Consider the following 57671-nt stretch of genomic DNA (forward strand, 5'->3'; position numbering starts at 1 on the left):
GTAGAACGCAGCTTCTTCCAGCTTAATTTGCTCTCGTTGAGGTAACAAAAGAGGGTTAATGCTGCTTTTGAAGATGGTAAGCCAGCGGCTGCCAAGATAGTTTAGTCTGTCGAATCTCCAGAAAGACAATGATTTCCTTAAGCATTGCTTCAAGCGGCTTCTGTTTACACGGAGAAGGTTGCAGGGGGTAACAAGCGTGAGTGTTTTAGCTTACATTACTGTTGATTATCTACGTGTCCTCCCTTAGAAGGAATCGAATAGGCTTTCCCCATGATTTTCTGAACCGTGACAGCATTCATAACAACTTGTTTAATGGCATGTATGACTCGATCGATCATTCCCGTCATCTCAACAAGAATCTTTAAGAGAGCAAAGGTGTTGATGTCAACGAAGTGATTGTCTGCTGAGCAGCTAGCGCGGTACGAACAAGCGGTTAAATCATGCTCTTTAAACATAATGTTGCCTTAGTGACTGGAGGCACATTGGGTACTGGTCGAGCAACAGCAATTACGTTCGGTGCGGCTGGTGCAAAAGCGATGTTCTCCGGTAGACGCAATCAAGAAGGCAGAGAAATGGCCGTACTGATTCGTGATGCAGAGGTAGAGTGCTTGTTTGTGTGATCAGACGTATCGAGTGAAGCAAGCGCTCATGCCTTGAGCCGAATCGCTTCTAAATCAAGCTCGTGTTCCAGTCGATGCAGCACCTCATCATTGATCACGCCCTGGTTCCGCAGTTTGACCACAACGTTGCGTTCCGCCACAACAGCTTCTCGTTGCAACACCTTGAGTGTCGCTAGTTGTTCACCGTTGCCAGTATCCATGTCAAGGCAGGCATCACAATATTGGCGAACGCGCTCCTCATACTTCCTGCGCAGCCATTGCACCATTTCAGCGTCTGCAAGCGCACTATCTTCAGCAATTAGTTCCTCTAACCGTGCCATCGCGGCTTCGGCTGCCTTGAGTCGAGCTTCCATCTCTTCACGCTCGGTATTGCCATCATCCGCGATCTTGAGCCAACGGATCAGCAACGGTAAGGTCAACCCCTGGAACACTAACGTGACTAGAATGACGCAAAAGGTGAGGAAGATCACCAGGTCGCGCTCAGGAAAGGGCGTGCCCGCATTGGTTGCAAGTGGTAAAGCGAGCGCCGCCGCCAAGGAAACCACGCCACGCATGCCAGTCCAACCAATAAGCGTCACCTGCTGCCAGGGCGTCGAGGGTTCACGTTCCCGCAGCCGACGGTCAAACAAACGGGATAGATAAGCGGCGGGAAACACCCACAAAATCCGAATCCCAATCACAACCACGCTGATCAAGAGGCTATACCAGGCAAGGGTTATGGCTGACCGTTCGGCGATCGCCGCCAAAATAGCTGGAAGCTGTAGCCCAATCAGAATGAAGACAAGCCCGTTCAGCAGAAAGACAAACAGTTCCCAAACTGCGAGTGCCTGCATGCGCGTGGTGGGAGTAAAGGCATCCGAACTGTGCCAGCGGTGGTAGATTCCAACTGCAACTGCCGCCAGCACACCAGAGACATGCAAATGCTCAGCAACCAGGTAGGAGGCATAGCTCATCAAGAGCGTGCCAGTCACTTCCACTAATGGCTCATCCAACTGTCGATGAATCCAAATGGTCACCCAACCCGCCGCTAAACCGACCAGGATGCCACCCACTGAGATCAGCACAAAACCCAGTCCAGCGTCCCACACCGAGAATGAGCCTGCGACAACTGCGGCTACGGCAAACCGATACGCCACTAGACCCGTCGCATCATTCACCAGGCTTTCCCCTTCTAGAATTGCCACAATGCGCTTGGGCACACTCAGCCGCTCCGTAATGGCAGCCGCTGCCACCGCATCGGGCGGCGACACGATCGCGCCCAGGACAAACGCGACGGGCCAGGTCATCCCTGCGATCACCGCATGAGCCGCTACCGCCACGGCACCCGTCGTCACCAGCACCAGACCGATCGCCAGCAGCAAAATCGGCCTCAAGTTGGCGCGGAAGTCTCGCCAGGAGGTGAACCATGCCGCCGAAGTCAGCAGTGGCGGCAAGAAAACCAGAAAGATCACGTCGGGTTTCAGCTCAACATGAGGTAGACCGGGCACAAAGCCCAGCGCTAGTCCACCCACAACTAACAGGATGGGGTAGGCGATTTGAATTTTTTCGGCAATCACTGCCAGGGCGGTCACTGCAAACAGTAGCCCCAAGACAATTTCAATCTCATGCATAAACAGGTGTGATGCTTTTTAGGTTGGTGGTGGAAGGTAGTGGGGTTGTGAGTGCTTTGACCGTTGACCGACTTTCACTTCACAGGAGTAGTGGCAGCTGCTTCGATCAATTTAGCGACTTCGTTGGGATGGGAGAGAAAAGGGACATGACTAGACTTGATCTCGGTCGTTTTAGCACCGATGCGTTTTGCCATGAAGCGCTCAAGCTCAGGGTTAATGGCACGGTCTTCCTGGGCCACTAGATACCAGGATGGGATCGTCTTCCAGGCAGCGCTGGTTACGGTTTGGTCAAACGCTGCGCCAATAAGAGGCTTTTGCGTCGCTGCTAGCACACGTGCCTCAGCCGTTGAAAGATCCTTGGCGAAGACATCGTGTAACTTCGCTCGATCGACGTAGAGAAAGCCTGCCGTATCTGGTACCAGTGCAGTGGCGAGCGGGGGAAGGGCGTATTTACCATTTAAGGCGCTAATCGTTTCGCCTGCATCGGGAGTGTAGGCAGCGATATACACCAGCGCTTTCACGTGCGAGTTACCCGCCGCCGCCCCTGTAATCACGCTGCCACCGTAGGAATGCCCTACCACGACGACGTTACCTTTTTGGGCATCGATCACTCGCTTGGTGGTAGCAACATCATCGGCGAGAGAGGTCAGGGGATTCTGTACAGCCGTCACCGTGTAGCCATCTCGTTCTAGAAGTGGGATCACACGTTGCCAGCTAGAGCCATCCGCGAAAGCTCCATGCACCAGCACGATCGAGGGCTTGATGCTCGACGTTTGACCCAATGGTTGTGCTGCTACTGCGTCGGGATGGTGCATCACGACGTTGACCACAAGGCCAACGATGACGAGCAAAAGGAGCCAAAAGCTCTGAACTTTTTTCGGGGTAAAAGACATAGCGATGCTTACCTCTGTGATAGTTGGTTGAATGACTTGCTGAGCCGATGATCGCTCATGCTGGCTGGTTGAATTTTACCTTTAACGGCGAGTCTCCCAGCTTTAGAATCAGGTGAAAGACATTTTGATCATTTATGACTGAACTGAGAGCGATCGCCCCGTTGTTGCGCAGATGCCAGCAGTTGTTTGCCGTAAGCGAGTTGAAGTGGCTCCCAGGTTAGTAGCGCCTTTGTCACGTCATGGTTGAATTGCGTGAGGGCATCCGAAGGCGATCGCATTTGCGGCGGCTCTAGCGGTACTCGCGACAGACGAAACGCGTCTTTCCAATCGCGCTCAAAGGCTGATGGCCTCTTGTACAGCATTGTGGTGAGAACTTGGTCGTCCTGCGAAACAAGAAATGTCATAAATTTATTATCTCTTTGCAGTTGACAAGCATTCTCAAATAGTTGCACACTCTTTAGAAGTTTAGAAATCAAGAGTTCAGTAGGAGTTTTCATGCTTGCTTCCTTCTTGATTATGTTTCGGGAAGGCGTGGAGGCGGCGTTAATCGTGGGCATTATCGCCAGCTACCTGCGTCAGACGGGACGCATTCAGCTCATGAAAGCCATCTGGCTAGGTGTTGCTTCAGCGACGTTGATGTGTCTGGGTGTGGCGATTTTGTTGCAAGCAACGCGTCAAGACTTTCCGCAAAAGCAACAGGAATTATTTGCATCTGTGATTGCGTTTGTGGCGGTCGGCGTGCTGACCTGGATGGTATTTTGGATGAAGCGCGCGTCACGTTCCATCAAAGGTGAGTTGCAGTCACAGGTGGAGTCCGCTATCCAATCGGGCGATCGAGGAGGACTGGCGCTGGTAGGCATGGCGTTTCTCGCCGTAGCACGCGAAGGATTAGAAACCGTAGTCTTTTTGCTGGCAACGTTGCAACAGAGTGTGGGCATTCAGATTCCGATCGGTGCTTTCCTGGGTTATGTAGCGGCGATCGTGGTGGGCGTGGGCATTTATCAAGGCGGCATTCGGATCAACCTTAAGCGCTTCTTTAAGTGGACAGGAGCCTTCATTATTCTGGTGGCGGCGGGGCTACTAGCAGGTGGTGTGCGCGCGTTGCACGAAGCGGGAGTCTGGAATGGGTTGCAAGGAGTCGTGTTTGATCTCAGCAATAACTTGCCGACGCAGGGATTGATCGGGTCGTTGCTGGCTGGCTTTTTTGGCTACAACGATGCGCCAACTGTCGGCGAAGTCATTGTTTATCTGGGTTACCTGATTCCAGTCATGCTGCTCTTTCTAGCGGGTAGTAGAACCAGTCAAACCCCTGTCAAGCAGTCTTTGTAAGCCAGATTAAAGCAACGTTCTCAACCTGTATGATGCAACGATTATTTATGTCTCACTCAAAATTCAGTTTGTCAGTGCTGGCGATCGGGCTAGTCTACCTGACCAGTGCCTGTACCTCACCTACCAGCTCGTCTGCCAACCAAGCAGAGGCTAAAGAGGTGCCAGTCACCGTAACCGATACTGGCTGTGAACCGGGTCAGTTGACCGTTGATGCTGGGCGCACAACCTTCGTGATTACAAACAAAAGTTCAAGAGCGCTGGAGTGGGAAATTCTAGAAGGGGTAATGGTGGTCGAAGAACGCGAAAATATTGCACCTGGTTTTGTGCAAAAGCTAGGGGCAGAACTGAAAGCCGGAGAATACATCATGACGTGCGGTCTTCGCAGTAATCCGAAAGGCAAGATTGTGGTGATGGGGACAAAAAGCTGAGCATCGTCATCGCACCAAAGTCGGTTGCCTCGAAGGATCTGCGATCGCTCCCTTAAACTTACCTAAGTTCATTACAACAATCCATTTCATTACAACAATCCATCTGTTTCCATTTACATCTTTAAAACACAACTGAGATCACTAAAATGACTTCTACCCCAAAACAAGCGTTTCGCTCTATTGCTTTCCTGTCCGCTAGTTTGCTCATTCTAGTAGCAGGAGGATGCACCTCTAAAGCACCAGAAGCAAATACCAGTTCACAAGCCAGCGCTCCCAGTGCAGAACCAGCAACATCTGGCAAAGTCGCGGTCGATCCCAAGCAGTTAGATTCAGCGATCGCAGAGTACAAGACCTATGTAGAACAAGAAACCGATCAACTGGTCGATAAAACGAAGGCGTTTACCGATGCAGTGATTGCGGGCGATGTGGCAACGGCGCAAAAACTCTATGCGCCAACTCGTGTTCATTGGGAGCGCTCTGAGCCGATCGCCGAACTCTTTTCTGACCTGGACGGCAGCATGGATGCCCGCGAAGATGATTTTGCCAAGAAAGCGAATGATCCAAACTTCACAGGCTTCCATCGGTTAGAAAAAGCGTTGTTTCAAGACAAAACCACTAAAGGCATGACGCCGATCGCTGAGAAGCTCAGAAAAGATTCACTCGATCTGCAAAAACGCATTGCCACACTCACCATTAAGCCAAAAGATATGGTAGGCGGTGCCGCTGCCTTAATTGAGGAAGTTGCAGCGACCAAAATTAGCGGCGAGGAAGACCGCTACAGCAAGACTGACTTGTGGGATTTCAAAGCGAACGTAGACGGTTCACAAAAGATTGTGGAACTTTTGCGTCCCAGCTTGGAAAAGGCTGATCCTACTCTCCTGGGACGAGTTGATAATAACTTCAAAACCATCAACGACAGTTTAACAAAGTACAAAACAGCCGATGGGGGCTTCGAGTCCTACGACAAGTTAACGGAAGCAGACCGACAAACGCTGAAAACGGTGATTGCAGCGCAATCAGAAGATTTGTCCAAGCTGCGTGGGACGCTGGGAGTGAATTAGAACGATGAAGGACAGTCTATCGAGTCCTGATCAAGCCTGGTTGCGAATCAGTCCTCACCTGCGTCGCCGTGATCTGTTGGTTGGTATGGCCGCCGCCGGAGGGCTAGCAGCACTGACCACATTAGGGTATCGATCGCTGCAAAAACGCGAAGAAGATACCACTGAAATGAGTGTACCTTTCTGGGGTGTGCATCAACCAGGCGTGATCAATCCCGCTCCGGCGGCGGCGTTAATGGTAGCGTTTGATGTGACCGCTCAAACCAGGACTGATTTGGTGCGCTTATTTCAGACGCTCACCCAGCGCACAGCATTCCTGATGGCGGGCGGTACCCCACCGCCGATCGATGCCAAGTTTCCCCCCAGCGATTCAGGCGTGTTGGGCACCAACGTGTTTCCTGATAATCTCACCATGACGGTTGCCCTTGGCAGTTCATTGTTTGATCAACGCTTTGGGTTACAAGCGCTGAAGCCACGTCGCCTGATGGCAATGCCCAATTTTCCCAATGACCAACTCGATCCGGATTTGTGTCATGGCGATCTTTTGCTGCAATTTTGCTCAAATACGGCTGAGACGAACATTCACGCCCTGCGGGACATTCTCAAACATCTGCCTGACTTACTGACCGTCCGCTGGAAGATGGAAGGCTTTCTGCCACCCCACACGCTAAAAAAGCTTGGCAAAGACACGGTGCGAAACCTGCTGGGCTTCAAAGATGGCACGGCAAATTTAGAGGTCAACGACACTAAATTGATGGATCGCACTGTATGGGTACAGCCAACCAGCGATGAACCGAATTGGGCCACAGGTGGAACTTATCAGGTCGTGCGGGTCATTCGTAATTTAGTAGAACGATGGGATCGCACGCCACTGCAAGAGCAGGAGGAAATTATTGGGCGCGAAAAAGGGTCTGGTGCGCCTCTAGGAATGCATTATGAGCGCGATCGTCCTGACTATGCTCACGATCCAACGGGAACACACATTCCACTCGACGCTCATATTCGACTGGCAAACCCACGCCAGTCCGAAAAGGGGCTGATTTTACGACGCGGCTTCAACTACTCAGAAGGGGTCGATCGATCGGGGCATCTGAACATGGGCTTACTGTTTGTTTGTTTTCAGGCAGACTTAGAGCGAGGCTTCATTACCGTGCAAAACCGCTTGAAGGGTGAACCCTTAGAGGAATATATCAAGCCGATCGGGGGCGGCTTTTTCTTTGCCTTGCCAGGAGTCACGGCTAAAGGGCAGTATTTGGGGCAATCGCTATTAGAAAGCACACCAACCTGAGTATCGAATAACTGAATCAGGAGAAATTGAGGATGCATCGACGCGATCGCTCAAAGCATAACTCAGACTCACCGCTCCAACCAGGCTGGCAGGGTTTCACTTTTGTGAGCCAGAAGCATCATTCCCAAGATTCAGCCGAGCCATCACCCTCTTTGCAGAACAATGGCGATCCGGTTCAGATGAGGTGTCTCTCTCAAACTCTAGCCGGCGATCGCGTTCGCATCATCGCGTTGCATCAAGATGCGAACAACTTGATTACCAGAGGGCTAACATCTGGTGTGACCGTGCAGATCGTAAGCCGCACCGCCAGTGGTTCAGTTGTTGTGTTGTTGCACGGTAAAAGCCTGGGAATCGGTTCGGCGATGGCGCAGTCAATTATCGTAGAACCAATCTGAAGACGGTGAGAATGGTCTAAATGATCTGGTCTTGGGCTATTGCTGGAAGTAATCGAGCTGCCAACAGATTTCTAGCCAAGCCGATAGAGTTTGCTTTGATGCTGTCACGCTTCGCACAACGCTCCAGACTTGAATGACCATAGCAACACTGTCCAGTTGCACCCTCAAAGGTTGGTAGGCAGCACACTGACAGGGAATGTCTAATGTTTGCAACCGTTGATAGACCTGCCAGCGGTCTTCACAGCTCACTTCGGTCAGGTCTTGGGGCTGGCAAGGAAGATTCTCTAAATTCATGCGATTGGCATCAGTAAAGAATGATTGGCAATAAGCGGCTGACAGTGCTTAGAATGCTTGAGAGCACTGCACAATGACGTAACGATTTGAGCAATGAAAGGTAGGATGCTCATCTTGATAACGAGAGCCTTTCTCCTGGAATCGTTAAGCCAAGGCTGCGATCGCTGTAGATAGGTTCTAACCGCTTTCCCTTTTTTTGTCCGTTGAGTGGTGGTTAAATCTTGAGCAGTGGTTAAGTCTGAGGCAAGCATAATCACTTCCGTTGGGTGGCAATGGCTAGTTTGGCTTCCGGCACTTGACGCAGTTGATCCATTACTTCAATCACATGACTGTGGGTTACAGAACCATCGGCGTTCAGAACGACAACCAGTTCCTGACCGGGGCTAAGCTGCGTTTTAATGGTGTTTGCCAGGTTATCAACCTGGATGGGCGCTTTGTTCAAGAAGACTTTTCCCGCTTTGTCAATGCTCACCGTCGATCGACTCGCGGCTTGCGGTTTGGCAGTGGTAGCTTTGGGCAGATTGACTGGCAACCCTTCAGAGCGCACTAGAAACAACGTCGAGAGGATGAAAAAGGTCAACAGCGCAAACAGCACATCGATCAACGGGACAACATTAATTTCGGTGGGTCGCTCCAGCTCTTCAGACAGTTGCCTACGCATAGGATGATTCCAAAACTCTGTGAGCACGACGATGGATCAGTTCTAGCTGGACGCTATACTCTTCAATCAGACCGAGTTGCCGCTGGTAAAAGGCGCGAAAGGTGTTAGCAAGCAAAAGGGCGATGGCTGCCACAGTTAAGCTAGGCTGTGTTTTAAAACTCCTAATCGCTTCGTTGCTGAAGCTTCTGCCCCCTTTTCTTGTATGCCCAAAGGGCTTTAAGCCCCCAAGATTGGGGGACTTTGAAGCCTGTTTGGAAGCCCCCAGAATTGGGGGTGGGGGGCTTTCGAGGGTTTTAAAACACGCCCTAGTAGCGGTGGCGACCAGTGCCTCACTGATTCCGGCGGTGACACCCAGCGTTTTCGTGCCGCCAATTTCGCCAAGATTCAGTGAACTGAAGGAGCGAATCAGCCCCATGATGGTGCCCAACAGTCCGAGCAGGGGAGCGAGACCCACAACCGTTTCAAAAATGGGTGAGAACCGTTTTAAGAGAGGCAACTCTGCCTGAATTGCGCCATTTAACGCCAGCCGAAATGCTTCAGGGTTGGCATCTTTGAGCGAAAGGGCTTCTAGAAAAATGCGGACAACGGATAGATCAAGGTTGCGTTTGAGCGTCTCGATCGCCAGGTCAGGTTTCTGTGGGTAACGTTTCAGGACATCCCGAATCACTGGATGTTGGCGGCGTTTAACACGATACCAGAACACAAACCGCTCGACTGCCAGGGCAATGACAGCGATCGAGAACCCGATCAGCGGCACCATAATGATGCCGCCTGCTGCGAATAGTTCGTTGAGTCTTGGCATGAACTCCTCTACGAAGGGTAGACATCGGTCAGCACCCACGTCGAACGACTGACGGATGACACAATCTTTCAAAAGCACTATAGAGTTTAATAGGAACTTATATCAAGTAGATTACCCAATTAATTTCTGTTGCTCACACTGAGTTGCTCGATCTCTGGACGCAAAAGCGGCCTAAGACAATCAGTAGGCGATCGTCATCAATTCTCAAGTACTCAAGACGTATGGTTAAGAAAACTTATGATTTCTTAAAGGCATCTCTCAGTCTTAAAAGTGCTAAAACCTCCTCTTTAAGAAGGGTGCATCGATTTGAAGCTGGCTTAGAGTCAATAATTTTTTGGCAACGAAAGGCTTGACTTTAGTCACTAAGCAGCATAGCTTTTTGATTATTACTAAAACTTATTCGCAATAAGAAACGCTAGTTCTTCTCATAAGGCTGGCAAATGTTTCTACCCGTCTCTCTGAGGCGGGCAATTTTTGTTGCAAATAACGTTACGGGCCTGTGAGGAGAAGTTGTGAAAAAGTGGCATTTAGAATTAGGGGTTGTGACTGACATTGTTGTGCAAAGCGCGATCGCGTCTCTGCTATCGTTGAGCCTCTCTCACTCAAAGGCTGAGGCGAGAGAACTACCAGTGGGAAGAACGGCAGCGGTAGAAACGCAGAAACCGACAGCGATCGGGACTCGCATGAAGGACTTTAATCGTCCTGCCACGACGCTCAAGGAATGGGAGAAGCTGATCACCCAAAACTCGCCTGCATCGGTGAGTGGGGTGAAGCTGGAACGGGTCGAGGATGGCTTGGATATTACCCTGGAAACTGCTGATGGAAAACCTTTACAGGTCGATGCTACCAAGTTTCGAGCTGAGGGTAAGAGCCTGGTTGCGGACATTCCAAACGCAGTGTTGGCATTGCCCAATGCTCAAGAGTTCAGTGCTGAGAACCCGACGGGAGAAATTGCTAATGTTCGCGTGACCCAGATCGATACTTCCACCATTCGCGTCAGTGTGGTCGGCACAACGGCATTGCCCACATCAGATGTGACGCTGAAGGTGAGCGGACTGGCGTATAGCCTCAATCCAGAAGGCCAAACACCGGAAGAAGAACTCGTGGTCACAGGTGAAGGGCAGGGACGATATCGCGTACCGGATGCCACTACTGCCACAAGAACAGACACTCCCCTCCGCGACATTCCCCAATCGATTCAGATTGTGCCCCAGCAGGTGATCAGAGATCAGGGAATCACGCGTATTACCGACGCGACTCGGAACGTCTCAGGCACAACGATCGCATCGGGCTACGGCAACCTCTTTGGCGATGTCCGCTCCCGTGGCTTCTATACCAACTTTTTAAAGGATGGATTCTCTGTAGGGGGTACAAACTTTTTCATTGATGGCGGCAATATTGAACAGGTAGAGGTGCTAAAGGGACCTGCTTCGGTGCTGTATGGAGCAGTGTCACCTGGTGGAGTCGTGAATTATGTCACCAAGAAACCCTTGAGCCGTCCCGCTTATGCTGCTGACTTTACTGCTGGCAGCTACGCCTTCTACAAAGGGGCGATCGACTTGACCGGACCCGTAACCCAAGACGAACGATTGTTATATCGCTTGAATGTTTCCTACGAAGACTCTGGCAGCTACCGCGATTTCATTGACAATAATATTTTCTTCATTGCTCCTGTTGTCACTTATCGGTTTAGCGACTCAACTAACCTTACCCTTGCCTATGAATATCTCAATGCGAAACTGGGATTCGATCGCGGTTTACGACCCGTACCTGCCTTTTTGAAGGTACGCAGAAGTCTGAATATCGGCGAACCTGAACTTGATTTTCAAGACATTGAGGAACATCGCGTCAGTTTAACGCTGGATCATCGGTTTAATCAAAATCTCCGCCTGAGAAGCCAATTTGTCTACCTTTCTGAGAAACAAAACAGTTTTGTGACTCAGCCTGGAGAACTCGATGCAGACGGTCGAACCTTGACCGATCGCGGGTATTTTGGCGGTTTAACTCACGTTGATACCTATGCGCTGCAAACAGATTTAATTGGTAATTTCAAAACGGGTTCTGTTGCCCATCAACTCCTGGCGGGGCTGGAACTGCGCCGGAGGCAACAGGCTGACAACGGCATCGGTGGGATTTTTGAGGGTACACTCGACATTTTCAATCCTGTCTATGGCTTACCCCGTATTCCTGATCCTGATAACTTCTTTGAGCAAAGCTCTAATAATGTCGGCATCTACTTGCAAGACCAGATGACTTTGCTCCCCAAGCTCAAACTACTGGTGGGTGGCAGATATGATTTTGTTTGGTACGACACCAAGTCCATCAGTGACATCAGCATCAATAGTGACCCTGTTCGGAGTGAGTTTTATGATGGTGCGTTTTCCCCTCGCGTTGGTATTGTCTATCAACCGATTGAACCGATCTCGCTTTATACCAGCTATAGCCGTTCTTTTGAACCCAATAATTCTAGAACTGCCAGTGGAGAGTCGCTAGAGCCTTCACGCGGTACTCAGTTTGAAATCGGTGTGAAAGGTGAATTTTTCAATAAGCGGCTGTCAGCCACGTTTGCAGCGTATGACATTAGAAAAACCAATATTCCCACCACAGATCCAAGTAATGAACAATTCTCGATCGCTATTGGAGAGGTGAAAAGCCGGGGGATTGAACTGGATGTTGCTGGGGAAATTCTACTCGGTTGGAAAGTGATTGCGTCCGGTTACTTGAATGATGCGTTTGTCAGCAAAGATAACAATCTTCCTGAAGGTCGCCGCCTGACTAATGCACCGACTCATGGGGCAAGTTTGTGGACAACCTACGAATTTCAAGCGGGTGGCTTGAAAGGGTTTGGCATTGGGGGAGGGCTATTTTTTGTCGGCGATCGCACGGCCAACATTGATGATCCATTAATCCTGCCTTCCTACGTCAGATTTGATGCTGCTCTCTTCTACAAATGGAATAACGGACGCATTGCCCTCAACTTCAAGAACCTCGGCAACGTGAAATACTACGAATCCAATGACTACCTGGTCTTTCCACAAACGCCATTTACTGTCCAGGGAACCGTTTCCGTGAATTTTTGATTCTTTTTAAGCTTGGAATCTCTGCTATGACGTTCAGAACTCTCCGCACCTGGATCTTTAAAGGACATCGCCTCCTGGGTTTTGCAATCGGGCTGATTGCGATCGTGATTGGTTTAACTGGCAGCATGATTGTCTTTCAGAGTGAAATCAACGACTTTTTATTGCATCGGCATCTTGATCCGATCATTCCTCAGGGCGATCGCTTACCGCTGGAAGTAGTTCTGGAACGGGTCAAAACCGCTTATACTAACCAGCCAAATATGTCACTGCAACGGGTTTATTTTCCAGCTAAACCCGATGATTTTTTTAATGTCATCATCTCAGTTACCAGCAATGATTGGGTCAGTGTTTACGTTAACCCTTATACGGGAGCAATTTTAGGCGACAGCCTGCATCCCAACGCCATACAGCATTTTCTAGCGATTGTGTATGAACTCCACACATCGTTGAAGTTAGGCGATCTGGGTTTATACATCGTTGGCTGGGTCGGTTTGGGTATGTGCATTGTTGTGGTTGCAGGCATTATCTTGTGGCCCGGCTGGCGCAAACTAGTTGCAGGTTTCAAGATTAAGTGGAATGCTCACCCCAAGCGCCTTAACTTTGATCTACACAAACTATTGGGGATTACAGCTGCCACTTTTTTACTGTTCACCTTCTTCACTGGGTTTGCCTGGAATTTAGGCTATGTTGACCCATTTATCCGTGCCATTACCTTCAGTCCTGCTCCGCCTGATCTCGCTTCTCAGCCGATCGCAGGTCAATCTCCTCGTTCCCTCAGCCAACAGATGAAAACGGCTCAACTTGCCCTACCCAGCGGAGCTTTGCGAAGCATTGACTTAACAGCAGACCCTAAAGCACCCCTGCGGCTTCGGATGAAGCAAACCCAGGAACGACAGGAATATGGCATCAGCAATGTTTACCTGGACCAGTACGGTGGTCAAATTTTGCGCGTTGATGATTCGTTAAAGGCATCATTGGGCGACAAGATTCTCAGTTCCTTCGATTTACTACACTACGGTACCTTTGGTGGCTTACCGACGCGCATCTTGTATGTGTTTGTCGGTTTAACGCCGCTGATTCTGTTTACGACAGGGTTTGTGATGTGGTGGTATCGCAAACGCAAAGATATTCGCTTGGTTGAGGTCAGTGAAGAGACGATCGCGCGACGCTGAGCGATCGCTTCCATCTCAGTTCAAGTTTTCTAGTTTTCAGTTGTGTGAGGGTTTGTTGTGAAATCATTTTCGTTAATTCATTCCCTGTGTTTAGTCAGTACCGCATCCCTGCTTTTCATTCCAGTCGTGCAAGCGAATGAAATGGCACCTGAGCGATCGCCTACATCCACTAACCTGCGTAATCTAAAACAACCTGCCAAAACTGTTAAAGAATGGCTGGCTCAAAGTGAGAACACACCCAGTACTGCCTCGGTGCAGGTAACTGGAGTGAAGCTGGAACGTGCCGACACTGGACTTGACATCACCTTAGAAACTGCTGACAGTAAACCCTTGCAAGTGGATGCCACGAAGTTTAGAGCCGAGGGCAAGAGTTTAATTGCGGACATCCCGAATGCGGTGTTGGTATTACCTAATGCCCAGGAATTCAGTGCTGAGAACCCGACGAGTGAAGTTGCTACGGTTCGCATCACTCAGATGGATGCTGCTACGATTCGCGTCAGTGTGGTGGGGACGACTGCCTTACCCAAGTCTGATGTCACGCTGAAAGTGGCTGGCTTGGCATATAGCCTCAACCCGGAAGGGGAAACACCGGAAGAAGAACTCGTGGTCACAGGTGAAGGACAGAGTGGCTACCGGGTTCCTGATTCTACAACAGCAACCAAAACCGATACGCCATTGCGCGACATTCCCCAATCGATTCAGATTATTCCCCGACAACTGCTGGACGATCGCCAGATCACGCGAATTGATCAAGTCGCTGACAACGTGCCAGGAGTTCAACCCTTTGACACCTACGGTGGGATTCCAACCGCAAGTTTTATTATTCGAGGTTTTAACAGTGCTTCCACTGTTTACCGGGATGGGTTTCGGGAATTCAGCTTTGCCAACCCTATCAATTTTGCGGGGGTTGAGCAAATCGAATTTCTCAAAGGTCCTGCCTCCGTTCTCTATGGACAAAATGAACCGGGTGGACTGGTGAACGTTGTTAGCAAGCAACCCCTTAAACAGCCCTACTATTCACCTTCCCTGACAATAGGGAGTTTTGATTTTTATCAAGGAGCGCTGGATCTCTCTGGTCCGCTCAATGCCCAGAAAACGGCAGCCTATCGTCTCAATCTAGCCTATGAGAATGCGGGTAGCTTTCGGGATTTTGTAGACTCAAAAAGTATTTTTGTCGCTCCAGCGCTTTCGTTTCAGCTTGGTCCCAAGACTAAACTGACTCTCAACTTTGAATATCAGAATTATAAATTTATTTTTGATCGAGGTCTTTTGCCTGAGCCGGAAAGCTTTCGGGTTCCAATCAGCCGCTTCTTAGGCGAGCCCAATGAAGATGATACGACAGCGAACTACTGGCGTGCCAGTTACGTGTTGGAACATCAGTTCAATCAAAATTGGAAATTTCGCTCTGGATTTGCAGTTGCGATCGCAACACTTGACGAATTTACGATCGCACCAGGCTCTTTGCAGGAAGATCGCCGCACGGTGAATCGTGGCGTATCTACTGCCGATGAAAAACAACAGAACTTTACGCTGCAAAACGAGTTGATTGGCAAATTTAAAACAGGCTCAATTGACCATCAAGTTCTATTAGGCATTGAACTGTTGCGTTATCGGTTCCAATACCAGTTTTTTGGTGCGACGATCGCTCCCATTGACCTCTTCAATCCTATCTATGGCGCACGACCTGAAAGCTCCTTTGTTGATGAATTTGGTCCAGATGAGTATGGAACTGATGCCATTAGCCTTTACTTTCAGGATCAAGCCACATTCTCAAAACAATGGAAACTGCTAGCTGGTGGACGCTTAGACTTAGCCCGCTCAACTGATCGTGGAGGATTTGACAATGCACTCTTAAAGGATGTCACCGATCTTGCTTTCAGTCCTCGTGTGGGTCTGGTGTATCAACTCACGGACTGGCTCTCACTCTACGCTAACTACGCCACAGCATTCAATCCCGTGATTTTTGGTACGAGTCGAACTGGAGCATCCTTTGACCCAGAGCGAGGCAAACAGTTTGAAGCAGGCATTAAAGCCGATGTGATTCCCAATCGATTATCTGCGACATTTGCCGCTTACGAAATCACCAAAAAAAATGTATTGATCACCGATCCAGAGGACGATCGCTTCAGCATTCAAACGGGAGAGCAAAAGAGTCGGGGGATCGAATTTAACCTGGTCGGTCGTCCTGTGAATGGCTGGAACACCGTACTGTCCTATGCTCTGACTGATGCATTTGTGAGTCAAGATACCACGATTCCAGTTGGAGATAAACTCGCTGGCGCACCTAAACATCAATTTGGACTATGGAATAGTTATGAAATTCAAGCAGGACCCCTGAGAGGATTTGGCGGTGGTCTAGGACTTTATTACGTGAGTAAAGCAGATGCAGTTCTACCTAACACAGATGTAGACCTACCTAGCTACTTTCGGGTCGATGCATCGATCTTCTACAAGCGGGATAAATGGAAAGTGCAGTTGAATGTCAATAATTTGACCAATGTGGAAAGCTACAAAACTCGTGGATTTTTAATTACACCTCAACCTCCACTGACAGTTTTGGGAACGGTTTCTTACACATTCTGATTGGCAATTCCATTGAGTTTCTACCATGAACCACAAAATTATTCGCACAGTCACCTTTCATCTACATCGCTGGCTGGGTTTAGTGGCTGGAATTTTGCTCTGCATCGCTGGCGTGACTGGCAGCATTCTGGTGTTTGAGCAGGAGATTGACAGCTTCTTGTTGGAAAAGCAAATTGGGCGTGTCGTGCCAGTGGGCGATCGCCTTCCCCTAGAATCTCTAGTTAATACTATTAACACCACCTATGCGTCCACACCCAAATTTAACCTCACTTACGTTGAGATGTTTGAGGGAGAGCCGTATGAGTTCCGGGCTGAAAATGCAGACGAGAAGGATTTTCGAGTATTTGTGAATCCATACACTGGCAAAGTGATGGGCGATCGCGTTTGGGATGATACCTGGCTTGGTTTCACATTCAAACTGCATTACCAACTTCTCGCAGGTGCCACAGGCACCTTCATCATGGGTGTTGTGGCGCTCGTTACTTTGATTCTCAGCCTTACGGGTATTGTATTATGGCCCGGATGGAGGAAACTCATCAGTGGCTTCAAGATCAAATGGGCAAGTCATATCAAGCGCGTTAACTTTGACCTTCACAAAGTTGCAGGCATTATTACCGCTGTTTTTCTTGCCTTCATTGGCTTCACAGGTTTTGCCTGGAATGTGCCTGAAGCCAAAGTAGAAGCGGCGATCTACGCTGCAACGTTCACGCCCAAACTGCCAGATCCTGTTTCCCAACCAATCCCTGGCAAACAGCCGCTTTCGCTGACCGAGTTGCTCCAACGCGCCGATGTGGCTGTTCCCAATGCACCTACCACTGGACTATTCTTCCCCACCAAATCTGAAGCCCCTTTATGGTTAAGTAAAAAACAACCTCAAGAAACCAGCAAATGGGGGAGCACACAAATTTATCTCGATCAATTCAGCGGTAAGGTGCTGCGAATCCAGGATGGCTTAAAGCCGACTCGTGCGGAAGTCGTCCTCAATTCATTTTCTCCGTTGCACTATGGCACGTTTGGCGGTCTTCCCACGCGCATCTTGTATGTGCTTGTTGGTTTAACGCCGCTCATTCTATTCACAACAGGTTTTGTGATGTGGTGGTATCGCAAACGCAAAGATATCCGATTGGTTGAGGTCAGTGAAGAGACGATCGCCAATCGTTGAGCGTGATGCTTTACAGAGTCCGCAGTGATCGCAGCTCCAAAGCTCGATTCCCATTTTTCAAAATTTTTCATCGTGTGAGGATTTACTATGAAGCCATTTTTGTTGATTCACTCCCTATGCTTAATCAGTACTACCTCTTTACTGATGGTTCCAATCGTGCAGGCTCATGAAACGGCACAACTATCGTCTACTGCTACGACTAAACTTCGCGACTTGAAGCAGCCTGCTAAAACCATCAAAGAGTGGCTGACTCAAGTTGAAACCACCCCCGATGTCTCACTTGTAAAAGTGATAGGAGTCGCCCTTGAACGTAGCGAAGCAGGTTTGAACATTACTCTGGAAACAGCTGATGGAAAACCATTGCAGGTAGATGCCACAAAGTTTCGCGCAGAGGGTAACAGCTTGGTTGCAGACATTCCCAACGCGGTGTTGTCACTGACATCGGCTCAGGAATTTAGCGCGGAGAACCCTACCGGAGACATTACTAGCGTGCGGATGACGCAAGTGGATGCGAGCAGCATTCGGGTGAATGTGGCAGGGAAAGATGCACTGCCCAAGTCAGAGGTGACATTGAAAACGGCAGGACTGGCATACAGCCTCAATCCAGAAGGGCAAACACCGGAAGAAGAATTGGTGGTGACAGGAAATCGCCCCGGTTCTCCCTACTTCGCCCCTAACGCCTCCAGCGCCACCCGTACCGACACGCCGATTCGCGATACTCCGGTATCCATTCAGGTGGTGCCCAAAGAAGTAATTGAAGCCCAGCAGTCCACTCGCATTGAAGAAGTACTGCGAAACGTCAGTGGCGTAACGTTCCAAGGCACTAACTTTGGTCGCAGTAGTGATTTTGCCATTCGTGGTTTTGGTGCCTCTTACACAACGTTGCCCCTCTTGCGTGATGGTTTCCGACTCTACAGTTTCGTTCAGGGGTTTCCAGAGCTTGCCAATTTGGAACGGGTGGAAGTGCTGAAAGGTCCGGCTTCCATCTTGTATGGAGATATTCAACCCGGTGGATTGGTGAACCTGGTGTCGAAGCAACCACTGAGCCAGCCATTTTACGAAGTGGAATTGCAAGTGGGTAGCCGCAACCTGGTGCGCCCCCGGTTTGACATTTCTGGACCTCTGACGGCGAATGGCAATCTGCTTTATCGGTTGAATGGGCTATATCAACACGCCGATACCTTCCGCGATTACAGCACCGAGCAAAATCGGTACTTCATTGCGCCTGCCTTAAGCTGGAAGATTGATCCAAACACTGACCTGAACCTTTCCCTGGAGTACACCTACGATAAGCGTCCAGCCGATCGAGGTATCTCTGCCTTTGGCAATGGTGTGGCACCCGTACCGCGCGATCGCGTGTTCAACGAACCCGATGACACGATTACCAACAAATTCACGAGCGTTGGCTACAACTTAGAGCATCGCTTTAGCGAGAATTGGAAAATTCGCAATGCCTTTCGTTACATCGCGACCGACTACAGTTTCAACCTGATTGCGCTGCCCTTGTCGCTGATTGAACCGCAAGGCACGCTGCTGCGATTTTTTGCGGATCAGGATGGTACTGAAAAATCGTATTCCGTGCAAACCAATGTGCAGGGCAAATTCAATACTGGATCAGTGAGACACGTTTTTCTGTTTGGGGTTGATTTTAACCATAGTGATCAGACCAATGTGACGATCGGCGACTTTGTGAATCCCCTTCTCCTCGACATTTTTAACCCGGTGTACGGGCTAACTCCCCGACCTAATACCGCCTCCTTACCCGTTGTGGCTGATTAAACCGACAACATCAACCGGATAGGAATTTATTTGCAGGATCAGATTTATCTGTTGGATAACCTGATTGTGCTGGGAGGCTTGCGGTACGACACGGTACATCGCAAAACGACCAGCCCAGACGTGTTGTTTAGTCCCGGTGGAACGGACGTGACACAAGATGAAGATGCACTGATTCCCCGCGTCGGCATTGTCTATCAACCGATCCCAGAACTATCGCTCTACGCCAGCTATTCCCAATCGTTTTCACCTAACACTGCCACCACATCCAGCGGAAACCCTCTGCAATCAGAGCGCGGCGAGGGGTACGAGTTGGGCATCAAAGCCGAACTGCTAAACCGTAAACTCTTTGCCACGCTCACCTATTTTGACATTACCAAACGCAAAGTGGCAGTGACTGATCCCAATAATTCCTTCTTTTCTATCGCCACAGGCAAGCAGCGCAGCACTGGTGTGGAACTGGACATCACCGGGCAAATTCTGCCGGGATGGAATGTGATTGCCAGCTACGCCTACACCAACGCCAGGGTGACAGAAGACACCAACCCAGAGTTTGTCGGTAATCGTCTGGCCGGAATTCCGTTCAATAGCGCGGGCTTGTGGACTACCTATGAGATTCAGAGTGGCAACCTGAAAGGCTTGGGCTTTGGGTTTGGCTTTAACCTGGTCGGCGAACGTCAGGGCGGCTTACCTAACAGTTTCCGGGTGGATAGCTATATCACACCGAATGCGGCTATTTTTTATCACCGCGACAAGTTGAGACTGGCTGTGAATTTCAAAAATCTCTCGAATGCCAATTACATTGAGGCGGTTGGCACTGCCAGAGATTCCGGTCTTTATCCTGGTGAACCGTTCACCGTCATTGGCTCTGTGTCCTATGACTTTTGAGCAAGCTTAATTTCTAATCCAACTAACTTGAATTTGTGAGAGAACATCGCATGACGTTCCGCAACCTGGCATTACGACTACATGGTTTCATTGGCACTGTGATGGGATTATTGCTGGTTGTGAGCAGTCTCACAGGTGCCAGCATCGTGTTTCGTGAGGAACTGGATCACGCGCTCCATCGATCGCTCCAATCAGCCACTCCCCAAGCCGAACAGGTTTCCATCGACACCATTCTTACCCCTGTACAGGCTGCTCACCCCAGTTTGCCATTGCAGTTTGTTATGTTTCCTCGCAAACCAGATGAAACCTATCTGGTCGCTATGAAGGAACCCAACGGACATCGGCTAGAAACCTTTGTCAACCCCTATACAGGTGCAGTGCTAGGAGAACGAGTGTGGGAACGATCGCCGATCGGGTTCCTTTATAGTCTGCATGAGGAACTGCTGTCAGGCACTGGAGGCATGGTAGTTATCGGTATAGCGGGCCTCTCTCTGCTGCTAACCGCCCTCACCGGAATCATCTTGTGGGCGGGTTGGCGTAGGCTGGCAAACGGGTTCAGAATTCGCTGGCACGCACCCACTGCTCTAGTGAGCTTTGACCTCCACAATGTAGGAGGTATAATCTCCGCCGTGTTTTTGCTCGTTCTGTCAGCAACCGGCATTGTGATTGTCGCTTTGCATGTGCTGCCAGCGCTAAGTACCCCACCTGCCGTAAAATCGGCACCGCAACCATCATCCCTTGCCTTGAGTGAGCTCCTGCGTAGAGCCGACGCCGCCATACCTGAAGGCAAGACAACTATGATGGTATTCCTCGAAACTGAACCCCAGACGGTTTCCATCCATAAAAAACTACCGAATCAAGAAACCGGGCGCTTTGACCTCAGCAGCGTGGAGATCGATCGCGCCAGCGGCAAGGTGTTGCAGACCAACAGAGTCGTGAAGCCAGAAGGGTTTTTCAAGGTAATTATAACGATCGCTGATCTACACTTCGGTACCTTTGGTGGGCTGGCAACGCGGGTTCTCTACGTCTTTATGGGTTTAATGCCTACCATTCTATTGATCACGGGCTTAATCACCTGGAAACGTAGACGCGGACTATTAGCAAGACGCAACGCAGAGTTACAAATCGCGCAGCAAGCTCAGGTTAATCCCCTTCCTTAAAACGTTTGGGTGCAATGCTTCAATGCCATCTTCTCTCTAGTCTACTGGCCTAACTGACCAATATCCTATTCACTTGTGTGCGAGGATTCATTGTGAAAACTGTTTGGTTTATTCATTCCCTGTTGTGGCTTACTATCTTCGCTCCATTAACCATGCAATCGGTTCAAGGAAACGAAGGCACCAATATAGCTAAATCGGGATCAGATATTACTCGTATTCGTGATTTACCGCGATCGGCAACTACCGTCAACGATTGGATCAGTCAAATTGAGCAGACAACCACTCAAGCAACTGTACAAATTACGAGTGTGCGTTTGAATCCCACATCAACGGGATTGGAAATTGTTTTAGACACACTTAATAATCAAGCGTTACAAGTAGATGCCACTAAATTCACCTCTGAAGGGAACGCGCTAACCGCCAGTATCTCCAACGCAGTACTGTCCTTACCCACTGGGAATGATTTCCGCGCAGATAATCCCACAGGCGACATCACCAACGTCATCGTCACTCAAGTCAATGCCACTACTATTCAAATCAATGTAGCTGGAAAAGCTGGATTGCCCACCTCAGATGTAACGCTGAAAACCGGAGGACTGGCATACAGCCTTAATCCAGAAGGTCAAACACCGGATGAGGAACTGGTGGTGACGGGCACTGGGCAGCGAGGATATTTTGTGCCGAATGCAACGGCTGGTACACGTACCGATACGCCGTTACGCGATGTGCCGCAAGCCATTCAGGTCATTCCACAGCAGATTATCCGGGAACAGCAGGTGACTCGCTTGGATGAAGCGCTTCGTAACGTCAGTGGGGTGACAGCGACCAACTTTGCGGGAGGCTTCACAGATTTTACCATTCGCGGGTTTTCGGGTGCGCCAATCTTACGCGATGGGTTTCGGCAGTACGACTTTTTTCAATCCATTCCTGAAACGGCAAACTTGGAACGGATTGAAGTCCTTAAGGGTCCAGCTTCTATCCTGTATGGTGAAATTCAACCCGGTGGCGCGATCAATGTGGTGAGCAAAAAGCCGTTATCAAACCCGTTCTATGAAGCTGAACTCCAGGTTGGCAGTCGCGGCTTTGTTCGACCCCGGATTGATTTTTCTGGTCCCATTACAGCAAATGGCAATCTGCTTTACCGCTTGAATGCACTGTTTCAAAACGAAGATGGCTTTCGCGGATATGACCAGAACAATCAGCGAACATTCGTTTCGCCCAGTTTAACCTGGAAGATTGGCGATCGCACCGACATCACCTTTGAGTTAGGCTACATCAACGACAAGCGACCGTTAGATGCGGGTTTGGTTGCCTTTGGTACGGGAGTTGTTAGAGTGCCGCGCGATCGCATCACTAACGAATCGGCTGACAAAAGTGAACAGCGGTTTTTCAATGTTGGTTATAACTTCGAGCATCGTTTCAACGACAACTGGAAAATCAACAACGCTTTCCGATTCTTCCAACAGCGGTTTATCTCCGATTTCTATTTTCCCGCTGCTTTTAACGAGGCAACAGGAGACTTATCCCGCTTCTTTACAACACGCGATTTAGATTTTCGCACCTATGCCCTTCAGACCAATGTCACAGGTAGATTTACCACAGGCTCTATCGCTCATACCCTGCTATTTGGCGTTGATCTGAGTCGCCAAACCGAGCGGTTTTTTGGACTATCAGATTTTTCACCACCCACCGTTATCAATCTTTTTGATCCGATTTATGGAGCCAATCCCAGACCTGACTTGGCAATTCTACCTGTCGTGATTGATGATCTGACCTCACAAAACAGGTTAGGGCTTTACCTGCAAGATCAGGTCGCCTTACTCGACAATGTAAAACTTCTGGCAGGCGTGCGCTATGACACGGTGAAACAAATTAGGCAACGCGATCCTAACTTCTTTAATCCCATCAATTCTGAATCGACTCAAAATAATGACGCGGTGACTCCTAGAGTGGGTCTAGTGTATCAACCCATTCCCGAAATTTCGCTCTACGGTAGCTACTCGCGATCGTTCAATCCCAACTCTGGTACGACGGTCAGTGGCGCTTTTCTAGAACCGGAACGGGGGCGAGGCTACGAATTTGGGGTTAAGGCTGAATTGCTGAGAAGCAAGTTGTTTGCCACGTTAGCGTACTACAACATCACCAAACAGAATGTGGCAACGACTGATCCAGTGAATCCCGATTTTTCGATCGCCACTGGAGAACAACGTAGTCGCGGCGTTGAATTCGATTTGTCAGGAGAGATTCTGCCCGGTTGGAATATCATTGCCGCTTATGCCTATACCGATGCGGAAGTCACCCAAGATTCTGCGATTCCCATTGGTAATCGTCTAGTGGGTGTGCCCAAAAATAACGCCAGCTTGTGGACAACCTACACGATTCAGCGGGGCGATTTACAGGGATTGGGCGTTGGGTTTGGGTTTAACTATGTCAGCAACCGCGAGGGCGATTTAAACAACACCTATCGGTTGGGCGATTACTTTGTCACCAATGCCGCCATCTTTTACCGTCGAAATAACTACCGCCTAGCCATCAACATCAAAAACCTGTTTGATATTGACTACTTCGTGGCTTCCAACTCTGGCAGTCGTACCAGTGGCATTGAACCTGGTGCACCGTTAACCGTGATTGGCTCCTTTTCGGTGGAGTTTTAGTGTTGCCGCTATCACTTGTCCAGACTTTTGTTGTTTCGTTTATTCGAGGAATTGATATGAACCGAGTCTTACTGAATCTTTTGCTAGTCGTGAGTGGTGCGATCGCCACTGCCTGTCAACAGGCTTCCACACCGACCGCGAATCAGTTGACTCCTACTACAGCGCCATCCAATGTTTCTACCAATCAGGAAACGCCTCCAGCCACAAGCTTCAATGCAGAGATTTATCTCTTAGCCAATCCTGATGTTGCCAAGCAGATCAAAGCTGGAAAGTATAAGTCAGCACTGGAGCATTACGAAAAAGTGGGTAAATCTGCGAAGAACGCTCAGGGAGAAGCGATTGAAGGCTTCTTCACCGACACGCCAGGAAACGACACCATCAAAGGATTTGGGCCAAAGGCGGTGCCGATTATGCCCGTATTCAAAACTTCACGAAGGGTAAAGACGCTCTTGAACTAGCAGGGAAACCCGCTCAATACAAATTTGCAGCGACCGATGGAAACTTTCGGGTTTCAACCGCAAGTGGGGATTTAGTGGCGCTCGTAGAGGGAGTTAAGCCGCTCAAAGTGACGTAAACTTCCAAAGAAGCTGGCATATTCATTATGAAATAATCAGGACTGTCATGCGTAAAGATTCTAGAGCAAGCATTCTTAACGACCCAACGATTGAAGCAGTATTAGATCGCCTGTATGAAGAAGCCGATCGACAAGTTGGTGCGTTACTTTGGCATTATTTACCCAAGCTACCTGGCTTATTTTTGGGTAAAGGCATTCAGTGGGATCAAACCAAAACCGAATTTTATCGTGATAAATATATTCCCATTGAGCGCGATCAAGGCGAGTTTTTGTATTTATTGGCGCGATCGCTCAATGCCAAAGCTATTGTTGAGTATGGCACCTCGTTTGGCATTTCAACCATCTATCTAGCAACTGCTGTAAGAGATAATGGCGGCGGCGTAGTGATTGGTACTGAAATGGTGCCTGAAAAAGTCATTCAAGCCAGAAAAAACATTGCTGATGCCGAGTTGGAAACCTACGTTGAAATTCGTGAAGGCAATGCCCTGGAAACGCTCCAGCACTTGAATCAGCCGATTGATTTAGTGCTGATGGATGGATGGATTCATCTGGCGATCGACGTACTCAAGCTCCTCGATCCATTTATTCGACCGGGGGGCATTGTTGTGTCTGATAACGTGGGAACGTTCAAGGATGACCTGAAACCCTACGTTGAGTTTTTGCAAGATCCTGTCAATGGTTATCGATCAGCAACGTTGGCGCTCAAAGCAGGCACTGAGTTTTCAGTGAAAGTAAGATGAGTCGCGCTAATTCGTTGAAGATGAGTCATCGAACTCTACAACCTGCCAATCACACTCTATAGCATTGCAACCTTACCCAGTAACACGTCGATGTTTCTTTCTGTTTGGTCGGTTCATCTTTAAAAAGATATCCCAGAAGTAATTGCGCGAGATGCTGATGGTCATGAAGCTGATTCAGGTGAGTTCTCAAGCAAAATAGCTGAATTGCTAACTTGATGAGAATAAATAGCATCTATATAAATTACCTGATTAGAGACAGAAAGCAAGCGTGCTTAGCGTAAAGCGCACTGCTGAACTGTATTGAAATTGGGCGATCGCAGTAGCTAAGCAGCTATTAAGGTGTCTCTGGCTTTTGCCAATTCCTTTTTTTTACATTTCTTAACCGTAGCTTATTAGAAATCCCTCCCAATAAGTGTGCTACGATGCCCTTGAGTTTAATTGAGTAGTATTCTCAATAAATTGAAGTTTTTGACAACTTAATTCAGGAGAACAGTGTATGGTCAGAACTACCGATCAACCGCTGGAAGCTGTTCCTTGGTGGGCAGGTAATGCTCGATTAACCAATCTTTCTGGCAGGTTATTAGGTGCTCATGTCGCTCATGCTGGATTGATTGTGCTGTGGGCAGGAGCAATGACGTTGTTTGAGTTAGGTCATTTCAATCCGCAACAGCCAATGTATGAGCAGGGATTAATTCTATTGCCTCACTTGGCGGCGCAAGGTTGGGGCGTAGGAGCAGGGGGGACTATTGTCAGCACTTACCCCTACTTTGTGATTGGAGCCTTGCATCTGATTTCATCGGCATTTTTAGGCTTTGGTGGCATTTTTCATTCGCTGCGTGGTCCAGAGAAGTTGGAACCCAAGTTTCAATTTTTTGGTTACGACTGGGCAGATACGAACAAGATGACAACCATCTTAGGCACTCATCTGGTGTTGCTGGGCGTGGGAGCGTTTCTGCTGGTTGCGAAAGCCATGTTCTTTGGTGGCTTGTATGATCCGGTCGTTGAAAACGTGCGGGTGATCACGAATCCTACCCTCAATCCCGCCATCATTTTTGGCTACCTTTTTGGTGCTATCGGTAAATTCTGGATTGCAGGAGTGAACAGTCTGGAAGATGTGGTGGGTGGTCATATTTGGGTGGGCTTGTTGCTGATTGGCGGAGGGCTGTTCCATATCGCAACTAAACCGTTTGCATGGACGCATCCTCTGTTTGTCTGGTCTGGAGAAGCGTATTTGTCTTACAGTCTGGGGGCGCTGGCGCTGATGGGCTTTATTGCAACATTGTTCGTCTCAGTCAATACCACTGTATATCCCGAAGTATTTTATGGTCCGACGCTGGTGATTCGGCAAAACATTATTCCCTACTTTGCCTCGCCTGATCCTGATTTCTTAAGCGCACGATCGTGGTTGGCAAATGCACATTTCTGGTTAGCGTTCTTCTTCCTGCAAGGGCACATCTGGCACGCGTTACGGGCACGCGGGTTTGACTTCCGCAAAGGTCGGATTAATGACGCAGCAGTGCTACCACAACCCGTTTGAACAGTTTTTGGTGGTTAGTTTTTAGTAGTTAGAAGCAGTTATCTAACAACTAAGAGCTAACAACTCTCTTAGAAATCTTCTCACAGTCAGAGCGGAGAACACTGAATTCAGTACTGTTTTGAAGTTTCTTCAAGGAGATCAATCAATGACAGCAGTGATTACTGAAAGTCCTTATCAGCAACAAATTCCCAAAGTTGGCTGGTGGGCCGGTAACTTTCGTTTGACTAATTTGTCGGGTAAACTGCTCGGTGCTCATGTGGCTCACGCTGCCTTAATTCTTTTGTGGGCGGGCAGCATGACCTTGTTTGAGTTATCGCGCTTTATTCCGACCAAGCCAATGTATGAGCAAGGGCTGATTATCCTACCTCATTTAGCAACGCTGGGCTTTGGTGTGAGTGCAGGCGGACAAATCACCAACGTCTGTTGAGTGACGATTAGATAGACCACCAAGACAATTACATAGACCGCTCCAGAGAACACGATGTAGTCGTGCATTAGAGTGAACAAAAGCCGGACTGAGAGAGCCGGACTAAGGCAAGTAACTCATCTCATTCAAGTGAAGCGAAATCAAGATAAGCAAAGACACTAGAACTCGTTCACTGATTCCTTGAGAACGATTTAGTGCCAGCACCAGTGACATTTCAACAGGTTCAGCTGTACATGAACGCGAAGCAATTGGGACATTCCCAGATAAGAACGTGATCTGTTCCGCCGCAACCGCGTCATTTACGATGCCCCTTGAACCAAGGGTTTCGTTGTGTTGTGCCAACTCACCCAGGGGTCTTCGCCTTCTATGACGTTTCTATTCGTCGGCTCGTCGGTTGGCCGCTGGCTTCCTCCAAACACTCCCTCGCGAGAATGCCCTTGCCTCAAGCTAGTGGTTATCGTCACTCGGAACTTTTAGGTTCATTTGGCCGTTGGTTCCACTACAGGGGACTTTCACCCCATGAGTTCACGCCCATGCTGGGCGTACACAATCCGGTTGGAGCGGACAGTTGAGAGCCTTTTCGTCTATCGTTGTGGTCGATCTGCTGTCGCTCAACCAGAATGTTATACCGCTTGAGTTTCGGGTTGAAACAGTTGATTCGGTGAGCGTTGTGAGATAGTTAACGTATTAACTATTTGGTTGAGCACTCAACCCCTCGTCAAATGTCCAACTCTTCCTCTGATGCTGATTTTCTCCAGCAGTGGTGGTATGCTCTTGCTCCTTACAACTTGGGATACAAGCTCAAACTTGCCTCCCAACTGATGTACCGTGATTTCCTCGAGCGGCTTGAACCCTACGGTTTAACCCCATTCCACTATCTGGTTTTATGCTGTCTGTGGGAAGAGGACGGTCTTTCAACGACAGGAATTGCAGACAAACTGAAGCAGTTAGGTGCAACCCTCACTGGGGTTGTGGATCGGATGGAGGATCGGGATCTTGTCTATCGAGAACGCGACTCTGCCGATCGCCGAATTGTTCGGGTTTGGCTCACAGATGAAGGGAAAAAGCTGATGAGGGCGCTACCACCACTTGGCGCAGAGACAATTAAGCGGGCAACAAACAATATTTCTGAGGTAGAGCAAAAAGCCGTTTTGCAGCTCCTCGATCAAATTGTTGAGAATCTTCTCTAGTGATCGCAGACCTTTGGGGTTGATCTTTTGAGAGTTACTTAATATATTGACTATTAATACATTTAGTTTTTCTTGTGTAACTCCAAGTCAGTGCAAGCTCAAATCTCTGCTGCTTTAGATTGCAACCATCAATTTAGGAGGAAAAATGCCGAAACTGAGTATTAATCAGAAAAACTGGCTACTGTCAGCGCATATCGGTTTTGCTGCGCTGTGGACAGGAACCGTCCTGAGTATGTTTCTTCTATCGCTGAGAAATACCAATTCAACCAATGCAGAGGTGTTGCACACGCTTGATTCTGCAATCACTTTGCTTGATGACTGGCTTGTGATTCCTTCGGCGATCGGTTCGGTTATGACAGCGACCTTTCTTTGTTGGGTGACAAATTACGGATTTGTCAAGTTTTACTGGGTGATTACAAAGTGGGTACTGACAACTGGGTTAGTAGTTTTCGGTACATTCTGGTTATTTCCGTGGGGCAATGCTGCTGCTAAACTATCCGGGCAGGAGGGATTGCAAGCTCTTGACAACTCAATCTATGGGTTTGATGCTAGAGGGGTGTTGCTTGGAACGATTATTCTGGTTCTTTTCCTTGTTGTCATTATTGGAATTTCGGTTTTAAAGCCTTGGGGAAGACGACCAACCAAAGCAAAAGCCCAAGTCAGCGCCGATAGCTGAGAGGCTTACGGCGGTATAACAATAAGTCCCGCTGCACTGGAACGTATCAATATGGTCGGTGGTTGTAAAGTTTCTCTGCGTCCGGCGAGCGCGACCGTTGGCTCGACTTCGTTTCAGTCGTTAGGGCGAAATTTGAGCGTGATCTGTCAGTTTCTGGATTGAATCTGCGGTAGGATAAGTCTATTTCGTTCTGGTTAGGCGGGATGTAGTTGAGAAGCCATCGCGCAATCATTAAAATTGAGGTGTTGACCAAGACGGGGAAGGAGCGAGAGAGCAATGATTTTTGCAGATGTAAAAAGCAAAGCCCAAGCAATCCACATTCTTGCCATCTCAGGAAGTCTCCGTGAGGTTTCATCTAACACTGCCTTACTTCAAGCCGCCATCGCATTGTCTCCGGCCAATATTGAGATGAAATTGTATCGTAGACTCGGCGACTTGCCCCATTTCAATCCCGATCTTGAACCAATGGAACCGCCAGCAGTGATAGATTTGCGACGGCAACTGCGCTGGTCTGATGGTTTGATTATTTCTTGCCCAGAATACGCGCATGGTGTACCGGGAGTGTTGAAGAATGCGCTGGATTGGTTGGTGAGTGGGGAAGAGTTTGTGGGCAAACCGATTGCATTATTCAATGCATCACCACGTGCTATTCATGCTCAAGCTTCGCTCACAGAGATTGTGACAACAATGGCAGGACGAATCGTTCCTGAAGCCTCAATCACTGTTTCTCTGCTTGGCAAGAAACTTGATGCAGGGGAAATTGTTGCCGACTCAGAGGTTTCGAGTGAGGTAAAAAATGCGATTGTTGCCTTTGCGATCGCAATTGAGCAGTTCCGCGCCGAAGCAGTAGAGTTGTAGACTTAGCACGTCGTGCTAACAAATATGCCCTGAGTCGGTCGAAGTCAAGATAACTGTGTCAGGTTTGTTCTCACACTTCTCTCTTTTGGTTTCCTCTCTGATCTGAGAGAATTCATCGCAGAATGAAACAGAATTAAGCAAGATAAGCCTCAATTCTGTTTTCTCTAGATGCTAATTCATTACTTCTACTGTTCTCTGCCGTAATTCTTATTTTGATGCTTCTGCAAGTGCTAAATTCTTTACTAATGCTGAACCCTTGCGCTTCAAAGCCATCAAATATTTCACTTCATTATAGGGCTGTCTATTCTGCCAGCAGCGGAAGACAATCCGAATCCACTTGAAGGCCAAAGCCCGAATTGCTGCTTGGTGCGTTTTCCCCTTCTGTCGTTGCATCTGATAAAATGCGTCTGCCCAGAATGAGTGTTTGCGAGTTTGCAATGCCCAGTGCACAAAGGTCTGTCGAAGAAACTTGGGACAACTCCAGCGCCAATGCACCCACGACTTCTGTCCACTACTCTCTTTCATCGGAGCAATTCCGGCAAAGCGCAACAGGTCTTGAGCAGTTTGGTAGCGATCGCGTTCTTCCCCAAAGGCAACTAGAAGCCTGGGTGCTAAATGGGGTCCTGCTCCTGGTAGTGCGGCAAATAACTCAGCATCGGGATGGAATTCAAACAGCTTTTCTATCTTGGTGTCGAAGGTTGTAATGCTGGTAAGAGCACCTGCTAGCTCAATCAAATTGAAATTTGGTTTGGCATCTTGATGGCTAAGTTACTCAGACGAGGTAACGTCCTCAGTCAAGCTGATTTAAAGAACCGTATGCCTAAGTTCATCGCTTACTTCAACCGCACGATGGCAAAACCGTTTCAGTGGATTTATAAGAGCAAAGCTCTAGCCGCCTAGATGATATTCGTACTTACGCCGTAGCCTACTAGCTACTTATCCATTCGCAGCTTACACTGAGTGAGCTTTTTTACGGCTTCGCTAACCTTTAAAGCATCCTCTGATGGAACTACAAACTCTACTGAACGACGGGGCATTGAACGACAAATGGCTGAACTCGTCCATCAGGTTTTTCTTGAGCCGTTACGAAGTAGCGCCACCCAGCTTGCTTAATTGCGTTTCCTTGAAGTTGGCAAGATACGGACAGTTTAAGTTCGTGGCTAACTTGTCGGTTAACTTGCTCATCTTCCCTGGCAAAAGTCTATGACAAATTCAATATTTGGAGCATACCAACCAACTGCGATTGTCATTGCAACTAGCTTAAAAGTCAGCGTTACTTCAAGGTTCCGCCACCACTCAACGACACAATAAGACGACTGAGTGTTCTTAAAGCGATCGCGCTATCGTAGATGTCCTTTATGCCATGAAACCAACATCTGATCGTACTCTGCTCATGCCTGCGATCGCAGAACGAGACCACAGGCAAGGGGCACTCAATGCGGCAATTGTGTTAGTGGAATATGGTGATTATCAATGTCCCTACTGCGCTCAGGCTTATCCAATTGTTCAGGCACTACAACGGCAATTGGGCGATCGCCTGTGCTTTGTGTTTCGTCATTTTCCGCTCAATGAGATGCATCCACAGGCGCAGAAGGCGGCAGAAGCGGCAAAAGCGGCAGCGGCTCAAGGTAAGTTCTGGGAGATGCACGACTGTTTGTTTGCCCACCAAGCTGCCTTAACGGACGCAAAATTATTTGAGTGCGCGATCGAGATCGGTTTAGAGGTTTCTCAGTTTTTGCAGAATGTGACTGGAAACGTTCACGCCGCGCAGATTCAAGCAGAGATTGAAAGTGGCATCAATAGTGGTGTGACGACAACACCGACTTTCTTTATTAACGGTGTTCGCCATCAGAGCAGTTGGGATTTAAGGAGTTTGTTGGATGCGATCGCGCAAATTGTTTCAGAATAAGCATCTTAAGTTCTGGTTTAACGGGTTGATCTTCTCTAGCAGAAAGCGAGTGAGAACTGAATACTAGCTGTAGTTTGTACGATCTTTGCTTGCCTAATAATCTGAAAGTCTAGAAGGTGGAAATTCAATGACAACGAACAGCCTTTTTGAACGATTAACGCCAGCGAATGCAGCGATGTTGCTGATTGACCATCAGGTTGGCACCATGAATTTTGGCATTACGGATCTTGATGCCTTACATCTCAAGAATCAGGCGTTGTGGCTGGCAGAAGCCGCTAAAATTTTTGACCTCCCGGCAGTTTTGACGACTAGCAATCCCAATGGTGCGAACGGGCCGTTATTTCCAGAACTGCTGGACGTTTTACCCGATGTGCCCGTCATCGATCGCGTCATCATCAATGCTTGGGATGACCCCAACTTTTTGCAGGCGGTGCAGCAAACGGGGCGCAAGAAGCTGATCATGGCTGGAGTCACAACCGATGTATGTTTAACCTTTCCCGCGATCGGGGCGGTTAGAGATGGTTTTGATGTCTATGCAGTGATGGATGCCTCTGGTACCGTCAATCAACAAGCCATGTATGCATCCATGTTTCGCATGAGTCAGGCAGGCGTGAAAATTGCCAATACGAATATGGTGATCGCGGAACTCTTGGCAGACTGGTCGAGTAGTTACGGCGTTCCATTAGGAAAGCTGTATGCCAATCGCTTACCCAACTTTGGGTTTATTGCGGCGCATCTGGATTATTTAGCAAAACAATCTCACAAAGTTCCAGTAGCGGCTTAATCAGGATTACTCCCATGACCAATTTAACCTTAGAACAAACGGCTTCCAATACGGCTCCTGTCTATCCTTTTCCCTTGCCTGCGTTGCGGTTTGCCTATGATGCGCTTGAACCGTTCATTGATGCCGAAACGATGCAGGTGCATCATCAATTGCATCACCAGACCTACATCAATAATTTGAATGCGGCGATCAAGGATTATCCACAGTTGCATCAAATGTCGATCGAAGATATTTTGCGACAGCTTGATCAAGTTCCAGAGAGCATTCGCGCCACGGTTCGCAATCAGGGCGGTGGACATGCAAACCATCAGTTCTTCTGGAAGATCTTGAAACCAGGTCCTGCGACTACACCTGAAGGGGTATTGGGGGAGGCGATCGCTCAAGCCTTTGAATCGTTTGACAACTTCAAAACTCAATTCCATGCCGCAGGACTAAAGCTGTTTGGCTCAGGCTGGGTCTTTCTCGTGGTTGATCCGAAAGACGGTAGCAAACTCAAAATCCATACCACTGCGAATCAAGACAGTGTGCTGCTAGAAGGCTTGCCCGGACTGCTGTGCTGCGATGTGTGGGAACACGCCTACTATCTCAAATACCACAATCGACGGGCGGATTATCTAGAGGCGTTTTGGCACGTCGTGGATTGGGATGTTGTAGCACGGCGATTGGAAGGGTTTCGGGCAGGGAAAAGGCAGTTGTAAGTAAGGGGGAATGAAAACCAGGCAATTACCTCTTCCCCTCTTCCTCAAAAATTACACGCATCGAAACAGGAGAATAAACAATGGTTGCTGAATTGACAAAAACACAACTGTTCAACTGGGCAGAAATGAACGGTAAACTCTACAGCAACGGCTGGAGAGACGGCATTCAAACCACAAATGTTGTGGCTCCCGCAACCGGAAAAATCTTAGGACAGGCGGCACTAGGTTCGGCTGCCATCATTGCAGAAGCGGCAGAAATTGCAGCCGAAGCGCAGAAAAAATGGGTGCTGGTGCCACCGGAAGAAAAGCGATCGCTCCTGATTCGGGCTGATGCGCTGCTACACAAATATGCCGATGAAATCTGCGATGTGACAATGCGGGAAATTGGAGCAACGCGCTCGAAGGCAATGTTTGAAATCACGTTCTGCTCCGATGAATTTCTGGAGGCGGCTTCCTATCCCACCCAACACTTTGGGGCATTGCTTGCCGATCGCGCCAATCGCAAAAGCTATGCGGTGCGGGTGCCCTATGGGGTTGTGGCAGCGTTGACTCCTTCCAATGTGCCGCTCTTGTTGGCAGCACGGGTGATTGCGCCTGCTCTGGCGACAGGAAATGCCGTCATTGTTAAACCCCATCCTGCCTCGATCGCCTGCGGTGGTTTTATGTTCGCCCGCATCTTTGAAGAAGCAGGATTGCCGCCTGGATTGCTGCATGTCATTCCTGCTAGAGGTAAGGAGGCAGAGGCGTTTGAGACCGATCCCAATATCTCGATGATCCATTTCACAGGTTCCTCATCGACGGGACAACGGATTGCCGAAACCGCCAGTCGATCGCTCAAAAAAGTTTCCATCAGCGGCAGTGGCAAGAATCCCTTTGTGGTGCTGGAAGATATTGAAGATATTGAAGCAACGGTCTCCACAGCGGTGTTTAGCACGTTTTACTTTGGCGGACAGTCCTGCATGACGGCAGGGCGACATCTCGTGCATCGCAGTTTGGTGGATGACTACATTCGACGCTTTGTGGAAACCGCCAGCAAACTGGTTGTGGATGATCCGGTTGCCAATCCCGATGCGTTTTACGGTCCGATGATTCAGCCGGAAATGGTGCATCGTCAGGAGGAAATCGTTAACGATGCGGTGGCAAAAGGTGCAACGTTGCATCTGGGCGGCAAGGCGAGCGGTCCCTTCTTCCATCCCACCATCCTGAGCGGTGTGAAACCTGGCATGATCGCCTGGAATGAAGAAATTTTTGGCCCAATCGCGGCGATCACAGCATTCGATACCGACGATGAAGCCGTTCGACTGGCAAACGATACCGCCTATGGCTTATCGGGAGCGGTGTTTGGCTCTCAGGTGCGGGCAACGCGGGTCGCCGAACAACTGCAAACCGGGATGATTCATATCAACGATCGCTCCACCGATGACAGCGCTTATGTCCCCTTTGGTGGCGTGAAACTATCCGGGAACGGCGGACGCTACGGCAGCCATGTGAACTGGGACGAATATACCCAATGGCGCTGGCTTACCATTTCTGAAAAACCGACGCTGGTTTCCTTCTTTGGACATTGAACTGCTTTTTTAGAGTGTGAATTGTTGTGCAGCAAAATTGCACCATGATTCACACAGGAGGGTAATCAGAACAGACATTCAGGAGAACATTATGGGACATTTCATTCCTTATGCTGATGGTGAGCAATTGCTCGAAGGCTATTTTGCCCCACCGCAAAACCGTGACATTGCCCCAGGTATTCTAATTGCCCCAACCTGGCTGAGCATCACGGAAAGTATGCAGCAACGCGTCGATCGCCTCGCGGCTTTAGGCTACGCCGCTTTTGTGCTTGATGTGTTTGGGGCAGGCGTTCGTCCGGCTCCACCTCAAACTCCTCAGACGATCGTGCAGCCGTTTATGAGCGATCGCCATCACTTCCGCACCCGCCTCAAAGCCGGATTGGAAGCCTTGCAGCAACAGCCAGAATGCAACACCAGTCAGATTGCGGCAATGGGCTATTGCTTCGGTGGCTGTGCCGTGTTGGAACTGGCTCGTAGCGGCGCACCGTTGCAAGGGGTAGTCAGTTTTCATGGCGAACTGGATACACCCCTGCCTGCCCAACCGGGTGTCATGCAGGCGAAAATTCTCGTTTTGCATGGCGATGCTGATCCGATCGTGCCCTTTGAGAAGCTGATCGGCTTTCGAGAGGAAATGCGATCGGTCAACGCTAACTGGGAAGTGGATATCTACAGCGATGCCAAACACAGTTTCACAGGCGAAGGCGCGATCGGCACCATGCCCGAAGCAGGACTGAATCCCCAGGCAGAGGCGCGATCGTGGCAACGAATGGTGAACTTTTTTGAGGAAGTTCTGCCTGGAAGAGGAGGTAAAGGACAGCAGTAGATTTTTTTATTCCCCTTCCTGATTTCCGTTCGCTCAAGGTCATGCATTGGGACGTTCAGCATCAGCGGCTGCCAGCATCGTGGACAAGGCGTGCTTGAACACTGCGTTATCGGTGTCACTCAAATGACGACCAAAGTAGGTAGCGATGCCTTGAGCATAGACAGTCCACATTTTCTCCTGCTCAAGTTTGAAGAGTGGTTTGCTACTACTTCAATTGCTTAACTCAAATCTATTTCTTACACAATCAAGGAGACTTCAGTGAAATATTTACTCTCTTCAGCGACATTGATGCTGACAATGGCTTTCATGCTGCCTCTCGCAGCGATCGCTGCTCCCTTAACCAATATGTCGATTACCAGCGGTCCGCCACGTACTCTTAAGACTTCCGAAAGTCCACAACCAAACTATCCATCTGATTCATCCACCCCTAATTCCACCAAACCAAGCAACTGCCTCTCTACTGATGCTGTAAAGCAACTTAAAATTGATCGCTGCTCTAAACCAACTGCTAAACAGCCTTCCAATCGAGTACAAGATGATTCCTATCCAGGTTATTGCCCTGCACTCCCACCACGGGTTACATCCGGTGATTGGCTTTATAAGCAAACGCTCCAGCGATGCTTGTACGGTTCCTGACGCTCAGGCAAGATACTCTCACAGCTTATGGCGCTGAATATGAAGCTCACTCAACACGACACCAATCTTCTGCAATTCTGTCAGCAGGAATTCTCGGTTACAACAACTGATATTCAGTTGGTTCTGCGTCATCATCAACAAACGGTAACTTCTATCCCAATGTTGTTGTGGCAGTTTGGTATTGTCTCCATTGAGCAGTTAAATCAGATCTTTCATTGGTTAGAGACTCAGCCTGATGAGTCAGAACTCTCAGAATTGTTAACTGCTGCTAGCATGGTTGAAAAGGCTTGCATAAGCGCTTCTGCATCGGTATCACTTAAATAACGACCAAAGTACTGAGAGATACCTTGAGCGTATATTATCCACATTGCCTGCTGCATCGCCAATCCTGCTTCGGTCAATACAGCAAACGCGCCCCGTCGATCGCTCGGACAGCGTTCGCGCTGCAACAGTTCAGCCGCTTCGAGCCGATCGACTAACCGTGTCAAATTACTACGGCTCAACAGGGCTTTATCAGCCAGCTCACTGAGCCGCAATCGGTGATCTGGAGCTTCTTTAAGCGCCCACAGTACGTCATACCACTCTAATGGAGGTAAATCTGCCTCCTTGAGTTTCCCCTCTATACGATCGAGCAGTTTGATATGAGCGGTGAGAAATAACCGCCAGGTGGAATTGCGAAGGTCATCCAGTTTTTTCATAACCTTACTATGCCAAAAAATAGTTGCATCTGCAAATGATCCAAAACATATAGTTTCAAATGCAACTATATGTGTTATTCTTATTTTAGTTGCTTTTGCAACTATCAAAGCACAAACAAATCTCGAAGGAGAGCCAATCATGTTTAATACTTCTGCTTTACGGCGCTCGTTTTACACCGCTCGTCTTGCTCAAGCAATGGCAGCGACAGTGGCGTTCGTTTCGCTCTCAGCATCGCTTGCCGTTGCGGGACAGCACTCCGATGGACGACTCTTTTTTGACCATGTTCCACGTTTGGTGCGAACCACGACGAGTGCCATTACTGCGACGTATGTAGGTGGAGCAACCTATGAATTCACTATTACGGTGCCTCAAGATGCCGGTGCATCGCTACACGCCGTCACCATCCGTCAAGAACCGGGGCTGGGCACGGTGGCATTTAATCCCAATGAAAGTCGAGCCATTGCCGCCAATGGAGCAAACATTCCGCTCGCCAGTATTGGGGGTGCTAGTGAAACAGACACGACGATCGCGTTTGAGCAACCAATTCAACCTGGCGAAACCGTAACCGTTACGCTCAAAGCCGATCGCACTCCAACGTTAGAAGGTGTTTACCTGTATGGTATCACCGCTTATCCGGTGGGTGATCAAAGCAACGGGCTGTTTTTAGGTTATGGTCGCGTACAGATTTACGGTCATGGTGGCTGATACAACACAGTGAACGAATTTAGTTGTGAGCAGCAATCCTGGAGCATTCACAAAACCCATCTATTCAGGAAAACTGCTCACCGCAATCCACATTTCCATCACTTCACAGGAAACGGCATATGTTGGCACAGAAAACAATGCAACAGGCTCCTTCGATGCGTGCTTCCCTTGGGCTACTTGCGGTCATCACGGCTTCAACCTTGTGGGCAGTTGCCGCCAATGTTGCCAGTAGTTTGTTTCAAGTCGGTATCAATGCCTTTGATTTAGCGGGTATTGCAACCTTAATTGCAACCGTAGCCCTGATTCTGGTGCAAACCTTGCGCGAAGGGCTTCCTCGTTTGTCGGTTCGTCCATCTCAGTTTGTGCTTGGTATCTTGTTTGTCTTGTTTGTGGCGGCAGATTACCTTGCGATCGCGCGACTACCGGTTGCGGTGGCGATCGTGCTGATCTTCACGTCTCCAGTATTGGTTGTGCTATGGACGGCGATCGTTTCACGACGCTTGCCCTCAACTAAAGTTTTGATCGCCCTCGGTCTATCCGTGATTGGTGTAGCGCTGGTATCGCAATTACTAGCCGGGAATTTGGCGGCGTTCAATTGGTTTGGAGTGAGTGTGGGCTTAAGCACTGCCCTGTTGTTTGCGGCTTACACCCTATTGAGTGAACAAATCAGCACCACCTATAGTGCCACAACTTCACTCCTAAAGACGTTCTGGGTCGCCAGTTTACTCTGGATTGGTTACTTCCTATTCCACGGGTTTCCAGTCACCTTATTGGAGTCACAAACGCTGCCAAAAGTAGTGTATATGGGCATTGCCGGGAGTCTATTGCCTTACTTGCTCTACCTGTGGGGCATGAAACATTTGCAGGCAGAACGAGCGGCGATCGTCGCCACGATCGAACCTGTGATTGCCGCCGGAATTGCCTGGATCTGGTTTGGACAACAACTCACCATTTTGCAAATGTTGGGTGGTGTGTTGATTCTTATCGCCATCACGCTACTGCGAATTCGCAAAGCGTCTTAGTGCATTCATTCTGTTTCTTGACACATACCTTCAATGGAGTTTATTTATGACACGCCTGCTGCATATTGCTTCCAGCCCACGCTACGCACACTCTCATTCTCGCACACTGACACAGGAATTCATCGATAAATGGAGTCTTTACCATCCTGAAGCAACCGTTATACTGCGTGATTTAACGCTCAATCCAGTTCCCTACCTTGACGATACCTGGATTACTGCCAAATTTACTGCGCCCGATCAATATACGCCTGAATTGACAGGTGCGATTGAACTCTCCGATCAATTGGTGGATGAATTCCTGGCGGCTGACTGCTATGTCATTTCAGCTCCGATGTACAACTTCACGATTCCGGCCGTCCTCAAGTCTTACATTGACTATATTGTTCGACCACGCCGTACCTTTGCGGTTGAGAATGGTGCCTTCAAAGGTTTGGTGACTGGCAAGAAGCTATTGTTTATCACTGCACGCGGCAGCGATTTTCGTCCTGGTTCAGCCTTTGCGCCTTCAGATTTTCAAGAGCCGTATCTGCGAACCGTGTTCGGGTTCATCGGCTTTACAGAGATTCAGTTCATCAATGCAAACGGTCTGAGAACAGATCTCAGAGATCAGAGTTTAGCCGAGGCAAGATCCACCATTCAAGCGTTAGCCAGTCACTGGTAGGTTTGATGGCTGCACTGTGATCACTATGGCGCGATCGGACTTACTAAACATCCGCCAGCCCTGAACGAATTGCGGCAACTGAAACAGTTAAATGATGTGATTTCGATTTCACGGGCGAAGGGGCGATCAGCACCATGCCCGAAGCAGGGTTGAATCCCTAGGCAGAGGCGCGATCGTGGCAACGAATGCTAAATTTCTTTGCAGAAGTTGATTGCGAGTTAGACAAGCAGCAAGTTAAGTAGGGTAGCACCATGAATGCTGGTCATCAACATCAAACTAAACTTGCGTTAGTCACGGGTGGCAATAAAGGGATTGGCTTTGCGATTTGTCGGGGCTTGCTGCAAGCTGAATTTGAGGTGATTTTGGCAGCCCGATCGCTCGACAAAGCCAAACAAGCCATTGACCAACTGCAATCAACTCAAGTGCATCCACTGGTGTTGGATGTGGCTGATGATCATTCAATTCATGATGCGGTTGCAGAGGTGCAACGCAACTTCAATCAAATTGATATTTTGATCAACAATGCAGGTATCTATCCCGACGAAGGAGTCAATATTCTCACCATCGATCGTGACCTGCTCGATCGCACCATAAACACCAATGCCTTTGGTCCAATTCGGACAGCTCAAGCCTTTCTGCCGCTGTTAGAAGAAGCTCCTACGAGTCGCATCATCAATGTTTCTAGCGGCTATGGTGCGTTAGATGGTTTATCTGCCAGTGTACCGAGTTATTGCTTATCAAAACTGGCGCTAAACGGAGCGACGATTATGCTGGCAGAGGCGCTGCAATCAAAAGGCATTGCCGTATATGCCATGTGTCCCGGCTGGGTGCGAACGGATATGGGTGGCGCTGGCGCAACTCGATCGCCCGCACAAGGTGCCGATACCGCTATTTGGTTGGCAACAGAAGCATCACCGAAGCTGAGTGGGAAGTTTTTCCGCGATCGCCAGGAGATCTCTTATTGAGGGAAAAGCAGTAGGCTAGTTGATGGCGTTTTGTTTACAGGTGAATCCAAAGGTTTCATGGCTCTTATCTTTCAGCTAAGTTCAGCCTTAACGCGGTGTTCTTGTCTGGTCGGATAGCAAGTTGCCGGCGATACTAGAGCATCATCCATTAGTTGACAACTTTGAGACAATCACGGGCAGAAAACCTACGCTGTGGAAGGAGTTTGCTCTGAAGCACTAAGATGAATTCCATTACTGACAAAAAGGAGAATCATGATGACTACAGAGGCAAAAGTTTGGTTGATCACAGGTAGTTCTACCGGAGTTGGATGATCGCTTGCCGAAGCGGTGCTCAAGTATGGCGATCGCGTCATTGCCACCGCTCGCAAACCCGAACAACTTGATGATTTGGTTGCTCAATATCCCGATACTGTAAAAGCGATTCGCCTCGATGTGACTCAACCCCAAAGCATTCGTGAAGCGGTGGATGCGGCGATCGCAACCTTCGGACGGATTGATGTGCTGGTCAACAATGCGGGTTACGGTTTAATCGGTGCCCTGGAAGAAGTGAGTGATGAGCAAATTCGCCGTAACTTTGACACCATTCTCTTTGGCTTTGTCAATATGAAGCGGGCAGTGTTACCCATCATGTGGCAGCAGCAAAGTGGACATATTATTAACATGTCCGCGATCGCAGGCTTTTCCAACGAGCTTGGTTTTTCCATTTATGGCGGCGCGAAATTTGCGTTGGAAGGGGTGTCCGAAGCAGTATATGGAGAAGTCCGCCCACTAGGTATCAAGGTCACAATCGTAGAATCCGGTCCCTTTCGCGCAGACTTTATTGGACGATCGCTCGATCGAGCCGAACACAGTATGGAAGCGTATCAAGGAACCGTTGGCAAGTTTCTGCAATTTCTCAACCAGATTGAAGGCACTCAACCGGGCGACCCAGACAAAGCATCTCAGGCAATTATTCAAGTCGTCAATGCTGAGAATCCACCCTTGCGACTGGTGTTAGGCAAGTATGCTTACAGCAAGTTTCGCCAAAAAATCGCGTCACTTACAAAAGAACTGGATGAGTGGGAAGCGATCGCCGCGAACACCGATTTTGAATCCACAGAAGCGTCTCACTAGGAATTCATGAACGATTAAGTTAAAAAATTTATCATGATTGCCAACAAAGCGATCGTCTGCAAACTAAGCCAGCTTATAAAAAGTTGGGATTGAGCGATGCAATTCAACTTGATGCAGCGGAAGTGGAATGGCATTTCCATCGATTATGGTCAGATGTTTGAGGTCGGAGAGTTTGATGCGGCGATGCCGCAGGAAGGAGTCGCCGTCGCGTTTGCACCCCACGATCGTGTGGTTTGGTCGATGGATGGCGGCGATCGACAAACAACTGCAATGCCTCCGGGCAGCGTGTTTCTGTACGCTTCGCGTCGGTTTGTCTGGCATCAGCGCGAGAAACCCAGCGAGTGGATTCATATTACATTCGATCCGCAATTGATCAGCCGCATGGCTGTAGAAAGCGGACTGCCAGCAGACACCCAACTTAATCACCGCGTGCTGTTTCTTGATCCGACAATTCTGCACATTGCTCATTTACTGAAAGCCGAAGTGCTGAATGGCGGACTTTCGGGCGATTTGTTTGTGGAATCGCTGCGGAATGTACTGCTCATTCATCTGCTGCGGCATTACAGTCAAGCGGCTTCCATCAAGACTGTTGAAACTCGCTTGAGTCTGCCGCAAATACATGCTGTCAAGACGTATATCGAAAATCATTTAGCCGAATCGTTGAGTATTGCGAATCTAGCAGCGATCGTGCCGATGAGTGAATTTCACTTTGCGCGCTCATTCAAAGCCGCAACGGGAGAAAGCCCCCACCGTTACGTGACGCAGCGTCGCATCGAACGCGCCAAGATATTTTTGTCGGTGACGCAGTTATCGGTAGCGGAGATTAGCGATCGGGTTGGGTTCTCAAATCAGAGCCACTTTACGGCTCAGTTTCGTAAACTGACAGGAACGACCCCTAGAGGCTACCGCACCAGTGTGTAATGCCACCTGAAGTTGAGCAAGATTTTGATAATTCTCAGCAAGAATCGGTCGTGAAGCTTTCTCAGAGTTTTTCTAGAGTAAAGACGTTAACCGGATACCCATTCATACAAACTAATGATGAAACGATTCAAGTTCTTACCCCGTTCTGCTCTATCCCGTCGTCAAATGCTAACAGTCGGAGCAATGGGAGCCACAGGAGTTGCAGCAACCACGATCGCCGCTCAAGTTCAAGCCAATACAAAAACACCGATCGCGCCTGAAACTGGAAAAGCCAAGGCTCAAGGCAAATTTGCCAATAAAGTGGTGCTGATTACAGGCGCAACCTCTGGCATTGGAGAAGGGACTGCCTATGCGTTTGCTTACGAAGGCGCGAAGGTGATGTTTTGTGGACGACGCGAGAATTTAGGGAAGCAGGTGGAAGCCAAAATTAAAGGCTTTGGCGGTGAGGCAACCTACATGCGGGCAGATGTCCGACAAGAGGCGGATGTGAAAGCCTTTGTGGATACCTGCGTGCAGAAATATGGACGCATTGATATTGCCTTTAACAATGCTGGACTTCTGAATCCTAAACTGGTCAGGCTTCATGAACAATCAACCAGTGATTTTCTCGATGTTTTACACACTAATGCGTTGGGTGAATTTTTGGCGCTCAAATACGAAATTCCTCAAATGCTCAAACAGGGTGGCGGCTGCATCGTCAACATGGCAAGCGTTTCTGGCTACAAAGGCTTTACGGAGATCGGACCTTACAGCGTCAGTAAACACGCCGTTTTGGGTTTGACGAAAGTGGCAGCGTTGGAATACGCCAAAGATAATATTCGGATCACTTCCATTTCTCCTGGTGGTGTGGATACAGCCATGCTGCGGCAGGCACGGGAAGCACGTGGGTTAACGTTTGAAGAAGGCTCGAAATTTATTCCAATTCAGCGCACTAACACAGTGGAAGAGATGGCACGGGCGGTTATGCTTCTCAGTTCCGATGAGGCAAGTGCGTTTCATGGTTCGCTCGTAGATGTCACAAGCGGTATGTTGGACTAATTTAATGGCAAGCAAAAAACTTAATTCACAGAGGTATTTTCACCAGTGCACAGATTGCAGGCGTCTTTGCTACACCAGTTCCTGCGATCGCCTGAGTAACTAGCAGGCGCTGTTAGTGGTAACGAAAGTGTCACCTAAGTTGAATGACCACTAAAACGGATTAAAGGCGCGAGAAATAATAATTAACTGACAGCAATTTAAAGGGCAACAATCATGAGTTCAATGTCTGAAAAAGTAGCGATCGTCACAGGCGGCAGTTCCGGTATTGGTCGGGCTACTGCGATCGCCTTTGCAAAAGCGGGAGCAACAGTTGTTGTCGCTGCCCGTCGTGAAGGAGAAGGAGAAGAAACTGCTCGACTGGTTCAAGCAGCCAGGAGTAAAGGGCTATTTGTTAAAACAGATGTGACCCAAGCCGCAGACGTGGAAAGGTTAATTCAGACCGCGATCGCCCGCTATGGGCGCGTCGATTACGCCTTTAACAATGCTGGCTCTGGAAAAGCCAGTCCTCTGGTCGCTTTAGAGGAAGCCGATTGGGAGTATGAGCTTAATGCCAATCTCAAATCTGTTTGGCTTTGCATGAAGCACGAAATTCCAGCAATGCAAAAAACTGGCGGCGGCGCGATCGTCAACGTTGCTTCTCAAGGTGCCTTACTCGGTATTGCCAACTATGGTGCTTATGGAGCTGCTAAAGCAGGTGTGATTGCGTTATCTCGTGCGGCAGCGGCTGAACACTCGGTGGATCACATTCGGATCAATTCGATTAGTCCTGGTGCGGTGAAAACTGACTTATGGGCAAGCGCTCCACCTGAAATGCTGGATCAAGTGGCAGCAGGCATTCCCTTGAAGCGGATCGGGATGCCTGAAGATATTGCTGAAGCCGTTGTTTGGTTATGCTCAGCCGGATCAGCGTTTGTGACGGGACACAACTTAGTGGTTGATGGTGGCTTCACCGCTGTTCAAAAGTAATCAGCGATCGAACCATCATTACGGCCTGATGGGGCTGCTAGAAGAATCTTGCAAATCATATGATTCTGAAATGTTTTGCCGTCGGCAATTAGTAATCCAACTAGGCGTGCTTGCAAGCTGCCTTACCGCTACGGCTGCACTCGCACAAACAAAGAAACTATCATCTCAAAAGGTCATGGCTGGAACAGAGATTACGTCCGTTGTTAACAGTATTGTCATTTTGTCTGATTTACGCGACTGGGCAAGTGTGAGACGATGTTTTGCCGATCAGGTTGATGTCGATTACACATCGCTCACTGGTGGAAAGCCTAAAACGATCGCGGCAGAGGCATTAGTCCAACGCTGGAAGACTGCCTTTGAAAGCACCTTCAAAACCACGCAACATCTACTCGGTACTCATGTCATTACCCTTCAAGGCGACACTGCTACTTGCTTATCCCACTTTCAAGCGCGGCATACGACTTTGGATACCACCAAAGGTATATGGACATTGGGTGGACACTACCATGATGATCTGGTGTGCCTATCCTCCAAAGACTAAGATTCAAGAAATCATTAAGAGAGATATGCATCATGCCATACATCAATGTTCAAATTACGACAGGAGCTACGAGAGAACAAAAGTCTGAGTTGGTAAAGGAATTTACAGAATTACTTGTCCGCATCCTCGGTAAAAAGCCAGAACATATCCACATTGTTATTCAAGAGATAGCTGACGAAAACTGGGGTTTCTCAGGAATGCTCACAGATGAATGGAAAAGAAAGCTCACTAACGATTAGTCATTAAACGATGCATATGCCCATTTGAATTCAGGATTTCAGTCAGGAGAACGCTAAATGATTCGACTCGACAATCAAGTAGCAATTATTACTGGAAGCGGGCGCGGTATGGGTTTCGCCTACGCCCGTCTGCTGGCGGATAGAGGCGCACGTGTCGTAATACACGATGCGGGTGTCGGTCAGGATGGTATGGGTTCCAGCCCAGACGTAGCGGTCAATGCTGTCAGGGCTATTCAAGAGGCAGGTGGAACGGCGATTTCAAGTATTGCAATGCTTGATAGCCGAGAGAATTGTAAGGGTTTGGTGGAAACTGCGATCGCAGAATTCGGTCGCCTTGATATCTTGATCCACAATGCTGGCTGGGTCGCCTATCAAGCGATCGAGGAGTTAACCTCAGATTTTCTGCAACGTGCCATCAACGTTAACATCGAAGCACCAACCTGGTTGGCTCAAGCAGCCTTTCCAATGATGAAACAGCAAAACTACGGACGGATTGTGCTGACGACTTCAGATAGGGCGATTTACAAGCAATATGCATTCAAGGGCCTCGCTCCTTATGCAATGGGAAAAATGGCACAGATCGGTTTGATGAATGTGCTCGCGGTTGAAGGCAAAGAGTATGGCATTCTGGTCAATGCGATTTCACCAGTCGCTAAAACGCGGATGTGGAACATCCAAGATGAACCAGAGGAGTTGCGACCCGATCAAGTAGCTCCCGGAGTGTTATATCTTGCTTCTCCAGAATGCCGAGAGTCTGGATTTATCTTAAGGGCAAGCAATGGTCAATTCACAGCCGCACGCTGGGTCGAGCGAGACAACGTAGACTATCCATTAAACCTTGCCGCTGTGGAAAGCTCTACTGTAGAAGATTTGGCGACTCGCTGGCAGGAGATTGCTGTAGATGTTGCGCTTTAAAGATTGAGCTTGTACTTCGAGAGAATTATTGGTGGGAGCATATGATGAAACTATTCAGGCTTTTCTCTTTCTCTGCTTTATCGCGTCGTCAAATTCTATCCGTAGGAGCAATGGGAGCAGCAGGAGTAGCAACAACCGCGATCGCCGCTCAAGTTCAGGCAAACACGAAAACACCGATCGCCCCTGAAACTGGAAAAGCTAATGCTCAAGGCAAATTTGCCAATAAAGTGGTGCTGATTACAGGCGCAACTTCTGGTATTGGAGAAGCGACTGCCTATGCATTTGCTCACGAAGGTGCGAAGGTGATGTTTTGTGGACGACGCGAGAATTTAGGGAAGCAGGTCGAAGCCAAAATTAAAGGCTTTGGCGGTGAGGGCACCTATATGCGAGCAGATGTTCGGCAAGAGGTAGAGGTGAAAGCCTTGGTGGATGCCTGTGTGCAAAAATATGGACGCATTGATATTGCCTTTAACAATGCCGGAATTGAAAGTCCGCCTAAGTCGATCGCAGAAATGTCTCTGGACGAGTGGAACAACGTGATTGCAACCAACCAGACAGGCATATTTCTGGCAATGAAGTACGAGATTCCTGTGATGGTACAACAGGGCGATGGCACGATCGTCAACACTGCCTCTGTTGGTGGTCATCGCGGCTTTGGCAAAATTGGACCTTATGGTGCAAGCAAGGCGGCTGTGCTGCAAATGACAAGAATTGCAGCACTGGAGTATGCAGATAAAAACATCCGGATCAATTCAATTTCACCTGGTGCAGTTGATACACCGATGCTGCATCGTGCTATTTCTTCATGGGGTCTAACTCCTAAAGAAGCTGCCGCACCTTATCCCATTCAGCGATTAGCGACATCCGAGGAAATGGCAAGAAGTGTCATGTGGTTAGCATCTGCTGATGCTTCAGTGGTGACAGGGATGGATATGGATGTAACAGGCGGATACCTGACGAAATAAGGCAGTTTGCAGGGCTATATTTTCTAACAGTGCAGTAATTAGACAACGATCTGCTTTGAAATGGATTAGGCGATGTTGATTGAAATTTAGACGTTAAGAGCAAAGAAATAATGAAATTCAGCAATCAAATTGTAGTCGTTGTCGGTGGTAGTTCAGGCATTGGATTAGGAACCGCTAAAGCTGCTCACGCTGAGGGTGCATCCGTGGTGATTGTCGGGCGATCGCCCGATCGCTTAGATCAAGCCAGTGCCCAAATCGGCAGTCGGGCGCGTGGTATTCAAGCAGATGTTGAACATGAGGCTTCTGTAGAGACTGCTTTTACTGAGATAGGGCCGTTTGACCACCTATTCATTTCAGCGCAAGATGCTGCAACTGCACCGTTATCAAAAACGACTAAAGACAAGTTTCGTCCCACACTGGATAGCAAAATTTGGGGAGCCTTACATATCGTCAAACATGCCGCTTCTCGCATCTCTAGTCATGGGTCAATTGTTTTTATCTCAGGGTTAGCAGGTAGAAAAGGATATTCAGGATTTGCGCTGGCTGGAGCAGCGAATGCTGGCATTGAAGCGGTAGCCCGCAATTTAGCGGTAGAGTTGGCTCCAATTAGAGTGAATACCGTTTGTGCGGGTGTAATCGATACCCCTATGCTGGATAAAGTGTTTGGGGCACAACGCCAAGAAATTGTCGAAGCGATCGCGAATAAGCTTCCAGCCAAGCGCATCGGTAAACCTGAAGAGATTGCCGATGCCGTACTTTTTCTCATGGGAAATGGCTTTATCACAGGAGCGACTTTGCTGATCGATGGCGGCGATGCTTTAGTTTGATTTCTCATTAACGGCATTGCTGATCCTGCCTACTTCACTAAATTTACTTCAGCCCTTACAGATGATGCATAGGAGTTCAATGATGCGCTACAAACGATTAGGTAACAGCAGCTTACGGGTTTCAGAACTGCGTCTCGTCACGATGACCCGTCGAAATTCAGCCTTACTATCTTTTACACTCATCAACTATGATTCCTAACCCTGCAATCACAGAAGCTTTTGAAGACTGGCTGAAAGCACAAATCTTGCAGCTCAGTGTAGACACGCTCAAGTCCAATGCAGTCACCTGTACTGCCTGTGGCGAGATATTGGGCACTTACATCATTGACTACAAGGGTGATCGCTTCCGTCTCTCACTCGAACAAGCCTACGCCTTTCTCAAATTCATTCAGGAGAATTAATCATGCGCTACAAACTATTGGGCAACAGCGGTTTACGGGTTTCTGAACTGTGCCTCGGCACCATGACCTTTGGCGAAGATTGGGGCTGGGGTGCATCGCTAGATGAATGCAAAACCATCTACACAGCCTTTCGGGAAGCAGGCGGTAACTTCATCGACACCGCCAACATCTACACGAACGGTACGAGTGAGAAATATGTGGGTGAATTGATTGCTTCGGAACGAGAGGCGATCGTCGTTGCCACAAAATATTCTAACGGGATGCCGAGCAATGATCCAAATGGGGCAGGTAATCACCGCAAGCGCATGGTGCAATCGGTGGAAGGTAGCCTCAAGCGGCTCAATACTGATTACCTTGATGTGCTATGGGTGCATTCCTGGGACTTCACCACGCCGCCCGAAGAAGTGATGCGATCGTTCGATGATCTGGTGCGTCAAGGAAAAGTGCTGTACATTGGCATTTCTGACGCACCTGCCTGGGTGGTGGCGCAATGCAACACGATCGCCCATTTACGCGGCTGGACACCGTTTATTGGGCTGCAAATTGAGTACAGTCTGTTGCAACGCACGGTAGAGCGAGAACTGCTGCCAATGGCACGATCGCTGGATATTGGCATTACTGCCTGGTCGCCGTTGGCAAATGGTTGGCTGACGGGAAAATACACTAAAGAGACTGGTAGTGACGAATCCAAACGACTGAATAACGAGGGGATGTCTGCCTTTGTGCAGCAGAGCGATCGCAACCACACGATCGCCCGTGCAGTGGATGACGTGGCATCTCAAATTGGCTGTAGTTCGGCTCAGGTGGCTCTGGCTTGGCTGCTGCATCAAGGCACCATTCCGATTGTCGGTGCTCGCAAAGCCGCCCAGGTAAAAGATAATCTCGACTGTGTGAACGTAAAATTAGCCGATGCCCAACTCGCTCAACTGGATCAGGTGAGTCAAATTGAACTCGGCTTTCCCCACGATTTTTTCAATCAGGAAATGCCGCAGTCATTCATTTTCGGTGGGCAATTCAAGGCGATCGACAATCATCGCTATACGCAAATTCATTGAGTAGCAGATTGAAAGCGCAGGTATTACAACTGAGCATCGATAGATTAGACGCATCTTCGCCAACCATTCGGGTACGAAACCAGGATTAGTTCTCTTCTGCACACTTTAAGCTAGAGAGCTAGACTGAACAGGACGATCGCAAAAAACGTTTTGTCATGATTGAAATTCTTCGCAGCTACGTTCCAGGCTCAATTGGTCGAGTAGTTGAGCTACATGGCATCTACTATGCTAAATACTGGCACTTTGAAGCATTCTTTGAAGCTAAAGTTGCAGATGGACTAGCTGAGTTTATGAATCGGTATAACGAAGAGCGCGATGGATTTTGGGTCGCTGTTTTAGAAAATCGGGTTGAAGCCTCCATTGCCATTGATGGCATACAGGCAAATCAAACCGGTGTTCATCTTCGCTGGTTCATTGTGTCAGATGTGCTGCGAGGTCAAGGAGTCGGGCGACAACTGTTGAATTCAGCGATCGAGTTTTGTCGGAGGAAGCAGTATCGACGCGTTTATTTGTGGACGTTTGAAGGTTTGGACTCAGCCAGACATTTGTATGAAATATTTGGCTTTAAGCTGGTTGAGCAGTACCGGGGTTGTCAGTGGGGAGTTGAGGTCAACGAGCAGAAGTTTGAGTTGCAGATTGAGTAGAGCCTTGGAATCAACAATTAAATTTGTAGAGTTTTTATCTACAGAGAATGAGAAGCCGTCATGGATTCAAAGTGGCTGGCGTGAGCACAACAATTGCAGGCGATCAAGCGATTGACAATCATCGCTATACGCAAATTCGTTAGCAATCAAGCCGTGAGCAGAAGCTTTTCACTTCAAAGGAAACTGTCATGTTGGCACATTGGGAGGACTAAGAATGAAGATAGGTTTTTGGGGCAGTGGAAATATGGCGCGAGTCCTTGGAGGTGCCTGGTCAGTAGCAGGGCATCAAGTCGTTTTTGGTTCGCGTAGTGCTGAAAAGTCTCGTGATGTCGCTGCGGAAATTGGCTTTACCGCAACGGGTGGGACAAACGATGAAGTTGCCGAATCCTGTGAAGTCATTGTCAGTACTGTGCGTGCTGTTCCTTCCAGTTTATTAACGACAACTTCAGCATTGGCAGGCAAAGTCATCATCGACTTAAACAATCGAGATTTTCCGCGTGAGTATCAGCCTGAAGAATTTCTCAATTCCCTAGCCGAAGCAACTCAGAAAGATGTCCCCGCTGCCAGGGTCGTAAAAGCATTGAATAACCAGGCAATGGAGGTTTTCAACAGTGATGCGGTAGCACTGAGAGAGGCAGGTGTGCAAGCTTTTATGGCTGGAGATGACCATGAAGCGAAACAAGTCACGGCTAAATTGCTCAACGATATTGGGCTGAAGCCCGTCGATTTTGGGCCGTTATCGAATGCATGGCTGTTAGAACTGCAAGCAGACATTCTCAGAACGTATATGTTTGCAACTGGAAATGCGCTCGTCACACCGGGTTTTATTGAGGCTCCTCGTGCTGAACCAAGATTTGGAGAGCGTCGCAAAGGGACATATTAAAATGCCTAAAACCTGGCTAGGGCAGGCTGAAAGGAGATCTTAATCAGGATACAAAATCTATGACAACTTTGGTTTTATTGCCGCTCATTGGCAAGATCAGACTTGGCGATCGCAAAAACCTTTAGGGAGTACTTTAAAGGCCCTGGCACTACCTCTGGAGTAAAAAGATGCCCTTATTTGACGCAAGCAGACATTATCCACTCGTCGAGATGGATTGGAACCCCGATACGGCTCAACAAGCGATCACTGCGATCGTCCACGAAACAATTGATCAACTGCAAACGGCGACGCTCTTGCCTGGGCATCCGCTAGACGATAACGGTTTTGGCAGCGATCTGTATCTTGGTAAAGCGGGTGTGCTGTGGGCGATCGATTATTTGCAAACGGTTGGGGCAGTTGACTCCACCTTTGAGATTGCAACTCATCTCGATGCAGCACTGGCACAAAATCGGCAGCGTTATCCCAAAGTCAGTCCCTATCCAGAGCAATCATCTTACCTATTTGGGGAATTGCCGCTGCTGCTATTGCAGTATAAATGCAATCCTTCTGAAGACACAGCAAACGAAATTCTGCGATTGATTCACAAGAATGATTCCCAGCCGATTCGAGAGTTGATGTGGGGCATCGCAGGTTCAATGCTAACGGCTTGCTTTATGTATCAATGGACGCAGGAATCAAGATGGCAGGAAGCCTTCAAATTGCAAGCAGGGTTACTCCTAAGCGAATGGCAATCGGTTGGTGAAGCTGGGTATTTATGGATGATTGATTTGTACGGTAGTCAGCAGCACTGGCTGGGACCTGTACATGGCTTTGCCAGTAACTTAACGCCATTGCTGATTGGACAATCCTTATTAACCGATGAGGAATTTCAAGCTATCTCAACCAAAGCGATGATCACTGTGGTTCAAACCGCTGTGACGGAGGATGGCAAAGCAAACTGGGCAGCCGTTTATGACGCAGCACATCCTGATCAAACTCCAGATCTGGTGCAGTACTGTCATGGTGCACCTGGAATGGTGACGGCTTTAGCCATGCTACCGAAAGGGATCAATGAGTCATTCGATCGCATCTTAGAGCAGGGTGGAGAACTGACCTGGCAAGCAGGTCCATTGAGGAAAGGGTCAAATCTGTGTCACGGCACGGGGGGCAATGGCTATGCCTTTCTCAAACTCTTCGTCCGAACCGGAAATCAGATGTGGCTCGATCGCGCTAGAGTGTTTGCCATGCACGCGATCGAACAGTACCGTTTGTCGCAGCAACTTTATCGGCAGTTGCGTTATCCGCTCTGGACAGGAGACCTCGGTCTAGCCATTTATCTATGGGACTGCCTGCAAGCACAAGCGAAGTTTCCCACGATCGACCTGTTCTAGCGCGGTCTGTTCAGGCTAAGGGTAATTCATAGTGCTGACGAACATCGATCGCCAGTTGGGGTAATGCTTCTGGAGACAGCTTAATGGTTAGATGGGTTTGCCCGCGATCGCATCCCAATAGCATGGATAGCCGATGGCAATCGGTGATAATTCGCTGCTTGAGCTGGGATAATTCTTCTGTGTTACTAGGCAACATTGATGCCAAAGGATGAGTTTCAGCGGTTGGATTGGCAATCCTATGCCGCTGAAATGATTGCGGCTGAGATGATGGATGCTGATGAGATGCTGCTGTGTAGTCGTCCGGTGCTAAGTTGAGGTCGAATGCATCAAAAAAGATCTTCAGAGTGCGGCGATCAACTCCCGTTTCACGACTCAGAATGCGGTTGATCGTGCGCGGGTCAAGCAGCGTTTTCTCGCTCAATGCTTCAAAGGTGCGGCGATCGCCAAACTTGGTGTACACGACTTCGGCTTGCAGCAACCGTTGCCAGCCCTGTTCAGTGAGAATTACGCCCCGACAGCGCGACCTGGTTACTAGAGGCTTGTCTAACTCTGGAGTCGATATCGATCTGCGTATGGTTTCTTCAGGTTGGCACTCTGCTATTGTCGTGAACCTGGGCGATCGCTCTGGCTGATGGACTGGACGATTCATCAGGTTCAAGGGGCTAATCTGCTTGTGGAAGCGATCGGATGAATACATAAGGTTGACCTCAAAGGCGAGAGGGACTCAGGTATGCCATCCACTTTACGGATGACCTCAAGATTTGCCTACTGGCTTGTAACGGGGAATCTCAACCCCCTTTCAGGCAAGGTAAACACTAGACTTAAGTCCAGGTTGAATGCCTGACTGCCGATGAGTTCCTAGCGATCGCCGCGATCGTGCCCTCCTTTATGCTGGTAAAACGGGCAATTTTTAGTCACCATGAGAAGGGTGATTGCCTTTAAGATGCCTCTGTTTTATGTCAGACCCGCTTGATGGTTTCTCCAGCCAAAGCAACGCCCCACAGCCACTGTCGTTGGTGGAGGCGATCGCCCTGCGAGAGCAAATTGCCTGTCTAGAGTGTGAAAAAGCGACGCTTCAGGCTGAACTCGATCGCTGTCGGTCTGAGACTGAGCCGTTAAAAACAAGCGATCGCACTCAACAAGCCCTACTGCAAGCGGAACAAGAACGTGCTACAGAACTGGCAAAAGCGAATGAGGCAATGCGTCGGGCTGTAAGTCGTCTTGCCGTTGAACCGAATCTTGACAGTTTTCTGGGTTTTTTGCTCTACGAGATTGCAACTCAACTAAATACTGATACGGCAGTCATCACTCCCTATGATCCCAGTACCGATCAGATGTGGATAGCGGCTCTTTTCAGCAATGGTAAACTTACCCCGCTCGATCCGATGACTCCAGCGTTGCCACGCCCGAATGTTCCTTTTCTAGATCGTTTACTCAATGCAGAAGGATTCTGTGTTTTCGATGTAGAAGAGGATGCTGACCTCTTCTGGACTGGTGCAGTGGAGTTTCTGCGAACTTGTGGCAAGCGAAAATCTATTGCATTCGCCATTTGTCTGGACGATCGATTCTTTGGTCAAATCAGCCTTGCCTATGAGACTCTACCTCACTTCAATCTTGAGCAGACAGCGCTAGTGCAGGCGCTGAGTACCCAGGCAGCTTTAGCCATTCAACTGACGCGACTGGCAGAAGAGGCAAAACAAGCCGCGATCGCCCGTGAACAACAACTCGCGGCCCAAGAACGTGCGGCTATATTGACGCGAGTAAACTTCGTATTGCAACGAAGTGCTGAACGCCTGGGTGCGGCGACTGACCCAGAAGCGATTATCGTTGAGATTTTGCGTACTGCTGCTGAGGTGCTAGCTCCACTGGGAGTCAAAGGGATGGGATTGATTATCTACCGACCTGTGACTAGAACCGTGCGGGTAAAAGTGCATATCGTTGACGATGTAGAACAAACCATTGCTGGCAGCGATTTGGATCGTGATTGGTCGGTAGACTTGCCTTCAATGATTGTCCCATGGCGACGAATTCAGTCTGAGAACTTTGTTTGGGGGCTGACCTCCGATGCGAGTGTGTTGATTCCCGAAGTTCGGCAGTATCACGAGTCTAGAGGCACACGCGCGATCGCCTACATTCCATTGAAACGAGGTGAAGAAATAGTGGGCTGGATTGGTTTTGATCTTGCCTCAGAAACTCCGCCGACAGCGCGACAGATTGAGATAATTCAGGCGCTCACGAGTCAAGTTGCGTTGGCACTAGAGATGGAGCGGCTAGCAGAAGAAGTCAAACAAGCCGCGATCGCCCGTGAACAGGAAAAAGCCGCGCAAGAACGTGCCGCCGAACTGGCAAAAGCGAATGAAGCATTGCGTCGCAGCGTTGAACGGATGGCTTCTGATACACGGCTGGAAACGCTGGTGAGTGCGTTCTTGAGTGAGGCGATCGCCACAGTTGGGGCACATAGCGCTGCGGTGATGCTGCGTTTACCAGGTAGTCTGACCTTTACACCTGCTGCTATTGTCGAAGAAAGTCGCTTGCTTTCACCTGAAGAACTTGCCAATGATCCCTACTTGTCTCGTTATGTTGAGTTCTCCTCAAGCGATATTGACGGCATCTTTTCCATGCTGGCTCGTGGAGAGACTCCCAGCATCCGAGTTGAGGATCTGCGTGAGGTCTTTCCAGAAGCCTACACTTACCATCAGCAACGCGGACATCACATTATCTGGCACGCTCCCTTGCGTCTGAAAGGCGAGATTATTGGCTTTACAGCGATTGCCTTGCGCGACGATCGCCTCCCCAGTCGGGCTGTTCGTGAGACGGTGACTGCCCTCGCTCAACAATTGACGCTTGCCCTCGAACTGACGCGACTGGCAGAGGAAGCCAAACAAGCGGCGATCGCCCGTGAACAAGAGAAAGCCGCTCAAGAACGTGCTGTTAAGCTGGCAGAAATCAACGTTGCACTGAGACAAACGATAGATGTCCTCGCAAACGAAAGAGACCTTGATCGCTTCTTAGGGCATGTCCTCAAGATCATTGCTGAACAATTTGATGCACCGTTAACAGAATACTGGTTTCATCCGGAGCCTGAAAACTTAGCTTACATTGGACTGACTTATTGGCAAGGGCAGATTCTTCAGCCAGAAGATGAACCAGATCATCCTGGGCTGATTGGTTTTCCTGTTGCCTCAGACCAGATTCACAATGAGGACTTGCATCAGCGTAAGCAACATTTTGTGGTTGAAGACATTGCAACTGATCCATTTGTCATCCTAATGTCTTCCCAGATTGGTGTAGATATTGGCGAATGGTATTTAACTAGAAGAGGCAAATTAAAAGGTCTCAATATTCCGCTAGTGCTAAGTGACAGAACTATCGGGGCAGTTAGTGTATATCTTCCTTGCGATCGCTACTTCACAGATCAGAAAATCGACCTGGCTCACGCGCTGGCTCAACAAGTTACCCTTGCGATTCAATTAACTCACTTAGCAGAGGAAGCGAAACAAGCGGCGATCGCCCGTGAACAGGAGAAAGCGGCTCAAGCACGGGCTACGGAACTGGCGAGGGCAAATGATGCACTACGACGAGGCGTTGAGCGTTTAGTTGCATCAGGTACGCTGGACGCGGCGCTTGATGCCTTTCTACTAGAGGCGCTATCCGTAGCAGAAGCGGCATCGGGTGCAGTGATGGAACGGGGCATTGGACACGAATTCATCATGCGGGCACTCGCTCAAGATGGGGAACTTGTGAAACCGTTTGACCCTCATTCCACAGAAGACCTTTATCGAGAACGAACTGCCAACGATATATCGAGTGTAATGCGCCGCACTGCCGCTGGTGAGATTGTCGTTTTTCCAGTGGATGACAACTTAGAAGCCTGGTTTCCTGAAGCTGCCGCCTATCATCGCAGTCGAGGACATCAGATGATTTGGCACTTTCCGTTCCAAGTCGGCGGTGCTGTCGTGGGCTACTTGGGACTGGCATTCCGCGAGTCGCGATCGCCCAGTGAGGTGTTGCGGGAGACCGTTCAAGCCCTAGCCCATCAAGCCTCGCTGGCGCTGGAAACACAGCGGCTAGCAGAACAGGCAAAACAAGCGGCGATCGCCCGTGAACAGGAGAAAGCGGCACAAGAACGAGCCGCAAAACTTGAGAAAGTGAATGTTACCCTTCGTCGTAGCCTTGACTGGCTAGCTCATGAAGGAAACTTGAATCAATTTTTAGAAAGAGTCCTACTTGAGATTGCCTACACTACACAAGCAGAGCTTGCCTACCTGTTTGTGCTACAAGAGCCAGAAAGAATGCTAGAGCTGACTGCACGAGTGATTGACGGAGAAATTAGCAATCATCCCACTCCGACCGAACCAGCTATTTTCTTTGCTCCCTTCTCGGCTGATATCACTCCTGCCTTTCGGTTTATGGAGGAACAAGACTTATTTCTCACCCTGGATATGGCGATGCTTCAGCCAGAACTCACAGCTATGATGTGGCCAGATGCTATTGATTGGCATCTGCGGGAGGGGCGCGAACAAGTTGCATCTTTGGTGCTCAAGGCAGGCGATCGCAGCGTCGGTTTTCTAGGCTTAGGATTTCGTGAGAGCCGAGAATTTTCTCAAGAAGAGCGCGAGTTGGTGATCTCCCTTTCTAACCAAGCATCTCTGGCGATTTTATTGATCCAATTGGCTGAAGAAGCGAAACAAGCGGCGTTAGCGAAGCTTAACGAAGTTATCGCCCGTGAACAGGAACAAGCCGCCCAACAACGTGCGACAGAACTGGCGGTAGTCAATGAAGAATTAAAGCAACGCGATCGCCTGCTGTCTGTCGTGGCTCAAATTACCAAAGATTTATTAGAAGTTGAAGAGATTGATATTGCCATCCCTGCGGCGTTACAGGCAGTTGGCGAAGTGGCAGAGATCAGCCGTGTGCTTTTGGTGATTGAAGCTCAAGACCCCGATACACAAATGCTGCATCACCACATTGTCTATGAATGGGCAGCAGAGGGCATTCAGCGAGCGCTGGGTTTAATTGCAACCGATAACGCCACCTTTCACAGTTTGATTGAGGCACTGCATCAGGGACAGTCCTGGTGGGGGCGGGTTGCCGATTTGCCAGATGTGACTCGGCTAGAGTTTGAAGCGCTCGGTATTCTCTCAACAGGTGTCGTGCCGATCTTTTTTGAGGGACGCTATATTGGCTGCGTTGCCCTTGATGATTGTGTCAACGTCCGTCAGTGGAACCAACAAGAGATTGATGTACTCCAGGCAGCCGCTGAAAGTATTGGAGCCGCCCTATACCGCAACCAGTTGGTCGATCGCCTGATTGAAGAACAAATTCAGGCAGAACAGGCACGCGCCGCTGAACTGATGAGAGCCAATGTGGCGCTGCAAAACTGCGTTGATCGTCTGGCGGGTCAACTCAACCCCAAAAGCTTTATTGATCACGTTTTACTAGAATCTGCGGCTCAGGTCGAGGCTCAT

Annotated in this window: 57 protein-coding genes and 1 pseudogene (1 of these 58 running past the window's edge); 48 read left to right on the forward strand and 10 right to left on the reverse strand. The window is 49.0% G+C overall.

From position 1 onward, the window contains the following. Positions 1-440: 440 nt before the first annotated feature. Entirely contained in the window at positions 441-620 is a 180-nt protein-coding gene (locus AC5JLP_RS06695) for an SDR family NAD(P)-dependent oxidoreductase (RefSeq protein ID WP_496067146.1), read from the forward strand. A 26-nt stretch (positions 621-646) separates the two neighbouring features. On the opposite strand, the gene AC5JLP_RS06700 is transcribed toward AC5JLP_RS06695, so the two are convergent. From AC5JLP_RS06700 to AC5JLP_RS06710, 3 genes are all read right to left on the reverse strand, one after another. Then, a complete protein-coding gene (locus AC5JLP_RS06700) occupies positions 647-2230 on the reverse strand; it encodes a Na+/H+ antiporter (RefSeq protein ID WP_496067147.1) in 1584 nt (527 codons plus the stop codon). A gap of 74 nt (positions 2231-2304) precedes the next feature. Next, entirely contained in the window at positions 2305-3123 is an 819-nt protein-coding gene (locus AC5JLP_RS06705; protein WP_496067148.1) for an alpha/beta fold hydrolase, read from the reverse strand. A 128-nt stretch (positions 3124-3251) separates the two neighbouring features. Then, positions 3252-3527, reverse strand: coding sequence for a hypothetical protein (locus AC5JLP_RS06710; protein ID WP_496067149.1), 276 nt, complete (start codon positions 3525-3527; stop codon positions 3252-3254). A gap of 91 nt (positions 3528-3618) precedes the next feature. Here AC5JLP_RS06710 and efeU point away from each other — a divergent pair, with 91 nt between their 5' ends. The 5 genes from efeU to AC5JLP_RS06735 all read left to right on the forward strand — a co-directional run bounded on the left by efeU (position 3619) and on the right by AC5JLP_RS06735 (position 7621). Further along, positions 3619-4452 carry an iron uptake transporter permease EfeU gene (efeU, locus tag AC5JLP_RS06715; RefSeq protein WP_496067150.1) on the forward strand — a complete coding sequence of 278 codons (834 nt, stop codon included), beginning with the start codon at positions 3619-3621 and terminating at the stop codon, positions 4450-4452. A 29-nt stretch (positions 4453-4481) separates the two neighbouring features. Beyond that, the gene (locus AC5JLP_RS06720; RefSeq protein WP_496067151.1) at positions 4482-4880 is read left to right on the forward strand and encodes a cupredoxin domain-containing protein; all 399 of its coding nucleotides are present in this window, start codon (positions 4482-4484) and stop codon (positions 4878-4880) included. A 146-nt stretch (positions 4881-5026) separates the two neighbouring features. After that, positions 5027-5941: an iron uptake system protein EfeO gene (efeO, locus tag AC5JLP_RS06725; RefSeq protein ID WP_496067152.1), complete on the forward strand. Its 915-nt coding sequence runs from the start codon at positions 5027-5029 to the stop codon at positions 5939-5941. 4 nt (positions 5942-5945) lie between these two features. Next, positions 5946-7226, forward strand: coding sequence for an iron uptake transporter deferrochelatase/peroxidase subunit (efeB, locus tag AC5JLP_RS06730; protein ID WP_496067153.1), 1281 nt, complete (start codon positions 5946-5948; stop codon positions 7224-7226). A gap of 32 nt (positions 7227-7258) precedes the next feature. Further along, positions 7259-7621, forward strand: coding sequence for a FeoA family protein (locus AC5JLP_RS06735; RefSeq protein ID WP_496067154.1), 363 nt, complete (start codon positions 7259-7261; stop codon positions 7619-7621). 36 nt (positions 7622-7657) lie between these two features. Here the strand turns inward: AC5JLP_RS06735 and AC5JLP_RS06740 are convergent, their stop codons facing one another. The 3 genes from AC5JLP_RS06740 to AC5JLP_RS06750 form a co-directional block, all read right to left on the reverse strand. Next, positions 7658-7915 carry an Asr1405/Asl0597 family protein gene (locus AC5JLP_RS06740; RefSeq protein WP_496067155.1) on the reverse strand — a complete coding sequence of 86 codons (258 nt, stop codon included), beginning with the start codon at positions 7913-7915 and terminating at the stop codon, positions 7658-7660. 253 nt (positions 7916-8168) lie between these two features. Further along, positions 8169-8576 (reverse strand): ExbD/TolR family protein, encoded by a 408-nt coding sequence (locus AC5JLP_RS06745; RefSeq protein WP_496067156.1) that lies wholly within the window; start codon positions 8574-8576, stop codon positions 8169-8171. Continuing rightward, positions 8569-9378, reverse strand: coding sequence for a MotA/TolQ/ExbB proton channel family protein (locus AC5JLP_RS06750; RefSeq protein WP_496067157.1), 810 nt, complete (start codon positions 9376-9378; stop codon positions 8569-8571). The genes AC5JLP_RS06745 and AC5JLP_RS06750 overlap by 8 nt, the downstream gene beginning before the upstream one ends. A gap of 512 nt (positions 9379-9890) precedes the next feature. Here AC5JLP_RS06750 and AC5JLP_RS06755 point away from each other — a divergent pair. The 15 genes and pseudogenes from AC5JLP_RS06755 to AC5JLP_RS06825 all read left to right on the forward strand — a co-directional run bounded on the left by AC5JLP_RS06755 (position 9891) and on the right by AC5JLP_RS06825 (position 29855). Further along, positions 9891-12458 carry a TonB-dependent siderophore receptor gene (locus AC5JLP_RS06755; RefSeq protein ID WP_496067158.1) on the forward strand — a complete coding sequence of 856 codons (2568 nt, stop codon included), beginning with the start codon at positions 9891-9893 and terminating at the stop codon, positions 12456-12458. 26 nt (positions 12459-12484) lie between these two features. Continuing rightward, positions 12485-13630, forward strand: coding sequence for a PepSY-associated TM helix domain-containing protein (locus AC5JLP_RS06760; protein WP_496067159.1), 1146 nt, complete (start codon positions 12485-12487; stop codon positions 13628-13630). Positions 13631-13687: 57 nt separating this feature from the next. Then, positions 13688-16213: a TonB-dependent siderophore receptor gene (locus AC5JLP_RS06765; RefSeq protein WP_496067160.1), complete on the forward strand. Its 2526-nt coding sequence runs from the start codon at positions 13688-13690 to the stop codon at positions 16211-16213. A gap of 25 nt (positions 16214-16238) precedes the next feature. After that, positions 16239-17375, forward strand: coding sequence for a PepSY-associated TM helix domain-containing protein (locus tag AC5JLP_RS06770; RefSeq protein ID WP_496067161.1), 1137 nt, complete (start codon positions 16239-16241; stop codon positions 17373-17375). Between the two features lie 144 nt (positions 17376-17519). Beyond that, positions 17520-19154: a TonB-dependent receptor plug domain-containing protein gene (locus tag AC5JLP_RS06775; protein WP_496067162.1), complete on the forward strand. Its 1635-nt coding sequence runs from the start codon at positions 17520-17522 to the stop codon at positions 19152-19154. Positions 19155-19172: 18 nt separating this feature from the next. Beyond that, positions 19173-20039 (forward strand): TonB-dependent siderophore receptor, encoded by an 867-nt coding sequence (locus AC5JLP_RS06780; RefSeq protein ID WP_496067248.1) that lies wholly within the window; start codon positions 19173-19175, stop codon positions 20037-20039. A 50-nt stretch (positions 20040-20089) separates the two neighbouring features. Beyond that, on the forward strand, positions 20090-21199 hold the full coding sequence (locus AC5JLP_RS06785; protein WP_496067163.1) for a PepSY-associated TM helix domain-containing protein: 1110 nt from the start codon (positions 20090-20092) through the stop codon (positions 21197-21199). Between the two features lie 152 nt (positions 21200-21351). Further along, positions 21352-23853, forward strand: coding sequence for a TonB-dependent siderophore receptor (locus AC5JLP_RS06790; protein WP_496067164.1), 2502 nt, complete (start codon positions 21352-21354; stop codon positions 23851-23853). Positions 23854-23909: 56 nt separating this feature from the next. Next, the gene (locus AC5JLP_RS06795) at positions 23910-24311 is read left to right on the forward strand and encodes a hypothetical protein (RefSeq protein ID WP_496067165.1); all 402 of its coding nucleotides are present in this window, start codon (positions 23910-23912) and stop codon (positions 24309-24311) included. A 163-nt stretch (positions 24312-24474) separates the two neighbouring features. After that, a complete protein-coding gene (locus AC5JLP_RS06800) occupies positions 24475-25167 on the forward strand; it encodes an O-methyltransferase (protein ID WP_496067166.1) in 693 nt (230 codons plus the stop codon). 496 nt (positions 25168-25663) lie between these two features. After that, positions 25664-26704: a chlorophyll a/b binding light-harvesting protein gene (locus tag AC5JLP_RS06805; protein WP_496067167.1), complete on the forward strand. Its 1041-nt coding sequence runs from the start codon at positions 25664-25666 to the stop codon at positions 26702-26704. Between the two features lie 145 nt (positions 26705-26849). Further along, positions 26850-27122, forward strand: a pseudogene (locus AC5JLP_RS06810) (chlorophyll a/b binding light-harvesting protein); the annotation flags it as partial. Positions 27123-27853: 731 nt separating this feature from the next. Further along, the gene (locus tag AC5JLP_RS06815) at positions 27854-28321 is read left to right on the forward strand and encodes a MarR family winged helix-turn-helix transcriptional regulator (RefSeq protein WP_496067168.1); all 468 of its coding nucleotides are present in this window, start codon (positions 27854-27856) and stop codon (positions 28319-28321) included. Positions 28322-28466: 145 nt separating this feature from the next. After that, positions 28467-28997 carry a hypothetical protein gene (locus AC5JLP_RS06820; RefSeq protein ID WP_496067169.1) on the forward strand — a complete coding sequence of 177 codons (531 nt, stop codon included), beginning with the start codon at positions 28467-28469 and terminating at the stop codon, positions 28995-28997. A 276-nt stretch (positions 28998-29273) separates the two neighbouring features. Further along, positions 29274-29855 carry an NADPH-dependent FMN reductase gene (locus AC5JLP_RS06825; RefSeq protein WP_496067170.1) on the forward strand — a complete coding sequence of 194 codons (582 nt, stop codon included), beginning with the start codon at positions 29274-29276 and terminating at the stop codon, positions 29853-29855. Between the two features lie 207 nt (positions 29856-30062). Here the strand turns inward: AC5JLP_RS06825 and AC5JLP_RS06830 are convergent, their stop codons facing one another. Continuing rightward, positions 30063-30590, reverse strand: coding sequence for a transposase (locus tag AC5JLP_RS06830; RefSeq protein ID WP_496067171.1), 528 nt, complete (start codon positions 30588-30590; stop codon positions 30063-30065). A gap of 24 nt (positions 30591-30614) precedes the next feature. On the opposite strand from AC5JLP_RS06830, the gene AC5JLP_RS06835 reads away from it, so the two are divergent. The 6 genes from AC5JLP_RS06835 (at position 30615) to AC5JLP_RS06860 (ending at position 35637) form a co-directional block, all read left to right on the forward strand. After that, complete coding sequence (locus AC5JLP_RS06835) at positions 30615-30755, forward strand: hypothetical protein (protein WP_496067172.1); 141 nt, start codon at positions 30615-30617, stop codon at positions 30753-30755. 463 nt (positions 30756-31218) lie between these two features. Continuing rightward, complete coding sequence (locus AC5JLP_RS06840; protein WP_496067173.1) at positions 31219-31764, forward strand: DsbA family protein; 546 nt, start codon at positions 31219-31221, stop codon at positions 31762-31764. 127 nt (positions 31765-31891) lie between these two features. Continuing rightward, positions 31892-32548 (forward strand): isochorismatase family protein, encoded by a 657-nt coding sequence (locus AC5JLP_RS06845; RefSeq protein WP_496067174.1) that lies wholly within the window; start codon positions 31892-31894, stop codon positions 32546-32548. Between the two features lie 14 nt (positions 32549-32562). Beyond that, entirely contained in the window at positions 32563-33246 is a 684-nt protein-coding gene (locus AC5JLP_RS06850) for a superoxide dismutase (RefSeq protein ID WP_496067175.1), read from the forward strand. Between the two features lie 80 nt (positions 33247-33326). Continuing rightward, entirely contained in the window at positions 33327-34814 is a 1488-nt protein-coding gene (locus tag AC5JLP_RS06855) for an aldehyde dehydrogenase family protein (protein WP_496067176.1), read from the forward strand. A gap of 91 nt (positions 34815-34905) precedes the next feature. Beyond that, on the forward strand, positions 34906-35637 hold the full coding sequence (locus AC5JLP_RS06860) for a dienelactone hydrolase family protein (RefSeq protein ID WP_496067177.1): 732 nt from the start codon (positions 34906-34908) through the stop codon (positions 35635-35637). A gap of 39 nt (positions 35638-35676) precedes the next feature. Here the strand turns inward: AC5JLP_RS06860 and AC5JLP_RS06865 are convergent, their stop codons facing one another. Then, a complete protein-coding gene (locus tag AC5JLP_RS06865) occupies positions 35677-35808 on the reverse strand; it encodes a hypothetical protein (RefSeq protein ID WP_496067178.1) in 132 nt (43 codons plus the stop codon). Between the two features lie 87 nt (positions 35809-35895). On the opposite strand from AC5JLP_RS06865, the gene AC5JLP_RS06870 reads away from it, so the two are divergent. Both AC5JLP_RS06870 and AC5JLP_RS06875 read left to right on the forward strand, forming a co-directional pair. Then, entirely contained in the window at positions 35896-36273 is a 378-nt protein-coding gene (locus AC5JLP_RS06870) for a hypothetical protein (protein ID WP_496067179.1), read from the forward strand. Between the two features lie 39 nt (positions 36274-36312). Continuing rightward, positions 36313-36597: a DUF2949 domain-containing protein gene (locus tag AC5JLP_RS06875; RefSeq protein WP_496067180.1), complete on the forward strand. Its 285-nt coding sequence runs from the start codon at positions 36313-36315 to the stop codon at positions 36595-36597. Here AC5JLP_RS06875 and AC5JLP_RS06880 read toward each other — a convergent pair. Then, positions 36501-36971, reverse strand: coding sequence for a MarR family winged helix-turn-helix transcriptional regulator (locus tag AC5JLP_RS06880; protein WP_496067181.1), 471 nt, complete (start codon positions 36969-36971; stop codon positions 36501-36503). The genes AC5JLP_RS06875 and AC5JLP_RS06880 overlap by 97 nt on opposite strands. Positions 36972-37110: 139 nt before the next feature. Here AC5JLP_RS06880 and AC5JLP_RS06885 point away from each other — a divergent pair, with 139 nt between their 5' ends. The 18 genes from AC5JLP_RS06885 (at position 37111) to AC5JLP_RS06970 (ending at position 52203) form a co-directional block, all read left to right on the forward strand. Beyond that, positions 37111-37677 carry a DUF2808 domain-containing protein gene (locus AC5JLP_RS06885; protein WP_496067182.1) on the forward strand — a complete coding sequence of 189 codons (567 nt, stop codon included), beginning with the start codon at positions 37111-37113 and terminating at the stop codon, positions 37675-37677. 119 nt (positions 37678-37796) lie between these two features. Next, entirely contained in the window at positions 37797-38699 is a 903-nt protein-coding gene (locus tag AC5JLP_RS06890) for an EamA family transporter (RefSeq protein ID WP_496067183.1), read from the forward strand. Between the two features lie 46 nt (positions 38700-38745). Beyond that, positions 38746-39360, forward strand: a complete 615-nt coding sequence (locus tag AC5JLP_RS06895) for an FMN-dependent NADH-azoreductase (RefSeq protein ID WP_496067184.1) — start codon at positions 38746-38748, stop codon at positions 39358-39360. Positions 39361-39611: 251 nt separating this feature from the next. Beyond that, the gene (locus AC5JLP_RS06900) at positions 39612-40325 is read left to right on the forward strand and encodes an SDR family NAD(P)-dependent oxidoreductase (protein WP_496067185.1); all 714 of its coding nucleotides are present in this window, start codon (positions 39612-39614) and stop codon (positions 40323-40325) included. Between the two features lie 327 nt (positions 40326-40652). Then, complete coding sequence (locus AC5JLP_RS06905; protein WP_496067186.1) at positions 40653-41438, forward strand: SDR family NAD(P)-dependent oxidoreductase; 786 nt, start codon at positions 40653-40655, stop codon at positions 41436-41438. Positions 41439-41534: 96 nt separating this feature from the next. Continuing rightward, positions 41535-42359, forward strand: coding sequence for a helix-turn-helix domain-containing protein (locus AC5JLP_RS06910; protein WP_496067187.1), 825 nt, complete (start codon positions 41535-41537; stop codon positions 42357-42359). 114 nt (positions 42360-42473) lie between these two features. Continuing rightward, positions 42474-43397, forward strand: a complete 924-nt coding sequence (locus tag AC5JLP_RS06915; protein WP_496067188.1) for an SDR family NAD(P)-dependent oxidoreductase — start codon at positions 42474-42476, stop codon at positions 43395-43397. A 213-nt stretch (positions 43398-43610) separates the two neighbouring features. After that, positions 43611-44363: a glucose 1-dehydrogenase gene (locus AC5JLP_RS06920; RefSeq protein WP_496067189.1), complete on the forward strand. Its 753-nt coding sequence runs from the start codon at positions 43611-43613 to the stop codon at positions 44361-44363. A 175-nt stretch (positions 44364-44538) separates the two neighbouring features. Then, on the forward strand, positions 44539-44904 hold the full coding sequence (locus AC5JLP_RS06925; RefSeq protein WP_496067190.1) for a nuclear transport factor 2 family protein: 366 nt from the start codon (positions 44539-44541) through the stop codon (positions 44902-44904). 32 nt (positions 44905-44936) lie between these two features. Then, positions 44937-45143 (forward strand): tautomerase family protein, encoded by a 207-nt coding sequence (locus AC5JLP_RS06930; protein ID WP_496067191.1) that lies wholly within the window; start codon positions 44937-44939, stop codon positions 45141-45143. 57 nt (positions 45144-45200) lie between these two features. After that, entirely contained in the window at positions 45201-46058 is an 858-nt protein-coding gene (locus AC5JLP_RS06935; RefSeq protein ID WP_496067192.1) for an SDR family NAD(P)-dependent oxidoreductase, read from the forward strand. Between the two features lie 110 nt (positions 46059-46168). After that, a complete protein-coding gene (locus tag AC5JLP_RS06940; RefSeq protein ID WP_496067193.1) occupies positions 46169-47023 on the forward strand; it encodes an SDR family NAD(P)-dependent oxidoreductase in 855 nt (284 codons plus the stop codon). Positions 47024-47133: 110 nt separating this feature from the next. Next, positions 47134-47850, forward strand: a complete 717-nt coding sequence (locus tag AC5JLP_RS06945; RefSeq protein WP_496067194.1) for an SDR family oxidoreductase — start codon at positions 47134-47136, stop codon at positions 47848-47850. Between the two features lie 188 nt (positions 47851-48038). Next, entirely contained in the window at positions 48039-48251 is a 213-nt protein-coding gene (locus AC5JLP_RS06950) for a hypothetical protein (RefSeq protein ID WP_496067195.1), read from the forward strand. Between the two features lie 2 nt (positions 48252-48253). Beyond that, entirely contained in the window at positions 48254-49306 is a 1053-nt protein-coding gene (locus AC5JLP_RS06955; RefSeq protein WP_496067196.1) for an aldo/keto reductase, read from the forward strand. Positions 49307-49461: 155 nt separating this feature from the next. After that, positions 49462-49950, forward strand: coding sequence for a GNAT family N-acetyltransferase (locus tag AC5JLP_RS06960; protein WP_496067197.1), 489 nt, complete (start codon positions 49462-49464; stop codon positions 49948-49950). A 214-nt stretch (positions 49951-50164) separates the two neighbouring features. Continuing rightward, complete coding sequence (locus tag AC5JLP_RS06965) at positions 50165-50833, forward strand: NADPH-dependent F420 reductase (protein ID WP_496067198.1); 669 nt, start codon at positions 50165-50167, stop codon at positions 50831-50833. 167 nt (positions 50834-51000) lie between these two features. After that, positions 51001-52203, forward strand: coding sequence for a lanthionine synthetase C family protein (locus AC5JLP_RS06970; RefSeq protein WP_496067199.1), 1203 nt, complete (start codon positions 51001-51003; stop codon positions 52201-52203). Between the two features lie 10 nt (positions 52204-52213). Here AC5JLP_RS06970 and AC5JLP_RS06975 read toward each other — a convergent pair whose 3' ends face one another. Continuing rightward, on the reverse strand, positions 52214-52900 hold the full coding sequence (locus tag AC5JLP_RS06975; protein ID WP_496067200.1) for a hypothetical protein: 687 nt from the start codon (positions 52898-52900) through the stop codon (positions 52214-52216). 259 nt (positions 52901-53159) lie between these two features. Here AC5JLP_RS06975 and AC5JLP_RS06980 point away from each other — a divergent pair, with 259 nt between their 5' ends. Next, positions 53160-57671, forward strand: the 5' portion of a protein-coding gene (locus AC5JLP_RS06980) for a GAF domain-containing protein (protein ID WP_496067201.1). 1050 nt of this gene lie beyond the right edge of the window; 4512 of the gene's 5562 nt are visible here — the first part of the coding sequence; the start codon lies at positions 53160-53162; its stop codon lies off the right edge, out of view.

The sequence above is a fragment of the Stenomitos rutilans genome (assembly GCF_059505485.1).

What these genes read in the sequence shown, in the direction of transcription:
- AC5JLP_RS06790 (WP_496067164.1), top strand. Translation starts at nt 21,352, where the DNA reads ATGCAATCGGTTCAAGGAAACGAAGGCACCAATATAGCTAAATCGGGA.
- AC5JLP_RS06940 (WP_496067193.1), top strand. Translation starts at nt 46,169, where the DNA reads ATGGGAGCAGCAGGAGTAGCAACAACCGCGATCGCCGCTCAAGTTCAG.
- AC5JLP_RS06770 (WP_496067161.1), top strand. Translation starts at nt 16,239, where the DNA reads ATGAACCACAAAATTATTCGCACAGTCACCTTTCATCTACATCGCTGG.
- AC5JLP_RS06920 (WP_496067189.1), top strand. Translation starts at nt 43,611, where the DNA reads ATGAGTTCAATGTCTGAAAAAGTAGCGATCGTCACAGGCGGCAGTTCC.
- AC5JLP_RS06800 (WP_496067166.1), top strand. Translation starts at nt 24,475, where the DNA reads ATGCGTAAAGATTCTAGAGCAAGCATTCTTAACGACCCAACGATTGAA.
- AC5JLP_RS06710 (WP_496067149.1), bottom strand. Translation starts at nt 3,527, where the DNA reads ATGACATTTCTTGTTTCGCAGGACGACCAAGTTCTCACCACAATGCTG.
- efeB (WP_496067153.1), top strand. Translation starts at nt 5,946, where the DNA reads ATGAAGGACAGTCTATCGAGTCCTGATCAAGCCTGGTTGCGAATCAGT.
- AC5JLP_RS06785 (WP_496067163.1), top strand. Translation starts at nt 20,090, where the DNA reads ATGACGTTCCGCAACCTGGCATTACGACTACATGGTTTCATTGGCACT.
- AC5JLP_RS06825 (WP_496067170.1), top strand. Translation starts at nt 29,274, where the DNA reads ATGATTTTTGCAGATGTAAAAAGCAAAGCCCAAGCAATCCACATTCTT.
- AC5JLP_RS06865 (WP_496067178.1), bottom strand. Translation starts at nt 35,808, where the DNA reads ATGTGGACTGTCTATGCTCAAGGCATCGCTACCTACTTTGGTCGTCAT.
- AC5JLP_RS06970 (WP_496067199.1), top strand. Translation starts at nt 51,001, where the DNA reads ATGCCCTTATTTGACGCAAGCAGACATTATCCACTCGTCGAGATGGAT.
- AC5JLP_RS06695 (WP_496067146.1), top strand. Translation starts at nt 441, where the DNA reads ATGCTCTTTAAACATAATGTTGCCTTAGTGACTGGAGGCACATTGGGT.
- AC5JLP_RS06855 (WP_496067176.1), top strand. Translation starts at nt 33,327, where the DNA reads ATGGTTGCTGAATTGACAAAAACACAACTGTTCAACTGGGCAGAAATG.
- AC5JLP_RS06975 (WP_496067200.1), bottom strand. Translation starts at nt 52,900, where the DNA reads ATGTATTCATCCGATCGCTTCCACAAGCAGATTAGCCCCTTGAACCTG.
- AC5JLP_RS06815 (WP_496067168.1), top strand. Translation starts at nt 27,854, where the DNA reads ATGTCCAACTCTTCCTCTGATGCTGATTTTCTCCAGCAGTGGTGGTAT.
- AC5JLP_RS06835 (WP_496067172.1), top strand. Translation starts at nt 30,615, where the DNA reads ATGGCTAAGTTACTCAGACGAGGTAACGTCCTCAGTCAAGCTGATTTA.
- AC5JLP_RS06735 (WP_496067154.1), top strand. Translation starts at nt 7,259, where the DNA reads ATGCATCGACGCGATCGCTCAAAGCATAACTCAGACTCACCGCTCCAA.
- AC5JLP_RS06955 (WP_496067196.1), top strand. Translation starts at nt 48,254, where the DNA reads ATGCGCTACAAACTATTGGGCAACAGCGGTTTACGGGTTTCTGAACTG.
- efeO (WP_496067152.1), top strand. Translation starts at nt 5,027, where the DNA reads ATGACTTCTACCCCAAAACAAGCGTTTCGCTCTATTGCTTTCCTGTCC.
- AC5JLP_RS06890 (WP_496067183.1), top strand. Translation starts at nt 37,797, where the DNA reads ATGTTGGCACAGAAAACAATGCAACAGGCTCCTTCGATGCGTGCTTCC.
- AC5JLP_RS06885 (WP_496067182.1), top strand. Translation starts at nt 37,111, where the DNA reads ATGTTTAATACTTCTGCTTTACGGCGCTCGTTTTACACCGCTCGTCTT.
- AC5JLP_RS06805 (WP_496067167.1), top strand. Translation starts at nt 25,664, where the DNA reads ATGGTCAGAACTACCGATCAACCGCTGGAAGCTGTTCCTTGGTGGGCA.
- AC5JLP_RS06875 (WP_496067180.1), top strand. Translation starts at nt 36,313, where the DNA reads ATGAAGCTCACTCAACACGACACCAATCTTCTGCAATTCTGTCAGCAG.
- AC5JLP_RS06950 (WP_496067195.1), top strand. Translation starts at nt 48,039, where the DNA reads ATGATTCCTAACCCTGCAATCACAGAAGCTTTTGAAGACTGGCTGAAA.
- AC5JLP_RS06925 (WP_496067190.1), top strand. Translation starts at nt 44,539, where the DNA reads ATGGCTGGAACAGAGATTACGTCCGTTGTTAACAGTATTGTCATTTTG.
- AC5JLP_RS06960 (WP_496067197.1), top strand. Translation starts at nt 49,462, where the DNA reads ATGATTGAAATTCTTCGCAGCTACGTTCCAGGCTCAATTGGTCGAGTA.
- AC5JLP_RS06860 (WP_496067177.1), top strand. Translation starts at nt 34,906, where the DNA reads ATGGGACATTTCATTCCTTATGCTGATGGTGAGCAATTGCTCGAAGGC.
- AC5JLP_RS06900 (WP_496067185.1), top strand. Translation starts at nt 39,612, where the DNA reads ATGAATGCTGGTCATCAACATCAAACTAAACTTGCGTTAGTCACGGGT.
- AC5JLP_RS06965 (WP_496067198.1), top strand. Translation starts at nt 50,165, where the DNA reads ATGAAGATAGGTTTTTGGGGCAGTGGAAATATGGCGCGAGTCCTTGGA.
- AC5JLP_RS06845 (WP_496067174.1), top strand. Translation starts at nt 31,892, where the DNA reads ATGACAACGAACAGCCTTTTTGAACGATTAACGCCAGCGAATGCAGCG.
- AC5JLP_RS06700 (WP_496067147.1), bottom strand. Translation starts at nt 2,230, where the DNA reads ATGCATGAGATTGAAATTGTCTTGGGGCTACTGTTTGCAGTGACCGCC.
- AC5JLP_RS06840 (WP_496067173.1), top strand. Translation starts at nt 31,219, where the DNA reads ATGAAACCAACATCTGATCGTACTCTGCTCATGCCTGCGATCGCAGAA.
- AC5JLP_RS06880 (WP_496067181.1), bottom strand. Translation starts at nt 36,971, where the DNA reads ATGAAAAAACTGGATGACCTTCGCAATTCCACCTGGCGGTTATTTCTC.
- AC5JLP_RS06910 (WP_496067187.1), top strand. Translation starts at nt 41,535, where the DNA reads ATGCAATTCAACTTGATGCAGCGGAAGTGGAATGGCATTTCCATCGAT.
- AC5JLP_RS06745 (WP_496067156.1), bottom strand. Translation starts at nt 8,576, where the DNA reads ATGCGTAGGCAACTGTCTGAAGAGCTGGAGCGACCCACCGAAATTAAT.
- AC5JLP_RS06760 (WP_496067159.1), top strand. Translation starts at nt 12,485, where the DNA reads ATGACGTTCAGAACTCTCCGCACCTGGATCTTTAAAGGACATCGCCTC.
- AC5JLP_RS06705 (WP_496067148.1), bottom strand. Translation starts at nt 3,123, where the DNA reads ATGTCTTTTACCCCGAAAAAAGTTCAGAGCTTTTGGCTCCTTTTGCTC.
- AC5JLP_RS06850 (WP_496067175.1), top strand. Translation starts at nt 32,563, where the DNA reads ATGACCAATTTAACCTTAGAACAAACGGCTTCCAATACGGCTCCTGTC.
- efeU (WP_496067150.1), top strand. Translation starts at nt 3,619, where the DNA reads ATGCTTGCTTCCTTCTTGATTATGTTTCGGGAAGGCGTGGAGGCGGCG.
- AC5JLP_RS06775 (WP_496067162.1), top strand. Translation starts at nt 17,520, where the DNA reads ATGGTTCCAATCGTGCAGGCTCATGAAACGGCACAACTATCGTCTACT.
- AC5JLP_RS06915 (WP_496067188.1), top strand. Translation starts at nt 42,474, where the DNA reads ATGATGAAACGATTCAAGTTCTTACCCCGTTCTGCTCTATCCCGTCGT.
- AC5JLP_RS06935 (WP_496067192.1), top strand. Translation starts at nt 45,201, where the DNA reads ATGATTCGACTCGACAATCAAGTAGCAATTATTACTGGAAGCGGGCGC.
- AC5JLP_RS06795 (WP_496067165.1), top strand. Translation starts at nt 23,910, where the DNA reads ATGAACCGAGTCTTACTGAATCTTTTGCTAGTCGTGAGTGGTGCGATC.
- AC5JLP_RS06895 (WP_496067184.1), top strand. Translation starts at nt 38,746, where the DNA reads ATGACACGCCTGCTGCATATTGCTTCCAGCCCACGCTACGCACACTCT.
- AC5JLP_RS06820 (WP_496067169.1), top strand. Translation starts at nt 28,467, where the DNA reads ATGCCGAAACTGAGTATTAATCAGAAAAACTGGCTACTGTCAGCGCAT.
- AC5JLP_RS06930 (WP_496067191.1), top strand. Translation starts at nt 44,937, where the DNA reads ATGCCATACATCAATGTTCAAATTACGACAGGAGCTACGAGAGAACAA.
- AC5JLP_RS06945 (WP_496067194.1), top strand. Translation starts at nt 47,134, where the DNA reads ATGAAATTCAGCAATCAAATTGTAGTCGTTGTCGGTGGTAGTTCAGGC.
- AC5JLP_RS06750 (WP_496067157.1), bottom strand. Translation starts at nt 9,378, where the DNA reads ATGCCAAGACTCAACGAACTATTCGCAGCAGGCGGCATCATTATGGTG.
- AC5JLP_RS06740 (WP_496067155.1), bottom strand. Translation starts at nt 7,915, where the DNA reads ATGAATTTAGAGAATCTTCCTTGCCAGCCCCAAGACCTGACCGAAGTG.
- AC5JLP_RS06720 (WP_496067151.1), top strand. Translation starts at nt 4,482, where the DNA reads ATGATGCAACGATTATTTATGTCTCACTCAAAATTCAGTTTGTCAGTG.